This window comes from Amycolatopsis sp. NPDC004747, from assembly GCF_053601335.1.
In genome coordinates this window covers 1-56,063 of sequence record NZ_JBSGBQ010000012.1, presented here as the reverse complement: position 1 = coordinate 56,063, position 56,063 = coordinate 1, and the positions used below count along the sequence as shown (strand labels likewise).

The following is a 56,063-nucleotide window of genomic DNA, read 5'->3' as shown; positions in this document are numbered from 1 at the left end:
TCCGTGATTTGTCCTGCTTTCGGAGAACGGGAACTGGTAACGTGGGAAAAACTGCCGCGCGGGGACGAGGGGGTGGGACGACGGACGAGCACGCCTCCCCGTTCGTGCGCGAGCTGAACGAACTGCGCCGCGGCCGCGGCCTCGACGCCGCGGATCTGCACCAGCGGATCGGCCCCTGCCTGCGGGCGGCGTGCGCGATCACCGAAACCGACCAGCCCGCCGCCGCGCGCCAGAAGCTCGTGCTGCGGCTCACCGAACTGTGCGGGCGGCTGCCGCCGGACCTCAAGCTCGCCGCGCTCGCGGCGCTGGGCCTGCACGAAGAGGCCGCCGGGGAGTTCCTCGACCGGCGGATCTCGTGGCTGGCCAGCGTCCTCGACCGCGACCCGCGCACCGCCCGCCGCCGGATCGACCTGGCGTTCCGCCGGCTCGACGAGCAGCTCGGCGCGCCCGCACCCCGCGGCGACCTGCACCCGCTGGCCGGCTGGTACGTCGAGTCGATGAAGGCGATGCTCCGGCTCGACCGCGTCCCGCCGGAACTGCACGAGGAGCGCCGGATCGTCGCCGAGGTCGACGAGCTCGACGAGCTGGTCCTGCCGTTCAGCGTGCCGGCCGAACCGGGCAGCGACCCGGTGCCCGACATCACCGCGGACGCGTTGTTCGGCGGTGAAATCGTCGAAGCGCGCCAGGTGTCGGCGAGCCACGCGCAGTTCGTCATGCGGCTGCCGAACCCGCTGCGGCTCGGCCAGCGCCACGACTACGGCATCCGCTTCACGCCGAGGCGCACGGAACTGCGGCCGTACTACGTCATGACGCCGCTGCGCCGCTGCGAGGAGTTCTGCGTGCGGGTCCGGTTCGACCGCGCCGCACCGCCGTCGCGGGTGTGGCGGCTCAACGGCGTACCGGGCCGGGTGGTCGACGACGGCGTCGATTCGGGCGACGCGCTGACCGTCAACCGGGTCGGCGAGGTCGGCCTCGAGTTCCACGACCTGCACCAGGGCCTCAGCTACGGGCTGCAGTGGTCGTTCGAGCCGCGGGAAGGCTGAGACGTCCGGATACTGGGACGCGGAATAGCGGCGCGAGCACCGGGTTGGCATGGTCGTAGCCGACGGAAAAGGGGCCCGCGATGAGCACGTTCACCCAGGACTGGCAGGACTGGAAGGCCCGGCGCGAGACCGACCTGGCCGAGCCGCACGGCTGGCTGGCGCTGGTTTCGCTGGACTGGCTGACCGGCACCCCGCGCGAGTACCCCGGCATCCCGGGGCGCTGGTGGCAGGACGCCGACGCGGCGTACGTCGACCCGGCCGGTGCCTCGCTGGCCCACGAAGGGGAACCGCTCACCGGCGTCCGGCGGTTCGAGCTGGTGAACAGCGGCGCGGGCACCCGGGTGCTGGCCGGTGACGTCGAGATCGAGGTCGCCCGCCGGTCCGGGTACCTGATCCGCGTCCACGACCCCAAGGCCGAGGTGCTGCGCGAGTTCCGCGGTGTCCCGGCGTACGAGCCGTCGCCGTCCTGGGTGCTGTCCGGCCGGTTCGAGCCGTTCGACTCGCCGCGGCCCACGACGGTCGGCGCGGTCGTGGAAGGCCTGAGCCACGTCTACACGGCGCCCGGCGTGGTCCGCTTCTCCCACGATGGCGCCGAGCACACGCTGACCGCGTTCAACGGCAAGGACGGTGGCTTCAGCATCCTCTTCACCGACGGGACGAGCGGCGTGACGACGTACGCGGCCAACCGGTCGCTGCCGGTCGGCGCGCCCGGCGCGGACGGCTCGGTGACGCTGGACTTCAACCGCGCGGTGAACCTGCCGTGCGCGTTCACGGACTTCGCGACCTGCCCGCTGCCGCCGGCGGGCAACCACCTGCCGTTCGCCGTCGAGGCGGGGGAGAAGATCCCGTACGAGCGCGGGTGACTCCCCGCCTGCGGTTCAGTGGGCGACGTCGATGACGACGCGGTTGGGCCCGGTGAGGGTGAAGACCTTCACCGCGGTCCGCGACCGCACCCCGATCCCGATCGAGGTCTGCGCCTCGAAGTCACCGGTGAGGGCGATGGCCATGACGTTGGCGAGGTTCCGGGTCCGGAACTTCGACGGCCCGGTGTAGGTGGGGTTCCCGTTCGCGTCGTGCGCGACGAGCGGGAAGGCGGAAACGTTGATGAAGTACTCGCCGGTGAGCCACACGATGTCCCCGGTCGGGTCGGCGGTGAGCTCGTCGACGAGCTGGTAGTTGACCAGGGTGGGCACGGGCCCGGCCGAAAGGTCGAGCACGATCCGGTCGAACCCGGCGTTGAGCCCGGTCCGGATGTCGACCAGGGCGGGCGTGGCGGGCTCGGCCTGAGCCGGCCCCGCGGCGGCGAGCGTCCCGGCGAGCAGCAGCACGACGGCGGCGAGCGCACGTCTGAGGATTTTGGACATGGTGGACCTCCTGGCGGAATGAACCGATGGAAGTCCCAGCGCTGGGTTTGCTGGTGACGCCCGGTTCGTCCGGTGAGTTGCCCTGGGGCGGGTTTTGACGCTTCAAGCGTTATGCGGCTGCTCCGAACGTGTCAGCGGCGCCGATCGAGGGTCAACGAAAAGATCGAGCCGTCTGCCGTCGCGGAGTAGACCGTCGGTGGTTCGGGCACCGCGACCTGGGCTTCGGACTCCTCGAGGCGGCCGGCGAACGCCTGCTGCGCTTCTGTGACCCCCGCGGCGGATCGTTCGCCGAGCCGGTCATCGACCAGTGCGTCGACGCCGTACCTGACGGTGAGCCGCTCACGGTCGAATTCGAAGGTGGTGCTCGTGCCGTTTGCCCTGCCGAGCGGGGTATCGAAGGTCGTGCGCACCCGTCGGCGACGGTTCGTCCGGCCGAGCATCGCTTCGGGCGCCCAAATCCGGAGTGCGTCGAGGTTGCCGCCGAAATCGGCGAGCATCGCCCAGGACGCCCGCACCGTCGCGCCGGCGATCTCGGCTCCCAGTACCTCGGGCCGCTCGGCCTCGAACCGGAAGTCGCGGGCTCGCTCGATCATCTCCGGGGTGACCTCGTAGGACGGTTCCGTGTCGTCGACGGTGCCCACGGCGCGATAGCAGGTTTCGGTCTCGGAAGTGATCACCGAAGTCGCCAGGCCGTGTGGGACCCATTTGCCGACCGCCACACCGTCGAGTTGCGCCACCGCGCCGGCCAGCTGGGGCTCGGCGTAGCCGGGGGTCTTCGTGCCTTTGCACTCAAGGACCCGGAACCGATATCTGTTGCGCGAGCCGGGGGCGGGAGCGAGGAGGACGTAGTCGGGACGTCGGCTGGCCACGCGCCGCACCGGTGCGCTCGCGCCGAAGACGCGGCCGTCATCGAGTGCGACATCGACGTCGACCGCGACGGGCGGGGCGCCGGCGCCGGTCTGCCCGAACCAACGGCAGGCCAAGGCAACCCCGAAGGCGATCCCCATTTCCTCGGAGGCGACCCGGCGCAGGTTCCCCGTGACTCGGCGGCCTGCCTCGCTCAAGCCGAGCCGGGGCATGTGGGGCACCGAGTGATCAAGAGCGAAGAAGCCCAGGTAGCGCAGTAGTCCCCAGTACAGGTACGCGTCGAGCAGATCATCTTGGTACCGCGGTCGTGTCACGAAGGAAAGCTGGTGGAGCGCTTCGATCGGGCGCAGGCGAACACCAGTTGCGAGATCGGGCACGGAGGACAGGCTCTTGCGCGGCGCACGGAAGCCCTTCTGCTTCCGGATGCGTCTCACCAGGGCATCGTCGCTCTGCCCGTCCAGGTGTACTTCGGTGCCGAAGTCCACCATCGCCTGCCGGAAATCCAAGCCCGCCCCCTTGACGAAGTTTCCCTCGGGTGGGCTGCACCTGGTGGGCAGCCCACCCGAGCTCACCAGCCGCGCTCGCGCCACTCCGTCAGCTTCGGACGCTCCGCACCGAGCGTCGAATCGTCCCCGTGCCCCGGGTAGAACCACGTCTCGTCCGGCAGCTCCCCGAAGATCCGCGTCTCCACGTCGTCCAGCAACGACGTGAAGTTCTCCGGCGACGACGTCTTCCCCACCCCGCCCGGGAACAGCGAGTCCCCGGTGAACAGGTGCGGGTGCCCGGCCGGATCCCGGTACAGCAGCGCGATCGACCCCGGCGTGTGCCCGCGCAGGTGGATCACCGACAACGTGACCTCGCCCACCTTCAGCGTGTCCCCGTGCTCGACCAGGAAGTCCGGCGGCACCGGCAGCGGCGAAGCGTCCAGCGGGTGCGCCGCCGTGTTCGCGCCGTTCGCTCCCGCCACCGCGCCCAGTGCCTGCCAGTGGTCCTGGTGCTGGTGGGTCGTCACCACCGTCTTCAAAGAAGGCCGGTCCGGGCCGTGGCCGATCAGGTCGGAAATGCGGTCCGGGTCACTGGCCGCGTCGATCAGCAGCGCCTCGTTCGACGACCGGCACACCAGCAGGTACGCGTTGTTGTCCATCGGGCCGACGGACAGCTTGGTGATGGTGAGCGCGTCCAGGGTGCGGCGGGTGGCGTCGCCGCCCGGGTCGACGTGCCCGGTGTAGGTGTCCACGATGTTCACCGTGCACACGGTAGTCGTTTCGCTCCAAGCGGTTCCACCCGCACAGGCGGGCGGCCGGGCCGCCACGTAGGCTCGGGCGCGAACCCCGCCAGCCCCGACCTCAGGACGCCCGTGCCCACCTCCCCGACGCCGCGCCGGATCAGCTGGGACCTCCTCCGGGTCGTCGCCGTCCTCGCCGTCGTCCTCGGGCACGTCACCCACCAGGGCGCGCTGCTGCACCCGGAACTCACGGGGTACCCCGTGCGGGTGACAGCGCAGTTCGGCGCCGCGATCCTGCTGGTGATCTCCGCCTTCTTCGTTTGTGCCAGCCTCCGGAAGGGCAATCCGCGCCGGTGGCTGTGGAACCGCGTCGCGCGGCTCGTGCCGGCGTACCTGGTCGCCGTCCTGCTGACGTACGTCGTGACGCGCTGGGCCGCCATCTCCTTCAGCGGCCTGCCGTACCCGCCCGGCGTCACCGGGTTCCTCTTCGGCGTGCCGCAGGGGCCGCCGACGGACCCGTCGCCGTGGTACATCCCGACCTGGCTGGACCTGATCGCCAACCTCGGCATGGTGCAGGAGTGGGGCATCCGGTCGGAGACGTTCTACTACCTGGACGGCTCCTACTGGACGCTGCCGGTGCAGCTGCTCGCCTTCACCGGCGCCGCCCTGCTGTGGCCGCGGTCGTGGCGCACCCACCGGCTGACCGTCGCCCTGCTGTGGGCGCTGATCCTGGTCCCGCTCGCGCTGCGCTTCCTCGTCTTCCCGCCGGGCACGGCGAGCCCGGTTGTCGAGACCTTCTACTACGGCCTGGGCCTGCACCGGCTGCACGTCTTCGCCATCGGCGTCGCGATCTGGCTGTGGGCGCAGCGGCGGCTGAAGACCTGGCACATCGCGCTCTTCGTGGTGGCCGCCGTCACGGCGCAGGACCTGCAGGTGTTCCCGTTCCACGTCGCCCTGCCGCAGGACGCGCAGCGCTGGCCGTCCACGATCGGGTTCGCCCTGCTCCTGCTCCTGGTCTGCCTGGCCGCCCGCGGCCCGGACTGGCGGTTCCCCGGGCTGGCGCGGATCGCCCCGGCCGTCACCTGGCTCGCGGGCATCTCGTATGGTCTTTACCTGGTGCACCAGGAACTGGGCTATGTCCTGGCCCGCGCTCTGCTCGACCTGGGCCTCCCCGGCTGGCTGCGGCTTCCCGTCGTCGTCGGCGCCGCCGTGCTGGCCGGCTGGGCGGTCACCGCGGGGGTCGAACGCCCGGCCCACCGGTGGCTCACCAGACGTCGAAAGCCCGAAGAACCGCAGGTCAAGGACGCGGAACCCGTTTTTGTCGGTGGTGGCTCGTAGCATGGATCGAGGCCACCCGTGCACCCTGAAACCGGGTCGGCGACCGCACTGAAGAAGACATTGAGAGGACCCTGGCGTGGCTGATCGCCTCGTTGTTCGCGGCGCCCGCGAACACAACCTCCGCGGCGTGGATCTCGACCTGCCCCGCGACAGCCTGATCGTGTTCACCGGCCTGTCCGGGTCCGGGAAGTCGAGCCTCGCCTTCGACACCATCTTCGCCGAAGGGCAGCGCCGCTACGTCGAGTCGCTCTCGGCGTACGCCCGGCAGTTCCTCGGGCAGATGGACAAGCCGGACGTCGACTTCATCGAGGGCCTTTCGCCCGCGGTGTCGATCGACCAGAAGTCCACCTCGCGCAACCCGCGCTCCACCGTGGGCACGATCACCGAGGTCTACGACTACCTGCGCCTGCTCTACGCCCGCGCCGGCAAGGCGCACTGCCCCACGTGCGGCGAGCCGATCAGCAAGCAGACCCCGCAGCAGATCGTCGACCAGGTGCTCGCCATGGAGGAGGGCACCCGGTTCCAGGTGCTCGCCCCGGTGGTCCGCGGCCGCAAGGGCGAGTACGTCGACCTGTTCGAGAACCTGCAGCAGCAGGGCTACGCGCGCGTGGTCGTCGACGGCACGGTCCACGCCCTCACCGACCCGCCGAAGCTGAAGAAGCAGGAGAAGCACCAGATCGGCGTGGTCATCGACCGCCTGACGGTGAAGGCGGCCTCGCGGCAGCGGCTCACCGACTCGGTCGAGACGGCGCTGCGGCTGGCCGACGGGCTGATCGAGCTCGAGTTCGTCGACCTGCCGGACAACGACCCGCACCGGATCCGCGGCTTCTCCGAGAACCTGGCCTGCCCGAACGGCCACCCCCTGGCCATCGAGGACCTCGAGCCCCGCTCGTTCTCCTTCAACTCGCCCTACGGCGCCTGCCCCGAGTGCACCGGCATCGGCATCCGCAAGGAGGTCGACCCGGAGCTGGTGGTCCCGGACGACGAGCTGTCGCTGGCCGAGGGCGCCATCGCGCCGTGGTCGGGCGGGCAGAGCGCGGACTACTTCGTCCGGCTGCTCGAGTCGCTCTCGGAGACCATCGGCTTCCGCATGGACACGCCGTGGCGGCGGCTGCCGGCGCGCGCCCAGAAGGCGGTGCTGCACGGCGTCGACGAGCAGGTCCACGTCCGCTACAAGAACCGCTACGGCCGCCAGCGCTCGTACTACGCGAACTTCGAGGGCGTCATCCCGTTCCTCGAGCGGCGCCAGGAGCAGACCGAGTCCGAGTACATGCGCGAGCGGTACGAGGGCTACATGCGCGAGGTGCCGTGCCCCGCCTGCCAGGGCACCCGGCTCAAGCCGGAGATCCTCGCGGTGACGCTGGCGCACAAGACCCGCGGCGACATGTCGATCGCCGAGGTCTGCGCGCTGTCCATCGCGGAGGCGTCGCAGTTCCTCGACGAGCTGGAGCTGGGGCAGCGCGAGGCGATGATCGCCGGCGCGGTGCTCAAGGAGATCCAGGCCCGCCTGCGCTTCCTGCTGGACGTCGGCCTGACGTACCTGTCGCTCGACCGCGCGTCCGCCACTCTTTCGGGTGGTGAAGCGCAGCGCATCCGGCTCGCGACGCAGATCGGCTCGGGCCTGGTCGGCGTGCTGTACGTGCTGGACGAGCCGTCGATCGGCCTGCACCAGCGCGACAACCACCGGCTGATCGAGACGCTCACCCGGCTGCGGAACCTCGGCAACACGCTGATCGTCGTCGAGCACGACGAGGACACCATCCGCTCCAGCGACTGGGTGGTCGACATCGGCCCGGGCGCGGGGGAGCACGGCGGCCACATCGTCCACAGTGGACCGTACAAGAAGCTGCTCAAGAGCAAGGAGTCGCTGACCGGGCAGTACCTGTCCGGCCGCCGCAAGATCGAGGTGCCTGCCATCCGGCGGCCGGTCGACAAGAAGCGGCAGCTGACCGTCGTCGGCGCGCGGGAGCACAACCTGCGCGGGCTGGACGTCTCGTTCCCGCTCGGCTGCCTGGTCTCGGTCACCGGCGTCTCGGGCTCGGGCAAGTCGACGCTGGTCAACGACATCCTTGCGACCGTGCTGGCGAACAAGCTCAACGGCGCCCGCCAGGTGCCGGGCCGCCACACCCGGGTGAACGGCCTGAACAACGTCGACAAGCTGGTGCGGGTCGACCAGTCGCCGATCGGGCGGACCCCGCGGTCCAACCCGGCCACCTACACGGGTGTCTGGGACCACGTCCGCAAGCTGTTCGCGGCGACCACCGAGGCGAAGGTCCGCGGCTACCAGCAGGGCCGGTTCTCGTTCAACGTCAAGGGCGGCCGCTGCGAGGCGTGCGCGGGCGACGGCACGATCAAGATCGAGATGAACTTCCTGCCGGACGTCTACGTCCCGTGCGAGGTCTGCAAGGGCGCCCGGTACAACCGGGAGACCCTGGAGGTGCACTATAAGGGCAAGACGGTCTCGGACGTGCTCGACATGCCCATCGAGGAGGCCGCGGAGTTCTTCGAGCCGATCAAGGCCATCCACCGCCACCTGCAGACGCTGGTGGACGTCGGCCTCGGCTACGTCCGGCTCGGCCAGCCGGCGCCGACGCTGTCCGGCGGTGAGGCGCAGCGCGTCAAGCTGGCCAGCGAGCTGCAGAAGCGCTCGACCGGCAAGACGGTGTACATCCTCGACGAGCCGACGACGGGTCTGCACTTCGAGGACATCAACAAGCTGATCGGCGTGATCAACGGCCTGGTCGACAAGGGCAACTCGGTGATCGTGATCGAGCACAACCTCGACGTGATCAAGACCTCCGACTGGATCATCGACATGGGCCCCGAGGGCGGCTCGGGTGGTGGCACGGTGGTCGCCGAGGGCACCCCCGAGTACGTGGCCGACGTCGAGGAGAGCTACACCGGCCAGTTCCTGAAGACGGTCCTCTAGCGGCTACCGCTCCTTCCCCGTGGTCTGGTGGACCACGGGGGAGAGCGGGCCGTAGTGCAGCGCCCGGAGCCGGTAGGCCGACCCCTCCTCGCCGGGGAGCAGCGACAGCGCGCACGTCGTCACGCCGGGATCGGTGACCTCGACCGGGTCGAAGTCCGGCGCGCCCGGCCGCCGCATCTCCAGCAGGAAGCCGTCCTCGTCCGGCGTGCGGTCGGTCCAGGTGAACGTCACCGTGCCGGCCGCGGTCGCCGTGTGCAGGTCCGTCGAGACCGGGCCGGTGAACGGCTGCAGCCGGTAGTGGAACTGCGTCTCCGGGATCAGGTCCGGGTGGTGGTAGCTCGTCACGTGCGGGGCGAGGAAGCGCAGCGTCGTCCACGGCCCGGCCGGGTCGTTCGCGTATTCGACGCGGTGCCCGGCGTCGTCGTCCGGCCACGTCAGCACCACGTCCGTTGGCGACGTCAGCGAGGCCGTGAAGGCCGGCGGGGGAGCCGCGGAACAGCCCGTGGCCACCAGGGCCACCACGGCGAGGTGTTTGACGGGCACGACGGCCTCCCGGCACGAGCGGGGGCGGCGGTGCGGACGTGATCAGCTTAGGAACCCGCCCGCACGGCGACAAGATCGTGCCGATCACCGGGACACACCAATCCGGCGGCGAACCGGCACCGAACGGCCCGAAAACCCGGCTGAACCGTTTCGCGCCTGCCGCCGTGTCCTGGGTAACGAGGTCCGCCGGACGGCGGAGCCGCCCTCACCGAGGAGAGAACGTCATGAACCGTATCCGGCCAGTGGTCGCCGCTGCGGCGGCGCTGTTCGCCGCCGCCTCGTTGTCCGCCTGTGGTGACATGGCCAGCGGCGCCCAAGGGCCGGCCCACGGTGAGCCGGGGCACAAGATGCTCCAGGTCGGCATGGTCAACGGCGTCGGCGCGGTGGTCACCGACGCCGACGGCAAGACGCTCTACCGCTTCGACAAGGACCTGTCCCAGCCGCCGACGTCGAACTGCGAAGGCGACTGCACGAAGTCCTGGCTGCCGATGCTGGCCGGGGTGGCAACGCCGATGCTCAAGGGCATCCAGGACACCCAGGTGGGCACCGCGACCCGCAAGGACGGCAGCAAGCAGATCACGCTCAACGGCTGGCCGCTGTACGAGTTCGCGGGCGACAAGGCGGCGGGCGACATGAACGGCCAGGGCGCCAACGGCACGTGGTTCGCCATCGCCCCGGACGGCAGCAAGATCACCGCGGGCGGCAAGGCCGGCGGGGCAGGGTCCTGACGGACGACGGGTTTCCGGGCAGAACGAGGAAGGACGGGCAGCCGATGAACACCATGGTCGCGCTGCGCTCGGCGCACGCACCGCCGGTGGAGCTGAGGGTTGCAGTACTGTCCTCGCCGACTCAGAACACCGTCGGGAGGACGAGGGTGGCCATAGGAGGCAGGCGGCCTAAGAAGGCCAAAGGCGAAGACCTGATTCGGCAGCTGTACGCCGAACACGGGCGAAGCCTGCTGGCCTACGCGACGAGGCTGACCGGGGACAGAGCGGCAGCCGAGGACGTGGTCCAGGAGACGCTCGTCCGTGCGTGGAAACACGCGGACGACTTGCAGAACGACGGGAAAGGCTCGGTGCGCGGCTGGTTGCTGACCGTCGCGCGCAACCTGGTCACCGACCGGGCACGGGCCCGGGCGGCCCGGCCACAAGAGGTGGCCGAACCGGCCGAAGGCGTGCCGACCCCGGCCGTCGAGCGCGATCACGCCCAGGGCGTGGTCGACTCGATGACCGTGCTCGGGGCGATGGACGGGCTGTCCAACGAGCATCGAGAGGTCCTGGTGGAGATCTACTACCGGGGACGGACGGTGGCCGAAGCGGCGAGAACACTGGGCGTCGCACCGGGTACCGTGAAATCAAGGTCGTACTACGCACTAAGAGCACTCAGAGCAGCGATGATTTCGAGCGGAACGGAGGTGGCGCGATGAACTCGGTGGACGAGAGTCACACGCAGCTCGGCGCGTACGCCCTCGGCGCGCTCGATCCCAACGAAGCAGCCGACTTCGAGCGGCGGCACCTGCAGACCTGCGCGCAGTGCCGGTTCGACCTGAACGAGCTCGTGGCCCTGCGCGACTCGCTCGACGAGGTGCCGCCCGAGGCGTTCCTCGAAGGGCCGCCCGAGGGCGGGGACCTGCTGCTGCAGAAGACCCTGCGCCGGGTGCGCGACGAGGAAGAGCGCGTGGCCCCGCCCCGCTCGTCCCGCCGGGGCCTCGCCCTGGTCGCGGCGGCGGTGCTGGTGGTGGCCGCCCTCGGTGGCGGGATCCTGGTGGGACGGCAGACCGGCTCGACCGGTCCCGACGTCGCGCTGCCCGTGCCGCCGACGGAGGTCCCCGGCACGAAGAACGTCGAAGGCCGGGACCCCACGACCGGGGTGCAGCTGGCCGCGTCGGTCAGCCCGTTCCAGGGCTGGGTCCGCGTGAACGTGGCCGTGAAGGGCGTGCACGCGGGCGAGAAGTGCCTGCTGCAGGTCACGACCAAGAACGGCCAGGCGGTGACGGCGGGCAGTTGGCAGGTGTCCGAGAAGTGGGAGAGCCAGGGCTTCTCGCTCGACGGGTCGGCGCTGGTCGCCCCGGACGACGTGAAGTCGGTCGACATCGTCACGGTGGACGGCCGGAAGCTGGTCTCGGCCCAGGTGTGACGTGACGGGCGCGCAGTACCGGTTCCGCAGCACGTGGCTGCTGCCCCGGACGGCGCCCGGGCGGGTGTTCGACGTGGTCACCGACCTCGCCGGCTACCCGCGGTGGTGGTCGGACGTCCGCGCGGTGCGCCGCGTGGACGACGACACCGCCGAGCTGGTTTGCCGGTCCCGGCTGCCGTTCCGGATCGTCGTCCGGATGCACCGGGACCACCAGGACGAGCGCACGGGCCTGATGCGGGTCAGGCTCAGTGGCGACCTCGACGGGACCCTGGCGGGAGCGGTCCGCGCGGCGGGCGCGGGCACGCTGCTGGAGATCACCCAGGACGTCCAGGCCCGTAAGGAGTTGCTGCGGCGCTTCGACACGGTGGCCCGGCCGCTCTTCCGCGCGAACCACGCGCTGATGATGCGGCGGGGCCACCGTGGGCTTTCCGCCTACCTCGCCTGACCGAGTCCGTAACTCACGTGATGGGGGCCGAGACCGGCGTGATGGGAGCCGGAACTCGCGAGTTCCGGCTCCGATCACGCGAGTTCCGGCTCCGATCACGCGAGTTCCGGCTCTGTTCACGCGAGTTACGGGCCGGGTCAGGCTTGGCCGGCGACGCAGAGCTCCGGAGCCACCGCGGCTCGCCGGGTCCGGCGGGCCAGCACCAGCCCGCCCAGGGCGACCGCCGCGATCAGGAAGCCCGCGCTCACCCCGTAGGCCAGCCGGTATCCGGCCGCCAGGGCTTCGCGGTGGTCCAACCCGGCCAGGCTCTCCGTGCGGGAGGCGGCCACCGCGGCCAGCACCGCCGTGCCGATCGCCGCCCCGACCTGCTGGGTCGTGTTGATCAGCCCCGAGGCCACGCCCGCGTCCGACGCCGGGACGTCCGCCATCGCCAGGCCCATCAGCGCCGGGATGGCCGCGCCGGCGCCGAGGCCCATCAGCAGCAGCGGCGGCAGGACGTCCGCGAAGTACGAGCCCGACACCCGGGTGAGCAGCAGCAGCCCCACGATCACCAGGCCGAGCCCGGCGAGCAGCACCGCGCGCGGCCCGAACCGGGCCGTGAGCTTGTCGGCGAAGCCGAGCGACGCCACCGCGATCACCAGCGGCACCGGCAGGAACGCGACACCGGTCCCCAGCGCGTCCAAGCCCAGCACCTGCTGCAGGTACAACGCCGTCACGAACTGGAAGCCGAGCATCCCGGCCACCATCAGCACCATCACCACGTTCGCGCCGGCCACCGCGCGGATCCGGAACAGCCGCAGCGGCAGCAACGGCGTCCGCGCCTTCGCCTGCCGCACCGCGAACGTCGCGAGCAGCGCGACGGCTGCGGACACCGCGCCCCAGGACGACGCCGAAATGCCGTACACGCCGAGCATCACCGCGGCGGTCACCAGGACCGCGCCGAGCACGTCCAGGCCCGCTCGCAGGCCGGTCCCGCGGTCCGGCGCGACCACCCGGACGGCCAGCACCAGCGCGGCCACGCCGATCGGCAGGTTGACGTAGAACGTCCAGTGCCAGCTCAGCGCCTGCGTCAGCGCGCCACCGGCGATGAGCCCGATCGACGCGCCCGCCGCCTGCGTGAAGCTGTAGACGCCGATCGCCTTCGCCCGGGCCCGGGGCTCGGGGTACATCGTGACGATCATCCCGAGCACCACGGCCGACGCCAGCGCGCCGCCGACACCCTGCGCGAACCGCGCCACGACCAGGACACCCGCGTCCGCGGCCAGCCCGGCGACCAGCGAAGCGAGCGTGAACAGGCTCAGCCCGCCGAGGAAGACGCGGCGGCGGCCGAGCAGGTCGCCGAGCCGTCCGGAGAGCAGGAGCAGGCCGCCGAAGGCGACCAGGTAGGCGGTGAAGACCCAGGAGAGCCCGGCGGGCGTGAAGCCGAGGTCGGCCTGGATCGCGGGCAGCGCCACCGCGACGATGCTGCTGTCGAGCACGACCATCAGCGAGGCGGCGCAGAGCACCGCCAACGCAAGGCCGCGGGAGCGGGTGGGGTGGTTCTCGGCCATGACAGGCCCCTCCAGTCGAGAGTTCCCCTGGTCGTCGCCAGGGCACTTCTTGTAACAGTGCCCATCATGTGTGACCATGAGTGCTCGCGTAAGGAGGCACTTTCATGTCCCAGGGGAACATCGGTGTACCTGTCCAGGTCACCGAGATCGACCCGGAGAAACTCGACGTCTGCACCGTGCTGGAGGTCATCAACCGGATCAGCGGCAAGTGGGCGATCGGCATCCTCCTGGAGGCCATCCGCGGCCCGGTGCGGTTCACCGAGCTGGAACGCTCGGTCCAGGGGATCAGCCGCCGGATGCTGACGCTGACCCTGCGCAACCTCGAGCGCGACGGCCTGCTGCGCCGCACGATCTACCCGACCGTCCCGCCGCGGGTGGAGTACGAGGCCACGGCGATGGCGAAGGAGCTGTACCAGTCGCTGAACGGCCTGCTCGGCTGGGCGGAGCAGCACCGCGACGACATCGCGGCCGCGCGCGTCGCCTACGACGCCGCTTCCTGAAGACGTGGAACGGGCCGCGGTGCGAGGTCGGGGAGACTCGCACCGCGGCCCGCGGTGGTTCGTGCACAGCGGGGGCATGGGCACGAACGTTCAGGGAACTACCTCACCGCGACCTCTTCGGGCTCGGGCTGCCGCTCCTCGTCGATCAAGGTGGCTTCGTCGAACGGCGCGGTCCCGGCGAACACCCGTTCCGCCTGCTCGCGGTCGAACTCCTTGGTCCAGTTCCCGATGAGGACGGTCGCGACCGCGTTGCCGGCGAAGTTGGTCAGCGCGCGGGCCTCCGACATGAACCGGTCGATGCCGAGGATGAAGCCGACGCCGTTGACCAGTTCCGGCCGGTGCGACTGCAGGCCGCTGGCCAGGGTCGCGATGCCGGAGCCGCTGACGCCGGCCGCGCCCTTCGACGCGATGATCATGAACACCAGCAGGCCGATCTGCGCGCCGATCGACAGCGGCTCGTCCTGGGCCGCGGCGATGAACAACGTCGCCATGGTCAGGTAGATCGCCGTGCCGTCCAGGTTGAACGAGTACCCGGTGGGCACGGTGATGCCGACGACCGACTTGCCGACCCCCAGGTGCTCCATCTTCGCGATCAGCCGCGGCAGCGCCGACTCCGACGACGACGTCGAGAGGATCAGCAGGAACTCGCGGCCGAGGTAGCGCAGCAGGCTGAGGATGTTGACGCGGGCGCCGATCCACAGCACCAGGCCGAGGATGACGAACACGAACACCAGGCAGGTCGCGTAGAAGCCGATCATGATCACCGCGAGGCTCTTCAGCGCCGCCCAGCCGGTCGCGCCGACCACCGCGGCGATCGCGCCGAACGCACCGATCGGGGCGGCCCACATGATCATCGCCAGCACCCGGAAGACCAGGCGCTGGATGTGCTCGACGCCGCGCAGGATCGGGGCGCCCTTGGGGCCCAGCTTCTGCAGCGCGAACCCGACCAGCAGCGCGATGAGCAGCGTCTGCAGGACCTGGCCCTCGGTGAAGGCGGAGACGAACGTCTTCGGGATGATGTGGAGCAGGAAGTCGACCGGGCCTTCCGAGCCGGTCGCGGACTTCTGGACGCTCTTCACGTCGGCGGGGTTGAGGTGCAGCCCCTCGCCCGGGTGCAGCAGGTTGCCGACGACCAGGCCGATGGCGAGCGCGAAGGTCGACATCACGATGAAGTAGACCAGCGCCATGATGCCGACCTTGCCGACCTTGGCCGCCTTGGCGACCGAGCCGACGCCGATCACGATGGTGCAGAAGATGATCGGCGAGATCATCATCTTGATCAGGTTGACGAACCCGTCGCCCAGCGGCTTCAGGCCCTTGGCGAAACCGGGGAAGAGAAAGCCCACCAGGATCCCGAGCAGGACCGCGACGATCACGGCCAGGTACAGGTAGTGGGTCTTGTCGCGGCGGCGCGGCGCCGCGTCGGGGGTCGGTGTAGGCACCGTTGCCTCCAGCTCGGGGGTGTTCAGGTTGCGGCACACTGTAGGCCGAGTTCGGTGATCCGGCTCACTTGTGTTCATTGAGTTCGTGTGATGATCGCACCGTCCCGTTCGGACAGCTGCCCGAGCGGTGTGCTGGTATGAGGAGGTGCCCCCGACGTTGCGGTCCCATTGGAGCCTCGCGCGCCAGCTGCTCGTGCTGCAGCTGGTGGTGCTCTGCGTGCTGGCCGGTGCCGGGATCACCTTCGCCTGGATCGACGCGCAGCACGCGGTGGAGCAGAACGCCGAGGACCAGGTGCGCGCGGTCGCCGTGACGGTCGCCGAGGAGCCCAGCGTCGTGGCGGCGGTGGGGAAGCCGGACCCGAGCGCGGTGCTCCAGCCGTTCGCGCTGCGCCTCAAGGACCAGGCCCACGTCGACTTCATCACGATCATGAGCCCGGCCGGGATCCGGTACACGCACCCGACGCCGGCGCTGATCGGGCAGCACTACATCGGGAACATCGACAAGGCGCAGCAGGGTGAGGAGCTCACCGAGACCTACACCGGCTCGCTCGGCCCGTCGGTGCGCACGATCGTGCCGGTGTTCGACGCCGGCCACCGGGTGGTCGCGCTGGTCGCGGTCGGGATCACCGTCAAGGCGATCTCGGCCGAGCTGCGCGAACGGCTGTGGCCGCTGTTCGGGGTGGCGAGCGCGGTCGTGCTGGTCGGGGCGCTCGGCGGCTGGCTGATCAGCGCCCGGCTGCGGCGCCAAACCCGGGGCGTCGCGCCGGACGAGCTGAGCAACCTCTTCGAGTACCACGAAGCCGTGCTGCACTCGGTCCGCGAAGGCGTCCTGCTCGTCGGCCGCGACGGGCGGATCGGCCTCTGCAACGACGGCGCGCGCACGCTCCTCGGCCTCGACGCCGACCCGGTCGGCCGCGACCTGGCGACGCTGGGCCTGCCGGACGGGCTGGCCGAGGCGTTCACGTCGGCGGAAAACCGGGCCGAGGAACTGCACCTGACGGACTCGCGCGTGCTGCTGGTCAGCACGACCGCCGTCCGCTCGGGCGGCCGCGCGCAGGGCACCGTCGTCGTCCTGCGCGACCACACGGAACTGCAGTCGCTGACCGGGGAACTGACCACCGCGCGCGGCCTCGCCGAGGCGTTGCGGTCGCAAGCGCACGAAGCGGCGAACCGGCTGCACACGGTGGTTTCCCTCGTCGAGATCGGCAAACCCGAGCAGGCCGTCGAGTTCGCCACCGCCGAGCTCGCCTTCGCACAGGAGCTGACCGACCGGGTCGTCGGCGCGGTCGCCGAGCCGGTGCTCGCCGCGCTGCTGCTCGGCAAGGCGGCCGAAGCGAGCGAGCGCGGGGTGGAGCTGGCGGTCACGCCGGACACCGTGATCGACGACGTCTCGCTCGGCGTCGAGGCCCGGGACCTGGTGACCATCCTCGGAAACCTGATCGACAACGGCCTCGACGCGGCCGCGCGCGGCACCGGGCACCCGAAGGTCGTCGTCACCGCCCGCACCGACGACGACGGCCTGCTGCTGCGCGTCGCCGACACCGGGCCCGGCGTGCCCGAGGGCGCGGACGTGTTCCGGCGGGGGTGGTCGACGAAGGCCGAGGACGGCCACGGGCTCGGCCTCGCGCTGGTCGGCCAGGCGGTGCGCCGCTACGGCGGCACGGTCGAGGTCGGGCACGACGCGGGCGCGGTGTTCACCGTGCGGCTCCCGCGGCAGGAGGCGGCCCGGTGATCCGCGTGCTGGTGGTGGAGGACGAGCCGGTGGCCGCCGAGGCACACCGCGTCTACGTCGAACGGCTGCCGGGGTTCGCGGTCGCGGGCGTGGTCCACTCCGGCGGCGAGGCACTGCGGTTCTGCGAGCGCGAGCCGGTCGACCTGGTGCTGCTGGACTTCTACCTGCCGGACACGCACGGACTGGCGGTCTGCCGCTCCCTGCGCGCGGCGGGGCTCCCGATCGACGTCATCGCGGTGACCTCGGCCCGCGACCTCGGCCTGGTCAAGGCGGCGGTGTCGGTCGGCGTGGTCCAGTACCTGCTCAAGCCGTTCACGTTCGCGACACTGCGCGAAAAGCTCGAGCGCTACGCGGAATTCCGCGACGCGTCCGGCGAGGTCACCGGCCAGGCGGAGATCGACAGGGCCCTCGGCGCACTGCGCACGACCGAGCAGCCCCCGCTGCCGAAGGGGATGAGCGTCCAGACCCTGGAGGCGATCACGGACGCACTCTCCGGCGCGGCGGAGGGCCTTTCGGCAGGCGCGGCGGCTTCGGCGATCGGTGCCTCCCGCGTGACGGCCCGGCGGTACCTGGAGTACCTGGCGGACAACGGGATGGCCCACCGCGAACCGCACTACGGCCAGGTCGGGCGGCCGGAGGTCTGGTACCGCCTGACCCGCGTATAACGACCTATACCTCCGCCTCTGCGACTTCCGGCGGTTCCGGCGACGCTCCCCGTGCGGTAGACCGGGAAGATCACCGACCAGGGGAGTGCCGCCATGCGGAAGTGGGCCGGGTTCTTCGCAGCGTTCGTACTGTCCCTCGGGCTCGCCACTCCGGCGTCCGCCGCGGAGCCTGCCGCGGACGTCACCGAGGTGCAGGTCACCGGGCCCGTTGCGCAGCGGTTCAACCTCGTCGTCCTCGGGGACGGCTACACCGCCGCCGAGCGGCCGAAGTTCTTCGCCGACGTCCAGCGGCACGTCAGCACCCTGTGGTCGCTCGAGCCGTTCAAGTCCTACCGCAGCTACTTCAACGTCTACGCCATCTCCATCGCCTCGCCGGAGTCCGGTGTGGACTGTGACCCCGGTCTGGCCGCGCCGAAGCGCGACACCCCGCTGAACATGGGTTTCTGGGGCGGCTGCAACCCGCAGAGCGTGCAGCGGCTGCTGACCGTCGACGACGCGGCCGCCCAGCGGTACGCCGACCTCGTGCCCGGCACGACGCCGGCGAACCGCCAGATCCTGGCCCTGGGCAACAGCTCCACCTACGGCGGCGCGGGCGGCACCTACGCGACGGCGTCCGGCGGGAACGCCCTGTCCGCGCTGATCTCGCCGCACGAACTCGGCCACTCGCTCGGCGGCCTCGACGACGAGTACGACTACTACGCCCGCAACGTCCCCGGCGGCGCGTACGAGGGCGGCGAGCCGGACTCGATCCACCACACGCTGCTGACCGAACAGCAGATGCGCGCCCAGCACGCCAAGTGGTGGCGCTGGCTCGGCGAACCCAGCGAGTCCGGCGGCACGATCGGCCGGTTCGAAGGCGGCCTGTACACCCAGACCGGCGTCTGGCGGCCGAGCAGGCACTCGATGATGAAGACGCTCGGCTACGCGTTCGACCAGGTCGGCCGCGAACGGATGACGCAGCGGATCGCGGCGAAGGTCCCGCTCGTCGCGGGCGGCACCCCGGCCGGCACGATCGGCGCCGACCGCGTCGTCCGGGTGCGCCCGATGCACCCGGTGGACCACCGCCTGGACGTCACGTGGACGCTCGACGGCACGCGGCTGCCCGGACGGGACGCGGTCGACCTGCGCCGAGCCCACGTCAAGCCGGGCAAGCACACGCTGACGGCGACGGTGACCGATCCGACCCCGTTCGTCCGCGACCCGGCCGCCCGCCCGTCGGCGACCCGCACCTGGACGGTCGACACGGCGGTGGTCACCCCGCCCGCCGGCGGCCCGGCGGTGGTGGCCTCGACGCCGGTGTCGCGCCCGGTCGGCGGCCACGACGTGGTCTACGTCGAAACCGGCGAGCCGACCGGCTCGATCCCCGAGGTCCTCTGGCGGCTGGACGGCCGCCTGGCCGGGACCGGCTCCGACTTCGCCCTCGACGTGCCCCGCGGCTCGCACACCCTGACGGCCACGACCGGCGGCACGACGCTGACCTGGCCGGTGGACGCGACGGGCCCGGTGACCACCGCGGAGCTGCCGCCGGGCGGCGAGTACCACGGTTCGTTCACGATGCGCCTGACCTCCCCGGACGGGATGCCGGAGTTCCGCGTGGACGGCGACGGCTGGCACAAGTTCTACGGCTGGCCGACCGACCCCGGCGCGCCGTACCTGTTCACCCCGCGCGGCACGGAGATCGACGGCCTGGCCTACGGCAACCTGGGCGAGGGCGGGCTGACGGTGTCACCGTTCGCGGAGCGGAAACCGGGCTACGGCAAGCACCGCATCGAGTACCGGTCCATCGACGCGGCGGGGAACGTGGGCCCGGCGAAGTCGGTCACGGTGACGCTGCTGCCGTGATCACCGCGGCCGGCCCGGCACGCCCGGCCGGGTCTGCCACGGGTGCGGCCCGGCCAGTGGCCGGTACTCGACGCCGAGCGCGTCCAGCCGCGGCAGGTGGTGGTCGCGCAGCCGCGGCAGGAACTCCGCGTACTCGCGCGGCCCGGAACTCCAGGCCACCTCCGCGAACGCCGACAGCCGGGGGAACGCCATGTAGTCGACCCGCCGCACGTCGTCGAGGTGCTCGCTCCACACCTGGGCCTGCACCCCGCGCAGCCGCGGCCCGGTCAGCACCGGCTCGTACGCGTGGACGTCCTCCAGTGTGTGGACCCAGCCGACCGGGATCGGCTCGTCCGCGTCCGCGGACTGCCGGTGGTCCAGGTACACGTGCTGCTCCGGGCACAGCACCACGTCGTGCCCCGCCGACGCCGCGCGCACGCCCGCGTCCTCGTTGCGCCACGCGCCGATCACCATCGGCGGGAGGCCGGCCGAGTCGAGGACCTCGTCCCAGCCCATCGGGGTGCGGCCGCGGGCCACCAGGTGCTCGGCCAGCTGCCGGACGAACGCGCGGTGCTCGTCGGTCGCGCCCGGCGTCTCGTCGCCGCCCAGCGCGATCACCTCGGACGGGAAGATCTCCAGCAGGTGGTCGAACACCTGCCGGAAGAAGTCCAGAGTGGACTCCGACGGGGAAAGCAGCGAAGTGCTGATGCCCCACGAATCCCAGACTTCGTAGGACGACGACGTCCCCAGCGACGGATAAGCCGCTAGTGCCGCCCGCGCGTGCCCCGGGATGTCGATCTCCGGCACCACCGTGACGGCCCGCGAAGCGGCGTAGGCGACGATCTCCCGCAGGTCGTCCCCGGTGTAGAACCCGCCGTGCGGACGGCCGTCCTGGACGCCGCCGCTGCCCACCATCGACGACGGCCGCCAGCCGCCCACCGACGTCAGGCGCGGGAACGCCGGCACCTCGAAGCGCCAGCCCTGGTCGTCGGTGAGGTGCAGGTTCAGCACGTTCAGCTTGTGCGCGGCCAGCAGGTCGACGAACCGGAGCACCTCGGCCTTGGTCCGGTGGTGCCGGGCGACGTCGAGCAGGCACCCGCGCCACGCGAACCGCGGGTGGTCTTCGACGACCCCGCACGGCAGCGGCGCCGGGGCGAAGCCGGCCACCCGGAACGCGGCCGGACCCGCCAGCTGCCGCAGCGTCTCCCGCCCGTAGACCTCCCCGGCGGGATCCGCCACCTCCAGCACGACGCCCGAGGGGGAGATCGTGAGCCGGTAGCCCTCCGGCGGCAGGTCGGCGGCCCGAACGTCCACAGTGGACGGCCAGGGGCAGGTTCCGGGAGAAGGTGTCACCGAAACCGGGCGGGGGAGCAGGGTGTCGAAAGCCATTTCAGCCCTTCACGGCGCCGGCCATGCCGGACACCAGCCGTCGTTGGACGAGGACGAAGAACACGAGCACCGGGATCGTCATCAGCGTCGAGGACGCCATCACCGCGCCCCAGTCGGTGTCCTCCGGCTTGAAGAACACCAGGATGGCCTGCGGCAGCGTCTGGTTCTCGGTCTTGGAGACGATGAACGTCTTGGCGAACAGGAAGTCGTTCCAGGCGTGGATGAACGCGAGCACGCTCACGGCCACCAGCCCGGGCGCGACCAGCGGGAACAGGATCTGCCAGGTGAACCGCACCCGTGACGCGCCGTCGAGCTTGGCGGCTTCTTCGAGCTCCACCGGCACCGCCGCGACGAACCCGCGCAGCATCCAGATCGCGAACGGCAGGCTGAACGCCAGGTGCACCAGCACCAGCGAACCCAGCTCGTTCAGGCCGAACGCCGGCACGACCCCGCCGATCTGGCGCATCAGGAAGAACAGCGGGATGGTCAGCGCCTCCACCGGCACCATCTGGGCGACCAGCGTCATCACCAGCAGCACGGTCCGGCACTTGAAGGAGAACCGCGTCAGCGCCACCGCCGAGAGGAACGACATGACCAGCGACAGCGCCACGACGACCAGCGCCACCAGCAAGCTGTTGACGAAGTACCGCCCGAAGCCCGACACGGTGAGCACGCGGGAGAAGCTGTCGAACGACGGGTGGACCGTCCACGGCTTCGGTGAAGCCGACTGGATCTCGCCCGCGGGCTTCGCCGCCGACAGCAGCATCCAGTACAGCGGGAACGCGACGATCCCGGCGATCACGACGGTGACGGCCTCGGCGACCAGCCGGCCGGGCCGTCGGACAGCTAGAGCCATGCCGCGCTCCGGCGCTGAGACCGGACGTACAGCCCGGTGACCGACAGCAGCAACAGCGTCATCACGACTCCGATCGCCGAGCCGAGGCCGTACTCCTGCCCGGCGAAAGCCTGTTGGTACGCATACACGTTGAGCACGAGGTTGCGCCCGGCGACGCCGCCGCCGTTGGTCATCACGTAGATCTGGGTGAACACCTTGAAGTCCCAGATGATCGACTGCACGGTGGCGATCATCAGCAGCGGCCGCACCATGGGCAGCACGATCGTCCAGGTCGTGCGCCACGCCGACGCGCCGTCGAGCGACGCGGCTTCGAGCACCTCGTCCGGCACGCCCTTGATCCCGGCGTACATGGTGACCAGCACGAACGGGAACGAGCACCAGATCACCTCGGCCGCGACCAGCCCGAACGCGCCGAGCGTGCCGAAGGTCCACGAGTGGTGTTGCAGCGGCAGCCCGATCCCCGACAGCACCTCGTTGACCAGGCCGAAGTCGGTGTCGAAGAGGAAGAGCCAGACGTAGGAGCCCGCGATCGCCGGCGTCGACCACGCGCCCAGCGCGGCCAGGAACAGCAGCGTCCGGGGCAGCGAGCGCACGCGCGAGGCCAGCACCGCGAGCCCGGTACCGACGACGAGCGAGCCGACGACGCAGGCCGCGGCGAACCCGACCGTCTTGCCGAGCACGGTCCAGAACTGCGCCTGGGACAGCAGGTCGGCGTAGTTCGCGAAGCCGAGGAACACCAGCGGCGCGTTGCCCGCGGCCTGCGGCTGGCCGTAGTCGTAGAACGAGATCAGGACCAGCTGGTAGATCGGGTAGGCCAGCAGCGCGGCGAGCAGGACGCCCGCCGGGGCGAGGTAGAGCGCGGCGGCCCGGCCGTCCCCCTTCCGCCGCGGCCGCCGCGCGGGCGCCGTGGCGGAAGGGGCCTCTTGGAGGGCCACCACTAGCCGAATGCCTTGTTCATCGCCGCGGCCGCGTCGGTCAGGGCGGCCGCCGGGTCCTTGCCACCGGTGGCGATCTGCTGCACGGCCGTCGGCAGCACGTTCTGGCTGTCGATCTTCGACCAGGCCGGCGTCGCCGGGACGAACTTGGTGCCCGCCTTCAGCGTGTCGACGAACGGCTTGAGGAAGGGGTCGTTCGCCGCGAGCTTCTGCTGCACGCTGCCCAGCGTCGGCAGGTTGCCCATCGCGGTGTACATCTTCTCCTGGTACTTCGCGCCGCCGAGCAGCTCGACGAACTCCAGCGCCAGGCTGCGGTGCTTGCTCGCCTTGAACACGCCCAGCAGGTTGCCGCCGGCGAACGCGGGGGCGGTGCTCCCCGCTGTCGTGCCCGGGATCGGCACGACGGCGTACTTGCCCTTCACCGCGCCCTGCTCGACGGCCTTGCGGTTGAAGTCGCCGCCGATCGTCATCCCGGCCTTGCCGCCGGCGAACGCCGTGACGCTCTGCGTGCCGGTCAGGTTCGCGCACTGCGCGGGCGGGCAGATGTCGTCCTTGAGCAGGGACGCGTACTGCGTCACGCCGGCCTTGGTCTGCTCGCCGTCGACCGTCGACTTCCACTTGCCGCCGTTGTCCTGCGCCAGCTCGCCGCCGTTGGCCCAGAGGAAGGGCAGCATGGCGTAGGTGTACTTGCCGCCGACGGAGATGCCGTAGAGGTCCGGCTTGGCGGCCCGGATCCGGCGGGCGGTGTCGGTCAGCTCCGCCAGCGTCGACGGCGGCTTCAGGCCGAGCTCGGTGAAGACGTCGGTGCGGTAGTAGAGCGCCCGGATGCCGGTGTACCAGGGCAGGCCGTAGGTCTGGCCGCCGGACTTCGCCGTGTCCAGCACGGTCGGGATGAGGTCCTTGCCCTCGGGCCACGCCGCGAGGTCGCCGGTCAGGTCGGCCAGCGCGCCGGTGGCCGCGTAGCTGGAGACGTCGGTGTTGCCGAACTCGGCGACGTCGGGGGCGTTGGCCGGGTCGTTGAAGGCGCCGGAGAACTTGTCGGCGCGGCCCTCGACCGGCACCCACTGGACGTCGACCTCGACGCCTTGGTGCGCGGCCTTGAACTCGGTGATGGCGTCCTTGACCGCGGCCTCCTTCGGCGCGCGGTTGGCTTCGTCGAACAGCCAGACGCGGACGGTGCCGGTCTTGTCGTCCCCGCCGCCGCCCGCGGGCGCGGACTGGGTGGGTGCGCAGCCGGCCAGCAGGGCCAGCGCGGCGACGAAGGGCAGCAGTCTCATGGTGAACCTCACGAGGCGAAGTAGACGGAGTTGACGCTGCCGACGGCGAGCTGGCCGGCGGGCGCGCCGGGCAGGCCGGTGGCCGGGTCGCGGGGCAGCCAGGTGACGGTGCCCGAGCGCTGGTTCGAGACGTAGAACCAGCTTTCGGACGGGTCGAGGGCCACGTGCCGCGGCCAGTTCCCGCCGGTCGGCACGCTCGACACCAGCTTCAGCGTGGCGCCGGAGGCCGAGAACGTGGCCAGGGTGTTCGGACCGCGGACGGTGGCGTAGACGAACTTCCCGTCGTTGGAAACGTGGATTTCGCCCGGGAACTGGTCCCCGGTGCTCCCGGCGGGCACGGCCGGGACGACGGAGAGCGCTTTCAGCTTCCCCGCCGCCGCGTCCCAGCTCGCCACCGTCACCTCAGCTCGCAGCTCGCCGAGGATATAGGCGAACTTCCCGGTGCGGTCGAAAGCGAGGTGCCGCGGCCCGGCGCCCGATGGCAGCTTCAGCTGCTGGTGCAGCGAAAGCTTCCCGGCGGCGAAGCCGTAGACGTACACCGAATCCGCGCCCAGGTCGACCGCCAGCACCCAGCGGCCGGTCGGGTCGTTGACGACCTGGTGGGCGTGCGCGTCCCGCTCGGCGCCGTGGTGGGTGACGAGGTCGGTGGCCGCCCCGAGCTTGCCGCCGGCCAGGATCGGCAGCACCACGACGCTGCCCGAGCTGTAGTTGGCGGCCAGCACGTACTTCCCGCTCGAATGCACCGACAGGTGCGTCGGCGCACCGCCCTTCGAAGACACCTTGTTGAGCAGCTTCGGCTTCGCGGGATCGGCGATGTCCAGCGCCGAGACGTACCCGGCCGGGTCGCCTTCGTTGGTGACGTACAGCGTCTTGCCGTCGGCGCTGCGGTCGAACCACGACGTGTCGGTGATGCCGGGCACCGTGCGGACGGGGTTCAGCGCGGCGCCGGACCGGGTCGTGACGTCGAGCCCGTGCCCGGTCGCCCCGCTGGTGTAACTGCCGATGTACACGGTTCCTCCGGCGAAGCAGCCTTTCGGCGTGGTGGCGGCCGACGCGAGCGAGCTGCCCAGGACGGTGGCGGCGCCCGCGCCGGCCGCGGCGCCGAGGAACGTGCGGCGGGAAAGTCCGGTCATCGTCTTTGTCTCCCAACGGGTTTCGGCGGTGACGGACTCCAGTATGGTCTAGACCACGGCCATGAGCAATGCCGAAACCCCGAATCCGGAAAGGGAAAGCACGGTTTCCAGCGCGGTCCAGGACTTGATGGTTTGCGGCACGGTGAGGTTGAAGTACCGTGAAACGATCCAGAACCCGCCGTCGTTGACGTGCGAAGCGATGATCGAGCCGGCCGAAATCGCCATCACGAGCAGCGCCAGCTGGATCTGCGAATAGCCGAGCTGGGCCACCGTCGGCGCGATGATCCCGCTCGTGGTCACGATGGCGACGGTCGCCGAACCCTGCGCGATCCGCATGCCGCAGCTGATCACGTACGCCGCGAGCAGCACCGGCAGCCCGGCGTCGTGCAGCGAGTCGGCCACGGCCTTGCCGATCCCGGTCGCCGAGAGCACCGCGCCGAAGAACGCGCCCGCGCCGACGACCAGCAGGATCATCGCCACCGGCCGCAGCGACTTCGCGGCCAGCTCGTTGAGGTCCTTGCCGGTGAACCCGCGCCGCAGGCCCAGCAGCCAGGACGCGAGCAGCACGGCGACGGTCAGCGCGACCGCGGGGGTCCCGATGAACGCGGCGACCCCGGCGAGCGCGGAGCCCTTCGGCAGCCAGATGCTGCCGAACGTGCCCGCCAGGATCAGCACCAGCGGCACCGCGATGATCGCGGCGACCAGCCCCAGCGACGGCGGGTTCGCTTCCTTCTCGCCCTCTTCTTCGGCGAAGACCATGTCCTCGGGCACGTCGACGGTGATGCGCTTGCCGATCCACGTCGAGTACAGCACGCCGCCGATCAGGAACGCGGGGATACCGCAGGCCAGGCCCATCAGGATGATCCAGCCGAGCTCGACGTGCAGCAGCCCGGCCGCGGCCACCGGGCCCGGGTGCGGCGGCAGGAAGGCGTGCGTGATCGACAGGCCGGCCAGCAGCGGCATCGCGTACAGCACCAGCGACCTGCCGCCCTGGCGCGCGGCGACGTAGACCAGCGGGGCCAGCACGAAGATGCCGATGTCGAAGAACACCGGGATGCCGAAGACGAACCCGGCGACGCCCATGGCCAGCGGGGCCCGCTTCTCGCCGAACGACCGCAGCAGCGCGCCGGTGAGCACCTTGGCGCCGCCCGAGCGTTCCAGGATCGAGCCGAGGATCGTGCCCAGGCCGATGATCGCCGTGATGTGCCCGAGAATGCTGCCGAACCCCTTCTCCAGCAGGGAGTCCGACGCCTTCTGGGCCGAGCCGACGATCGTGCCGACCGGCAGGCCCGCGGCCAGCGCCGTCAGCAGGCCGACGACGATCAGCGCGATGAACGGTTCCAGCTTGAGCTTGATGATCAGCACGAGCAGGACGGCGATCGAGACGGCGGCGAGCGTCAGCAGCCCGCCCGTGGTGTGTTGCAGCCAGTGGATCATCGGGCTCTCCGGGGGTTGCGCAGGGAGTGTCCGGCGAGGGCGCCGGTGGGGCTTCCGTCGTCGAGGGCGGCGATGCCGTTGACGAAGACGTGGGTGAGGCCTGTGGCGGCTTGCCGCGGGTCCTCGAAGGTGGCGGTGTCGGTGATCGTTTCGGGGTCGAACAGCACCAGGTCGGCGGCGTACCCGGCGCGGACGAGCCCGCGGTCGGTGAGCCGCAGCCGGCGGGCGGCCCGCCCGGTCAGGTGGGCGACGCACTCGGCGAGCTCCAGCACGCCGAGCTCCCGGACGTACCGGGCCAGGTAGCGCGGGAACGTGCCCCACGCGCGCGGGTGCGGCCGGGCGCCGACGAGGAGGCCGTCGCTGCCGCCGGTGTGCGTGCGGTGCCGCATGATGGCCTGGACGTTCTCCTCGTGTCCGACGTGCATCAGGCACGACGTCCCGAGCCGCTCGTCGAGCAGGGTGTCGAAGTACAGCTTCGCCGGTTCGGTGCCTTGTTTCGACGCCGACGCGGCGACGCTGTGCCCGACGAGGTGGGCGTTGTGCTCGTGGCGGATGCCGTTGATTTCGATGGCGTCCCAGTCGATCGGGACGCCGTGGGCGCCGTCCGAACCGGACTCCTCGATCTCGGCGCGGATCCGCTCCCGTTCGTCCACATCGGACAGCCGGGCGAGGGTGGCGGCCAGCCCGCCTTCGGTGGCCCAGCTCGGCAGCAGCGCGCTCAGGTAGGTCGCGCCCGGCAGGTACGGGTAGGTGTCCAGCGAGATGTCGCAGCCGTCGTCGAGGGCGTCGTCGAGCAGCTTCAGCAGGTCGGGCGCCTTGCCCTTGTTGACCGAGAAGTTCATCGTCGCGTGGGCCAGGTGCAGCGGGCAGCCGGACCGGCGGCTCACGTCGACCATTTCGGCGAAGGCCTCCAGTGCGCCCTTGCCGTAGCTGCGGTGGTGCGGGCTGTAGAACCCGCCCAGCTCGCCGACCACCCGGCACAGCTCGACCAGCTCGCTCGTCTCCGCGTACATCCCGGGCGTGTAGGTGAGCCCGGACGACATCCCCACCGCCCCCTCGGCCAGGCCGGTGGCGACGAGCTCCTTCATCCGGTTCAGCTCGGCTTCGGTGGCGGGCCGGTCGGCCCAGCCGACGGCGAGCATCCGGACCGTGCCCTGTGGCACCAGGTAGGCGGCGTTGACGGCGATACCCTGGTCCAGCCGGTCGAGGTACTCGCCGACCGAGCGCCAGTTCCAGTCGAACCCGGCCGGGTCGTCGTTCCAGCCCGCCAGCTGCTGCCGCAGCGCCTCGAGCACAGTGTCGTCGACCGGCGCGTACGACAGCCCGTCCTGGCCGAGCACCTCCGTCGTCACGCCCTGGGTGATCTTCGCCGGGTGCTCCGGGTTGGCCAGCAGCTGCAGGTCGGAGTGCGAGTGCATGTCGATGAACCCGGGCGCGAGCACCAGGCCGTCGGCGTCGATCGTGCGGGTACCGGTCAGCGAGCCCGGGTCGGCGACGTCCGCGATCCTGCCGTCGCCGATGCCGACGTCGTGGCGGGCGAGCGGGGCGCCGGTGCCGTCGGCGACCAGCGCGTTCCGGACGACGACGTCCATCAGAACCACGTCCGGACGTAGCCGGCGACGGTTTCGCCGTCGGCCGCGGTCACCGGCAGCAGCGGCCACTTGTCGAACACCGTGCACGGGTGGGACAGGCCGAGGCCGATCCAGTCGCCGACCTCGACCGGGGAGCCCGGCGGCAGGGTGAGGAAGGCGTGCTGGTCGTTCATCTTCGCGACGACGTGGCCTTCGAGCGGCTCGGCGGGACCGGCCGGTGCCCGGCGCAGCTGCGGCTCGGGCATGCCCTCGTCGAAGGACGCGTCCCGCTTGCCGATGGTGAGCAGCGCGAGCTCGTCCGACGGCTTCGACGTCACCTGCGCCCAGGCCCGCAGCGCCGGCCGGAAGGAGTCGACGCCGTCGATGCGCGGGTGGTCGCCCAGCGGGGAGATCTCGCGGTAGAAGCCGTCGTCGTGGGTGAGGTAGGCGCCGCTGCGCAGCACCGGCAGCACGTCGAGGCCGTCCGGCCACGGTTTCGTCAGCTCGTTCGCGACCTGGTCGAAGTACGCGCTGCCGCCCGCGGTGACGATGATCTGTCCCTCGAGGAGTCCCTTGCCCGCGAACGAGATCGCCAGGTCGCGCAGACCGTCCACGTAGGAGCTGATCTTGGCGAGCGCGGCTTCGTCGGTGTCGTGCGACAACGCGCCTTCGTAGCCGCCGGTGCCGCGCAGCCGCAGCGCCGGGCTCGCGTGGACCGCCTCGGCGATCGCCAGCGCGGTCGCGGTGTCGCGGACGCCGGTGCGGCCGCCGTCGGCGCCCAGTTCGACCAGGACGTCGACCGGGCGCTGGGCGCCGTCGAGGGCCGCGGTCATCAGCTCGACGCCGCGGACCGAGTCGACCCAGCAGAGGAACTCGAACCCGGGGTCGGCCGCCAGTTCGCCGGCCAGCCAGCGCAGGCCCGCCGGGTCGAGGAGCTGGTTGGCCAGCAGGATCCGGGACACCCCGAACGCCCGGTAGATCCGGAGGTGACCGGCGTTCGCGCAGGTCACGCCCCATGCGCCGTGCTCGATCTGGCGGGCGAACAGCTGGGGGGCCATGGTCGTCTTGCCGTGCGGGGCGAGCTCCACGCCGCGGGCGGCGCACCAGGCGGCCATCGTCCGCAGGTTGTGCTCGAGCGCTTCGTCGTCGAGGACGACGAAGGGCGCGAAGAACCCGTCGGTGAACAGGTTCAGCCGACGCTCCGCGGCTTCGTCCAGCGTGAGCCCGGTCAGGGCGGGGGCGGCGTTGCGGAAGCGCCAGTCGATCCGCTCCCGGCGGAGCTGGGCGAGCGCGGCGGCGTCCATCGTGCAAGGCTTCATCGGCGGCGACCTCTGTTGCGTATGCTGCAACGACTGTTGCGCATTTTGAGTGCCATAGGTGTAGCATCCGGGTCGCCACAGGTCAACGGGGCGACGGACAGGGGAGACGGAAAGTGACGAGCGGGCCCGAGGTGTTGTGCGTGGGCGAGACGATGGCGCTGTTCGTGCCCGCCGAACCCGGCCCGCCGGACGAGGTGAAGCGCTGGGTGCGCACCATCGGCGGGGCCGAATCGAACGTGGCCTGCAACCTGCCGACCCTCGGCGTGCGCAGCGGCTGGGTGAGCGCGGTCGGCGACGACCCGTTCGGCCGGGCGATGTTGCGCGAGGTGGCGTCCCACGGCGTCGACGTCAGTGCCTGCGTTGTCGACCCGACCCGTCCGACCGGGCTCTACGTCAAGGAAAGCGGCGCCGGCGGCAGTCCCGTGCGCTACTACCGGGCGGGCTCGGCCGCGTCCGGGATGGGGCCGTCCCTGCTCGACCGGCTGGACCTCGACGGCGTCCGCGTGCTGCACCTGTCGGGGATCACGCCCGCGCTGTCGGAGAGCTGTCTTGCCCTGGTGCGCGCCCTGCTGGAGCTGCCCCGCGGCGACCGGCTGATCTCGTTCGACGTCAACCTGCGGCCGGCGCTGTGGACCGGCCGCGACCCCGGGCTGCTCGCCGAACTGGCCGGGCAGGCCGACATCGTGCTGACCGGCGACGACGAGGCCCAGCAGGTGTGGGGGACCGGTGACCCGGCCGAGCTGCGGGCGCTGTTGCCGGGGCCGCGCACGCTCGTCGTCAAGCACGGCGAACGCGGCGCGACGCTGGTCGAGGGCGAACCGCTGTTCGCGCCCGCGCTGCAGGTCGACGTCGTCGAGCCGGTCGGCGCCGGCGACGCGTTCGCCGCCGGGTTCCTCGCCGCGACGCTGCGCGGCGCCACGCCGCTGGAACGCCTGCGCCAAGGCCACCTCCAGGCCGCCGTCACGCTGCTGACCCACGACGACGTCGGGGTGCCGCTGCCGCGGGAGGTCGTGGATACCCTGCTCCACGCCGACCCGGACGAGTGGCGTGCGGCGCGGCTGACCGGAGAGGGCGTGGTACGGACATGAGCCAGAGCTTGGACCGCGCGCTGACGCTGCTGACCTCGATCGCGCGGGACGCGCGCACCCTCGACGACCTCGCCGACGAGATCGGCGTGCACAAGTCGACCGTGCTGCGGCTGCTGCGCACCCTTGAACAGCACCACTTCGTCCGCCGCGAAGGCGCCCGGCACTACCGGCTGGGCAGCGCGATGTTCGACCTGGCCAACCAGGCCCTGGACTCCTTCGACGTCCGGCGCAGCGCCCACCCCGCGCTCGCCGCCCTCAACGCGCGCACCGGCCACACCGTGCACCTGGCCAGCTACGAGGACGGCGAAGTCGTCTACATCGACAAGTTCGAGGGCCGGCACTCGGTGCGGATGTACTCGCGCATCGGCAAGCGCGCGCCGCTGCACTGCACCGCGGTGGGGAAGGTGCTGGTCGCGGCGATGCCCGTGGCCCGCCGCGAGGAGATCGCCCGGTCGATCGAGTACCCGGTCCGGACGCCGAACACGATCACCACGCCTTCGGAATACCTGGCGGAGCTGGAGCGCGTGGCCGAGCGCGGGTACGCCGTCGACAACGCCGAGCACGAGGACTTCATCCACTGCATCGCGGCGCCGGTGCGGGGGACCGGCGGCGAGGTGCTGGCCGCCGCGTCGATGTCGGTGCCGAAGGTGCTGCTCGACTACGAAGGCCTGCTGGCGCTGGTGCCCGAGCTGCGGGCCGCCACGAAGGAAGCTTCCGTCCACAGTGGATGGACGGAGAACGGAAAGGGGCACTGATGAGCAAGACGGCAGTTTCCACCGAGAACGCGCCGAAGCCGCCGGCGAAGTTCTCGCAGGCCGTCCGCAAGGGGAACCTGCTGCAGGTCGCCGGCCAGGTCGCCTTCGACCCGGCGACCGGCGCGATCGTCGGCGACGACGTCGTGGGCCAGACCCGGCAGACGTTCAAGAACATCGAGGCCGTGCTGGCGGAGGCGGGCTCGAGCCTCGCGGACGCGATCATGGTCCGGGTGTACCTGACCGACACCGCGCACTTCGCGCCGTTCAACGAGGTCTACAACGAACTGATCGGCGACGCCCCGCACGCCGCGCGCACGACGGTGTACGTCGGCCTGCCGGGCGAGCTGCTCGTCGAGATCGACGTGCTCTGCGTGCTGGACTGACCTCCGGCGGGTGGTCAGCCCAGGACGCTCGTGTAGCCGTTCAGGGCCGGCTGCCCGCCGAGGTGGGCGTAGAGGACGTTCGATTCGCGCGCGATCTCGCCGTTCTTGACCAGGTCCATCAGCCCGGCCATCGACTTGCCCTCGTACACCGGGTCGGTGATCATCCCCTCCAGCCGGGCGCAGGTCTCGATCGCGTCCACTGTGGACTTGTCGGGGATGCCGTAGATCCCGGCGTGGTAGCGGTCGTCGAGTTCGACGTCCGCGATCTCGCCGCCGCCGATCAGCTCCGCGGTGTTCCGGGCGATCCGCGTGACCTGTTCGAGGGTCTCGGCCGGCTTGGCCGAGGCGTCGATGCCGAGGATGCGCCGCTTCTTGCCGATCGTGGTCCCCGCGACCATCCCGCCCTGGGTGCTGCCGGTGACCGAGCAGACGATCACGGTGTCGAAGAAGACGCCGAGCTCTTCTTCCTGCTTCTCCAGCTCGACGATCCAGTTCGCGAAGCCCAGCCCGCCGAGCCGGTGGTCGGAGGCGCCGGCGGGGATGGCGTACGGCTTCCCGCCGCCGGCCTCGATCTCGGCGACGGCGTCCTCCCACGCCTGCTTGAACCCGATGCCGAAGCCGGCCTCGACCAGCCGGACGTCGGCACCGAGGATGCGCGAGAGCTGGATGTTGCCAACCTTGTCGTAGAGCGGGTCGTGCCAGTCGACCCAGCTTTCCTGCACCAGCACGGCCTTCAGCCCGGCCCGGGCGGCGGCCGCGGCGACCTGGCGGGTGTGGTTGGACTGGACGCCGCCGATCGAGACGAGCGTGTCGGCGCCCTGGGCGAGCGCGTCGGCGACGAGGTACTCCAGCTTGCGGGTCTTGTTCCCGCCGTAGGCGAGACCGGAGTTCACGTCCTCGCGCTTGGCCCAGATCTTCGCGCCGCCGAGGTGCTCGGTGAGGCGTTCGAGCGGGTGCACCGGCGACGGACCGAACAGCAGCGGGAAGCGCGGGAAGTCGGCGAGGGTCATTGTTCCTCCAGCAGGTCGGTCCAGATGGTCGAGATCACCTCGACGGCGGTTCCGGTGTCGTGCTTCTCGAGCGCGTCGATGAGCTTCGTGTGCCGCTCCACCGAGTTCCAGGCCAGCGTCGAGCTGAACCGGGCGTGTTCCAGGCGGCGCAGGAGCGGGGTGTAGCGGTCGAGGGTCGCGGCCACCGCGGCGTTGCCGGCCAGCCGGACCGGGACGTCGTGGAGTTCGTCGTCGGCTTTGACGGCGGCCGCGATGTCGCGGGCCTCGATCGCCGCGGCGAAGCGGTCGTTGGCCGCGCGCATGGCGGCGATGTCGGCCGGGCGGCACCTCGCGGCGGCCTGGCGGACGGCGAACTCGTGCAGCACCCGGACGATCTCCCGGGCGTCGAGCACGTCGGGCGACATCACGTCGGAGACGCGCGTGTAGCTCTGCGGCTTGGAGTGGACCAGGCCGTCGTCGGTCAGCCGCCGCAGGGCCTCGCGGACGGGCGCCTTCGAGAGGCCGAGCTGGTCGGCGAGCTCGCCGTCACGCAGCGGCGTGCCGGGCGGCAGCGTGCCGTCGACGATCGCCTGGCGGATGCGGTCGTAAGCCTCGTCGCGGAGCAACGGGCGGGTGACCTTCGAGAGACTCACATCTAACATGTTAGATGTCGGACAGCAGCCGAGGCAAGGGGTGGCTGATTTGGTGCGGGGTGGCTTCGGCGACGGACTCGGCGGCTGCGATCGGCACACCCAGCCCCGCCCGCCCCAATGGGGCCTTGGGTGCGTCAGGTGCAACCGAGGCGGCCTTCGGTGCGTCAGACGCAACCAAGGCCGCCTCGGGGCGCCGGAAACGGGGCCGTCAGTAGACCGGGCCGGTGTACTTCTCGCCGGGACCCTGGCCGGGCTCGTCGGGCACGGCCGAAGCCTCCCGGAACGCCTTCTGCAGCGACTGCAGACCGTCCCGCAACGGCCCGGCGTGCAGGCCCAGGTACTCCGCGGAGGCGGTCACGAGCCCGGCGAGCGCGGTGATGAGCCGGCGCGCTTCGTCCAGGTCTCGGTGCGGGGACGTCGCCGGGTCGGCGTCGGCGAGCCCGAGCCGCTCGGCGCCGGCCGACAGCAGCATCACCGCCGCGCGGCTGATCACCTCCACGCTGGGGATCTCGGCCAGGTGGCGGTCGTCCGGGGAATAAGGGGCCTGTTCGGAGGGTTGTTCTGACACGTCTGGTACCCTTCCACGAGCGACCAGCCCCCGAGTGATCGGGGGCGGCAAGTGGAGCCCCGCTCCCACCCGCGTCACCGTACAGGTGGCCGGGTCCGGTCTCGCCAGGACGCAAGTCCGAAGCGAAGCAGTGCCCTCCGGGGCACGATCGGAAACAGAGTGGGCCCCGCGCACCGAACGGTGTCGGGGCCTTCGCTATGTGGGCACCAGGTCGAAACGAGAACAGGAAACATTCCTCGGACCAAGGAGGCCCCATCAGCTCCGAGACACGCATCAACGACCGAATCCGGGTGCCGGAGGTCCGTCTCGTCGGACCCGCCGGCGAACAGGTCGGCATCGTCCGGATCGAGGATGCGCTGCGCCTGGCGCAGGAGAACGACCTCGACCTCGTCGAGGTCGCGCCGCAGGCCCGCCCGCCGGTGTGCAAGCTCATGGACTTCGGCAAGTTTAAGTACGAGAGCGCGCAGAAGGCCCGCGAGTCGCGGCGCAACCAGCAGCTGACCGTCATCAAGGAACAGAAGCTGCGCCCCAAGATCGACCAGCACGACTACGAGACCAAGAAGGGTCACGTGTCGCGCTTCCTGGCGGCGGGCAACAAGGTCAAGGTCACGATCATGTTCCGCGGCCGCGAGCAGTCCCGGCCGGAGCTCGGCTACCGGCTGCTGCAGAAGCTCGCCGAAGACGTCACCGAACTGGGGTTCGTCGAGTCGTCGGCCAAGCAGGACGGCCGCAACATGATCATGGTGCTGGCCCCGCACAAGAACGTGAAGCCGAAGGCCAAGGCCGAGCCCGCTCCCGAGCAGGCCCCTGAGGCGTAGGCGCCGACCAGCACGAGTCAGCGGCTCACCGGTTCTCCGGTGAGCCGCCGCACGAAAGAGGACAGAAATGCCGAAGATGAAGACCCACAGCGGGACGTCCAAGCGCATCCGCAAGACGGGTACGGGCAAGCTGCGCCGCCAGATGACCGGCCGGCGCCACCGCATGGAGAAGAAGTCCAGCCGCGTGACCCGGCGTCTCGAGGGCACCACCGAGGTGTCGAAGACCGAGGTCAGCCGCGTCAAGCGCCTGCTCGGCATCTGATCCCGCAGAACTTGCTGTAACCACCCGGGGCGTCCCCCTCGCCCCCTGAGATCGACAGGATGGACCCGTGGCACGCGTCAAGCGGGCGGTCAACGCCCAGAAGAAGCGTCGCGCAACTCTCGAACTGGCCAGCGGCTACCGCGGCCAGCGTTCGCGGCTGTACCGCAAGGCCAAGGAGCAGACGCTTCACTCGCTGAACTACGCCTACCGGGACCGCCGTGCCCGCAAGGGTGACTTCCGCCAGCTGTGGATCACCCGCATCAACGCGGCCGCCCGCGCCAACGGCGTGACCTACAACCGGTTCATCCAGGGCATCAAGGCCGCGGGTGTCGAGGTCGACCGCAAGATCCTCGCGGACCTGGCCGTCAACGACGCCGCCGCCTTCACCGCGCTGGCCGAGCTCGCCAAGGCCAACGTCAACACCGGCGAAGCGAAGTCGGCCTGACCGGCAGCTTTCAACGACCCGGGGCGGACCCGTTCACCGAACGGACCCCCCGGGTCGTTGCTGCGCGCAAGCTGACGCGGCGCGCGGAACGCGACAAGGCCGGCCGGTTCCTGGCCGAAGGCGCCAACGCCGTCGAGGCCGCTCTGGCGGACGGCACGGTGTACGAGCTGTTCGTCACTTCGCGCGCGTCCGAGCAGCACGCGGACCTGGTCGACGCGGCCCGCGCGGCAGGCGTTCCGGTGTCGCCGATCACCGACCGCGCCGCCGACGGGCTGTCGGAAACCGTGACGCCGCAGGGCATCGTGGCCGTCTGCGCGCTGCTGGACCGGCCGCTCGAGGAGGCCGTGACCCCGGCCGCCAAGCTCGTGGTGGTGCTGGTCGACGTCGCCGACCCCGGCAACGCGGGCACGGTGATCCGCGTCGCCGACGCGGCCGGCGCCGACGCGGTGGTCCTGGCGGGCGACACGGTCGATCCCCACAACGGCAAGTGCGTCCGCGCGGCCGCCGGCAGCCTGTTCCACCTGCCGATCGCGCGCCTCCGCGACGTCCCGGCCGCGCTGGCCGCCTGCTCGGCCGCGGGCCTGCGGACGTTCGCCGCCCACGGCTACGCCGACGCCGAACTCGATCGGGTGGACCTCGCGGCCCCGACGGCGTGGGTGTTCGGCAACGAGGCGCACGGCCTGCCCGCCGACGTCCTCGGCCGCGCCGACCTCGCCGTCCGGATCCCGCTGTACGGCCGCGCGGAGAGCCTGAACCTCGCCACCGCGGCGGCTGTCTGCGTGTACACCAGCGCGATGGCGGCGCGGCGCTGACCCGGTCGCCGGGGCCGCGGCCGACGGACTTCGCGGGGCCGTTCGCCGGGTGTCCGCGTGCCACGGGGCGACCGGGGGCCTGCGGAGCCGATCCCATAGACTTTTCCCGCCTTTGACCTCTCGCGTGCCGTGTGCGGCGGAGCGCGAACGACCAGTCCCAGCGGACGCCGAGGAGTTATGTCCGGAGCCACGGAGAAGGAAGCACAGGGCGCGGTGCTCGCCCCCGAGACGCTGCAGGAGGCGGTCAAGGCCGCCGAAGCGGCGTTCGCCGCCGCGACCGGGCTCGACGGGCTGGCCGAGGTCAAGCCGGCCCACCTCGGCGACCACGCGCCGCTGATGCTGGCCCGCCGCGAGATCGGCGCCCTGCCCAAGCAGGAGAAGGCCGAGGCGGGCAAGCGCGTCAACGAGGCCCGCCAAGCCGTCCAGGCGGCCTTCGACGCCCGCCGCGCCGAGCTCCAGGTGGAGCGCGACGAGCGGGTGCTGCGCGAAGAAGCCGTCGACGTCACCCTGCCGTGGGACCGCGTCCCGCGCGGCGCCCGGCACCCGATCAGCACCATCTCCGAACGCGTCGCCGACGCCTTCGTCGCGATGGGCTACGAGATCGCCGAGGGGCCGGAGCTCGAAGCCGAGTGGTTCAACTTCGACGCGCTGAACTTCGGCAAGGACCACCCGGCCCGCCAGCTGCAGGACACGTTCTACGTCGGCGAAGAGGACTCCGGCCTGGTGCTGCGCACGCACACCTCGCCGGTCCAGGCGCGCACGCTGCTGCACCGCGACCTGCCGGTGTACGTGGTCTGCCCCGGCCGGACGTACCGCACCGACGAGCTCGACTCGACGCACACGCCGGTGTTCACCCAGGTCGAGGGCCTGGCGGTGGACAAGGGCATCACCATGGCCCACCTCAAGGGCACGCTGGACGCCTTCGCCCGCGCGATGTTCGGCGAGAACTCGAAGACGCGGCTGCGCCCGCACTTCTTCCCCTTCACCGAGCCGTCCGCGGAGGTGGACGTCTGGTTCGAGGAGAAGAAGGGCGGCCCCGGCTGGGTGGAGTGGGGCGGCTGCGGCATGGTCAACCCGAACGTGCTGCGCGCCTGCGGCGTCGACCCCGAGGTGTACTCCGGGTTCGCCTTCGGCATGGGCATCGAGCGCACCCTGCAGTTCCGCAACGGGATCCCGGACATGCGCGACATGGTGGAGGGCGACGTCCGCTTCACCCTTCCCTTCGGAACGGAGGCGTAGTGCGAGTTCCAGTCAGCTGGCTGACCGAACACCTCGATCTCACCGACGAGGTCACGCCGCAGGACCTGGCCGACGCGTTCGTCCGGATCGGCATCGAGGTCGACGACCTGCGCGAGCTCGGCCCGGTGACCGGCCCGCTGGTCGTCGGCCGGGTGGCCGAGATCGAGGAGCTCACCGAGTTCAAGAAGCCGGTGCGCTTCTGCCGCGTCGACGTCGGCGAGCCCGCCGACGAAGCCGAGGAGCTCGACGACGAAGACCTCGACGACGAAGACGACGACGAAACCGGCGAGTTCGACGAGGGCCCGCACGGCATCAAGACCCGCGGCATCATCTGCGGCGCGCGCAACTTCGTCGAGGGTGACCTGGTCGTCGTCGCGCTGCCGGGTGCCGTCCTGCCCGGCGACTTCGAAATCGCCGCCCGCAAGACCTACGGCCGGATCAGCGACGGCATGATCTGCTCGGCGCGCGAGCTCGGCCTCGGCGACGACCACACCGGCATCCTCGTGCTGCCCCCGGGCACCGCGAGCCCGGGCGACGACGCGAGCGAGCTGCTCGGCCTCGACGACTCGGTGATCGAGCTGGCCCCGACCCCGGACCGCGGCTACGCGCTGTCGATCCGCGGGCTCGCGCGCGAGCTGTCGAACGCGCTCGACGTGCCCTTCGGCGACCCGGCGCTGCTGGAGGTCCCGGCGGCCGAGGGCGACGCCTGGCCGGTCCACGTCGAGGACCCGGAAGGCTGCCCGCGGTTCGTGCTGCGCCGGGTCACCGGCCTGGACGCGACGGCGCCGACCCCGTGGCGGATGCGGCGGCGGCTGATGCTGGCCGGCATCCGGTCGATTTCACTGGCCGTCGACGTCACGAACTACGTGATGCTCGAACTCGGGCACCCGCTGCACGCGTTCGCCACCAAGGCCATCCAGGGCGATCTGGTGGTGCGCCGGGCCAAGCCGGGCGAGAAACTGACCACTTTGGACGACGTGGAGCGCACGCTCGACCCGGACGACGTGGTCATCGCCGACGACAGCGGCGTCATCTCGCTCGCCGGCACGATGGGCGGCGCGAGCACCGAGATCACGCCGGAGAGCACGGACGTGCTGCTCGAGGCGGCGCACTGGAACCCGGCGGCGATCAGCCGCACCGCGCGGCGGCACAAGCTGTTCTCCGAGGCCGCCAAGCGCTTCGAGCGGTTCACCGACCCGCAGCTGTGCGCGGCGGCGGTCGAGCTGGCCGCGCGCCTGCTGCGCCAGTACGGCGACGCCGCCATCCAGCCGGGCCGCACCGACGAGGGCTCGGTCGAGCCGAACCCGCCGGTCGTCATGCCGATCAACCTGCCCGACAAGATCGCGGGCGTGAACTACCAGCGCGGGGTCACGGTCCGCCGCCTCACCCAGATCGGCTGCAAGGTCTCGGTCGGCACGGGCGACGACGGCACGGGCCTGGTCACGGCGATCCCCCCGAGCTGGCGCGGCGACCTGCGCCAGCCGGCCGACCTGGTCGAAGAGGTGCTGCGGCTCGAGGGCTACGACAGCATCCCGTCGACGCTGCCCGCCGCCCCGGCCGGCCGCGGCCTGACCGACAGCCAGCGGCGGGTCCGGAGTGTCTCCCGGGCACTGGCCGAGGCCGGGTACGTCGAGGTGCGTCCGTTCCCGTTCGTCGGCGACGCGGTGTGGGACGCCTTCGGCCTGCCCGAGGACGACGTCCGCCGCAACGCGGTGGTGGTCCGCAACCCGTTGGAAGCCGACCGCAACCGCCTGGCGACGACGCTGCTGCCGGGCCTGCTGGACACCCTGCAGCGCAACGTGTCCCGCGGGATGAAGGACGTGTCGCTGTACCACATCGGCCAGGTGGTGCTCCCGGCCCCGAACCCGCTGAAGGTCCCCGACCTCGGCGTCGAGCACCGGCCGTCGGACGAGGACCTGGCCCTGCTGGAGGCGGCGGTACCCGAGCAGCCCCTGCACGTGGCGGTGGTCCTGGCCGGCAACCGCCACCGGGCGGGCTGGTGGGGTCCGGGTGAGCCGGCGAACTGGGCCGACGCGGTCCAGGCGGCCCGCACGGTCGCGGAGGCGGCCGGGGTGGAGCTGACGGTCCAGGCGGCCGACCTCCCCCCGTGGCACCCGGGCCGCTGCGCCCAGCTCCGCGTCGGCGACTGGCCGGTCGGCCACGCGGGCGAGCTGCACCCGAAGGTGGTCGAGGCGCTCGGCCTGCCACCGCGGACGGTGGCGATGGAGCTGGACCTGGACGCGATCCCGCTGCCGGACGCCCGCCCGGCGCCGAGCGTGTCGGGCTACCCCCCGGTGCTGCTGGACGTGGCCCTGGTCGCGGCGGCGGAGGTGCCGTCGGCGGATCTTGCGGCGGTGTTGCGCGAGGGCGCGGGCGAGCTGCTGGAGGACATCACGCTGTTCGACGTGTACGCGGGCGAGCAGGTCGGCGAGGGCAAGCGATCGCTGGCGTACAAGCTGCGGTTCCGCGCCCCGGACCGCACCTTGACGGTCGACGAAGCCACCAAGGCCCGCGACGCGGCGGTGGCAGCGGCGGGCGAGCGCTTCAGCGCAACCCTCCGAGCCTGACGACCACCGGCTCCGACGGTCCCGGCCCCTCCCGCTCACCAGAGCAGGAGGGGCCGGGCCATCCCACCCTCACCACCCAACCGCGCGAGTCGACCCTCCAATCACGCGAGCCGACCCTCCAATCACGCGAGCCGACCTCCTGGTCACGCGAGCCGACCCTCTGGGTACGCAAGCCGACCGCCTGAGTGCACGCTCGTCCCGGCCCCCGGCCCCCGGCCCCCGGCCCCCGGCCCCCGGCCCCCGGCCCCCGCTTCACCCGATGTGCTTGAGCGCCTCCCGCCTCGACAACCCGGACAACCCCGGGTGCTCGTCCACAAAGCGCCGCACCCAGCCCGGCGCCGTCTTCGCGTAGTCCCGCAACGCCCACCCGATTCCCTTCCGCAGGAAGAACTCCGGCTCGGCGATCGCCGGCTCGATCGTGCGGGTCAGCAGCTCCGTGTCGGTGTCCTCCTTGGCCCCCACCTGGCAGATGATCGCCGTCCGGCGGCGCCAGAGGTCGGCGTCGTCGGCCCATGTCAGCATCTTCGGGGTCAGCTCCGCGCGGTACTCCCGGAGGATCGGGCCGATCCGCCGGATGGCCACCTCGTCCACGACGTCCCACCAGGCCCCGTCGACGATCATTTCCTCGTACAGCGGAACCAGGTCGGGATCCTGCCACCGCCGGTAGGCCCGGTACCCGGAAAGGTCGATCGCCGCGTAGCGTTCCTCGCGGAATTCGGCCGCTCGCCACAACTCCAGGACGGTTCCCAGAAAACTCACCCGATCGGGCAATATGTGGCCGGCCAGCACCCGCTTGAGGAGCACGCTGCGCTCGGGTTTCGCCACCCCGCGGAACGGCATGGCCGACTTCATGTACGCCTGCATCGCCGGCGCCTTCGCCGGGTCGGCCAGCTCCGCCAGCCCGGCGCGGATCGCCGCGACCAGCCGTTCGTCCGCGCTCATCAATCCTCCTGTCGGGCCGAGGCGTCCCGCAGCGTACTGCCGGCCACCGACAGTTCCGGTGCCGCGCGGCCACCGCAGATACCGACGAAAGACGGATGGCGGAAGCCGCGTCGGTCAGCGAGATTGACCGAGGTTGCCGGTAGTTTCGTCGAAATCTGGCGAACGCTGTCGAATGCGGACGAAAAGGACGACTGTGAAAAGAATCGTTGCCGCCATCGCCACCGCGGGGCTCGCGGCCGGGCTGATGGCCGCCGCGCCCGCCGCCTCGGCGGCACCCGGGGCGCAGTTCACCCCCGCGCCGATCGCCTGGGGCCCGTGCGCGTCGGCGAGCCTCAAGGCCAACGGCGCCGAGTGCGGCTTCCTCGAAGTGCCGATGGACTACGCCAAGCCGGGCGGGGCGAAGGTCTCCGTCGCGGTGTCGCGGATCAAGCACAAGACCGCGCAGTCCCAGGGCATCATGCTGGTGAACCCGGGCGGCCCGGGCGGCTCCGGCCTCGGCCTGTCGGTGCTCGGCAAGTACGTGCCGAACAACGCCGGGGACAACTACGACTGGATCGGCTTCGACCCGCGGGGCGTCGGCTCCAGCAAGCCCGCCGTCAGTTGCGACGGGAACTACTTCAGCTACAACCGGCCGGCCTACGTGCCGACCACCGTGCAGCTGGAAAAGACCTGGCTCGCCCGCTCGAAGGGGTACGCCGACGCGTGCCGCAAGAACGGCGAGATCCTGAACCACCTGAAGACGACCGACGTCGCCCAGGACATGGACAGCCTGCGCAAGGCCCTCGGTGAGAAGCAGATCAACTACTACGGCTTCTCCTACGGCACCTACCTCGGCCAGGTGTACAGCACGCTGTACCCGAAGAACGTCCGCCGGATGGTGCTCGACGGCAACGTCGACCCGCGGAAGGTCTGGTACCAGGCCAACCTCGACCAGGACGTCGCGTTCGACAAGAACATCAAGATCTACTTCGACTGGCTGGCGAAGTACGACGACGTCTACCACCTGGGCAAGAGCGGCGACGCCGTCGAGAAGCTCTGGTACGACACGCAGCGCAAGCTCGCCAAGAACCCGGCGGGCGGCGTCATCGGCGGTGACGAGTGGACCGACATCTTCCTGCAGGCCGGCTACTACGTCTTCGGCTGGGTCGACATGGCCGAGGCCTTCGACGGCTACGTGCACAAGGGTGACTGGCAGACCCTGAAGAAGCTCTACGACAACTCGAACCCGCCGGGCGACGACAACGGGTTCGCCGTCTACCTGGGTGTGCAGTGCACCGACGTGCAGTGGCCGACCGACTGGAACCGCTGGCGGATCGACAACTGGCTGACCTACTTCAAGGCCCCGTTCGAGACCTGGGGCAACGCCTGGTTCAACGCGCCCTGCGTGTACTGGCCGGCGAAGGCGGGCAAGCCGGTGGACATCGACGGCAGCAAGGTGGCCGGTGCGCTGCTCATCAGCGAAGAGCTCGACGCCGCCACGCCGTACACCGGCAGCCTCGAGGTGCGGAAGCGGTTCCCGAACTCGAGCCTGATCAGCGCGCCCGGCGGCACGACGCACGCCGGCTCGCTGTCCGGGGTGTCCTGTGTGGACGACAAGATCGCCGACTACCTGGCCACCGGCACCCTGCCGAAGCGCCTGCCCGGCAACCACTCGGACGTCCAGTGCAGCCCGGTGTCGCCGCCGCTGCCCGACGGCGCCGCGGCGCAGAAGTCGGACAACTCCGCGAAGGCCGCCCAGGAGAAGCAGAGCACGCTGGCCCAGCTGCTGCACTTCTGAGCGAACCTGCTGCATCCCGCTGCCCCGGTCCGGTGCTTCCGGACCGGGGCAGCGTCTTGTCCGCCGGTGTCCCATCGTCGCCTCCTCGTGACGGTTCGTGTTCGGGAGAGACGTTAGGGGAGGGGTCCGACAGTTTCGGAGCGAAGTGGGCCGTGAGCAGCGCGTGGCCGAAAATTGTCGGGGGTGCGCGCTAGCTTCGTGGCATGTCGATCATCGAACAGCGCCGGACCGAGATCCGGGCAGCGGACAACATCTACCAGATCGTGGTCGCGACCAGGACGGACGTCGACCGCGCCGAACCCACGCCCCGGGTGATGATCACCCTGGAAGCCGGCGGCCCCGGTGGCGAACAGGTCGCCGAGGGCAGCCTCGACCTGGACGTCGCGGTGGCGGCCACGGTGGCGGAGCTCGTCTCGGACGGATTGCTCTCCGCGACCGGCGAGGGCCGCGGGCCGCGGCGAAGATCCGCGGGCCGTCCTGCCCAGCAGGGCCGCCCGTGGAGCGAGGAGGCGGACGCGGAGCTGGAGAGCCGGTGGATCGCGGGGGAGAGCGTCGCGCAGATCGCGGCGCACTTCGAGCGCACCCCCGGTGGCATCCGCGCCCGCCTGCCGCGCGTGGGCTGCGACCCGGAGCACCCGGGCTGCTACCTCCCCGTGCCGCCGAGCAGGCGCACGGATCTGGACGGAGGCGAGCCGGGCTGAGCGGCGGCGGTGGGCCGGTCCGCAGGGGGAGCGGCCCACCGCAGTATCACCCGAGACCTCGAAGGCGACCGGAAGAAGCGGCCTGCAGACACCGGGAGCTCTGACCACCACTCGCCGAAGCACCTCAGGGAGGGGAGCAGTGCAGCACCACAGGTCAGTCCGGCACGGCGGCGGCCGCGCGGGCGGCGAGCACCTTCAGGTGCGCGATCAGCTCCGGCGGTTCCTCGACGACGAACCCGCATCCCAGCCCCAGCAGCCGGAAGGCGAGCCAGTCCAGCGTGTCCGCGTGGCTGCGCCACCGGCACCGGCCGTCGCCGAGGTCGGTCAGCTCGCCCGTCGCCTGGCCGAGGCGGGGTGCGATCCGCGAGGCCGGCTCCTCGAGGACGGCCACCGCCCGGTACGACGCCGCCAGGTCGTAGAACCGGTCGATCACGTAGGCGGCCAGGTCCGTCGCCGGCGGCTCGCGCCGTGCCACCCGGCCGCCGGTTGCCTGGGCGTCGCGGACGCGGTCGACGCGGAATACGCGCCAGTCCGCCCGGTCGAGGTCGTAGGCCACCAGGTACCAGCGGCGGCCCGCCGCGACCAGCCGCAACGGCTCGGCCCGGCGGCGGGTCTCGGCGGCGTCGTGGGCGCGGTAGCGGAACCGGACGGTCTCGTGGTTGGTGATCGCCCCGGCGAACACCGTCAGCTGCGCCGGGTCGACGACCGGTCCGGTGGCCGGCACGGCGACCGTCGCCGTGCCGATCGTGCCCACCCGGCGGCGCAGCCGCGCCGGCAGGACCTGCTCCAGCTTGGCGAGCGCCCGCACGGACGCCTCCTCGATGCCGGAGACGGACTGCCCCGCGGCGGCCCGCAGCCCGACCGCGATCGCGACGGCTTCCTCGTCGTCGAGCACGAGCGGGGGCATCGCGGTGCCGGCGACCAGCCGGTAGCCGCCCGCCGTCCCGCGGCTGGCCTCCACCGGGTAGCCCAGGTCGCGGAGCCGCTCGATGTCGCGGCGGATGGTGCGCGGGCTGACGCCCAGGCGCTCGGCCAGTTCGCTTCCCGGCCACTCCCGGGGTGTCTGGAGCAGCGAAAGCAGGCCGAGCAAGCGGGCCGGGGTGTCCGTCATGGGCCCAGCTTCCCAAGGTGGCGGCCACCACTTCGAGTTTGTTTAGACTTGCAAGGGCGTGCATAATCATGCGTATGACGGTGAACATCGCGGTGGCCGGAGCCAGCGGGTACGCGGGCGGTGAGCTGCTGCGCCTGCTCCTGACCCACCCCGAGGTCGAGATCGGCGCGCTCACGGCCGCCAGCAGCGCGGGCACGAAGCTCGGCGTCCACCAGCCCCACCTCGTCCCCCTCGCCGACCGAGTGCTGGCCGAGACGACGCCGGAGACCCTCGCCGGCCACGACGTCGTCTTCCTCGCGCTGCCCCACGGGCACTCGGCGGCGATCGCGGCGCAGCTCGGCCCGGACGTCCTGGTGGTCGACCTCGGCGCCGACCACCGCCTGGCCGACGCCGGCGACTGGCAGCGCTGGTACGGCGGCGACCACGCCGGCCAGTGGCCGTACGGCCTGCCGGAGCTGCCCGGCGCCCGCGAGAAGCTCCTCGGCACCAAGCGCATCGCCGTGCCCGGCTGCTTCCCGACCGGCGGCTCGCTGGCCCTCGCGCCCGCGTTCGCCGCCGGCCTGATCGAGCCCGACGTCACGATCGTCGCGGTGACCGGGACCTCCGGCGCCGGCAAGAGCCTCAAGCCGAACCTGCTCGGCTCCGAGGTGATGGGCTCGGCGAGCGCGTACGGCGTCGGCGGCGCCCACCGCCACACCCCCGAGTTCGCGCAGAACCTCTCGGCCGTCGCGGGGGAGCGCGTCACCGTGTCCTTCACGCCGGTCCTGGCGCCGATGCCCCGCGGCATCCTCACCACGGCGAGCGCCCCGCTGAAGGACGGCGTCGACGAGGCCGCTGCCCGCGCGGCGTACGAAAAGGCCTACGACGCCGAGCCGTTCGTCCAGCTGCTGCCCGCCGGCGCCTGGCCGACGACGTCGGCGACGCTCGGCTCGAACAACACCCAGCTGCAGGTCACGGTCGACGCCGACGCGAAGCGCCTGGTCGTCGTCGCCGCGATCGACAACCTCACCAAGGGCACCGCAGGCGGTGCCGTCCAGTCGATGAACCTGGCCCTCGGCCTCCCGGAAACCACCGGGCTTTCCACCGTAGGAGTGGCACCGTGACCGTCACCGGCCCCCAGGGCTTCCGCGCCGCCGGCGTCGCCGCCGGGATCAAGGCCTCCGGCGCGCTCGACCTCACCCTGGTCGTCAACGACGGCCCGCTCGACGTCGCCGCCGGCGTGTTCACCCGCAACGTCATCAAGGCCGCGCCGGTGCTGTGGTCGCAGGAGGTCCTCAAGCAGCAGCGCCTCAAGGCCGTCGTCCTCAACTCGGGCGGCGCCAACGCGGCCACCGGGCCCGGCGGCTTCCAGGACACCCACGCCACGGCCGAGAAGGTCGCCGAGGTCCTGGAGGCCGGCGCGATCGAGGTCGCCGTCTGCTCCACCGGCCTGATCGGCGAGCGGCTGCCGATGGACGCGCTCCTGTCCGGAGTGGACACCGCCGTCAAGGCCCTCGACGCGAGCCCGGAAGCGAGCCTCAACGCGGCCAAGGGCGTGATGACCACCGACACGAAGCCGAAGCAAGCGTTTGCGAAGCACGACGACGGCTGGAGCGTCGGCGGCTTCGCCAAGGGCGCGGGCATGCTCGCGCCGAACCTCGCCACCATGCTCTCGGTCCTGACCACCGACGCCGTGGTGGACAAGGAAACCCTCGACCGGGCCCTGCGCGCGGCGACCCACGTCACCTTCGACCGGCTCGACGTCGACGGCGGCACGTCCACCAACGACACCGTCCTGGTCCTGGCGTCCGGCGCGAGCGGAGTCGAGCCCACGGAAGCGGAGCTCACCGAGCTGCTCACCGCCGTGAGCCACGACCTGGTGCTCCAGCTGCGCGCGGACTCCGAGGGTGCGACGAAGGACGTCGACGTCACCGTGCGCGGCGCGGCCACCGAAGCCGACGCGATCGCGGTCGCCCGCACGATCGCCGAGGACAACCTGGTCAAGACGGCGCTGTTCGGCTCCGACCCGAACTGGGGCCGGATCGCCATGGCGCTCGGCCGGGTGCCGGCCCGCATCGACCCGGAAGCCGTGTCGATCGCGATCAACGGCGTCACCCTGTTCGCCCAGGGCGTGCCGGCCGCCGACCGGTCCGAGGCGGACCTCACCGGCCGGGCCGTCGAAATCGTCGTCGACCTCGGCGTCGGCGCCGGCACGGCGACCATCTACACCACCGACCTTTCGCACGGTTACGTCGAAGAGAACAGCGCGTACTCCTCATGAACCAGGAGGCTCTGATTTCCGCGGACGAGCGACTCGCGACGGCGGCCGAAAAGGCCGGGGTGCTGATCGAAGCGCTGCCTTGGCTGCAGCGGTTCCACGGGGCCACCGTGGTGGTGAAGTACGGCGGCAACGCGATGATCGACGACCAGCTGAAGGCGGCCTTCGCCGAGGACATGGTGTTCCTCCGGCTGGCCGGCCTGCGCCCGGTCGTCGTGCACGGCGGCGGCCCGCAGATCACCGCGATGCTCAAGCGCCTCGGCGTCGAAGGCGAGTTCAAGGGCGGCCTGCGGGTCACCACGCCGGAGACGATGGACATCGTCCGGATGGTGCTCACCGGCCAGGTCAGCCGTGAGCTCGTCGGGCTGATCAACGCCCACGGGCCGTACGCGGTCGGCATCTCCGGCGAAGACGCCCGGCTGTTCACCGCCGAGCGCAAACAGGCCACTGTGGACGGTGAGCAGGTCGACATCGGGCTGGTCGGCGAGGTCGCCGAGGTCAACCCGGACGCGGTGCTGGACATCGTCAATGCCGGGCGCATCCCGGTCGTGTCCACGGTCGCCCCGGACGTCGAAGGCGTCGTGCACAACGTCAACGCCGACACGGCCGCGGGAGCGCTGGCGGCCGCGCTGGGCGCTGAAAAGCTCGTGGTGCTCACCGACGTCGAAGGCCTGTACGCGAACTGGCCCGACCGGTCGTCGCTGATCGACCGCGTCCGCGTCGACCGCCTGGAAACCATGCTGCCCGGCCTGGCCAGCGGCATGATCCCGAAGATGGAGGCGTGCGTGCGCGCCATCCGCGGCGGCGTGCGCCGGGCGCACGTGATCGACGGCCGCCTCGCCCATTCGGTGCTGCTGGAGGTCTTCACCTCGCGCGGCATCGGCACCATGGTCTTCCCCGAAACGGAGCTCCCGTGACCGACCTCACGTCCAATGTGGAGGGCCAGGAGCACTGGCAGTCCGCCCTCATGGACAACTACGGCACCCCGAAACTGACGCTGGTGCGCGGCGAGGGCGCGAAGGTGTGGGACGCCGACGGCAAGGAGTACGTCGACCTGGTCGGCGGCATCGCCGTCAACGCGCTCGGCCACGCGCACCCCGCCGTCGTCGAGGCCGTCACCGAGCAGATCAAGCGGCTCGGCCACACCTCGAACCTCTACGTCAACCCGGTGGCCGTCGAGCTCGCCGAGGCGCTGCTCGACGTGGCCGGCCTGACCGGCCACGGCAAGGTGCTGTTCGTCAACTCCGGCGCCGAGGCCAACGAAGCCGCGCTGAAGATCAGCCGGCTGACCGGGCGCACCAAGGTGGTCGCCGCCGAAGGCGCGTTCCACGGCCGGACCATGGGTGCGCTGACGCTCACCGGCCAGCCCGCCAAGCGCGACGCCTTCAAACCGCTGGTGCCCGGCGTGGAGCACGTGCCCTTCGGAGACGTCGCGGCGCTCAAGGCCGCCGTCGACACGGACACCGCGGCTGTCTTCCTGGAGCCGGTGCTCGGCGAGGCGGGCGTCATCCCGGCGCCGGACGGCTACCTGCAGGCCGCCCGCGAGATCACCAAGGCCACCGGCACGCTGCTGGTGCTCGACGAGGTGCAGACCGGCCTCGGCCGGCTCGGCACCTGGTTCGGCTACCAGCAGGCCGGCATCGTGCCGGACGTCATCACCCTGGCGAAGGGTCTCGGCGGCGGGCTGCCGCTGGGCGCGGTGATCGGCGTCGGCGCGGCGGGCGACCTGCTCAAGCCCGGGCAGCACGGCACCACCTTCGGCGGCAACCCGGTCTGCTGCGCGGCCGGCCTGGCCGTGCTGAAGACCATCGCCGCCGACGGGCTCCTCGACCACGTCGCCTCGCTGGGCAAGGACATCGCGGCGGGCGTCGAGGCGCTGGGGCACCCGCTCGTCGCCGGGGTCCGCGGCGCCGGGCTGCTGCTCGGCATCGCGCTCAAACAGCCCGTCTCGGCGGTGGTCGCCCAGGCCGCCCAGGACGCCGGCTACCTCGTCAACCCGGTCGCGCCGGACGCCATCCGGCTCGCGCCCCCGCTCGTCCTCGACGGCGAGCAGGCCGAAGGCTTCCTCGCCGCCCTCCCGAACGTGCTCGACTCCACCACGAAGGACTCCGACTGATGCTGCGCCACTTCCTCCGCGACGACGACGTCAGTCCGGCCGAGCAGAAGGCCATCCTCGACCTCGCCGACGCGCTCAAGGCCGACCCGCTGGGCAACAAGACCCTGGCCGGCAAGTCGGTCACGGCGATCTTCGAGAAGAACTCGACGCGGACCCGGTTCTCGTTCGAGGTCGGCATCAGCCAGCTCGGCGGCCACCCGGTGATCGTCGACGGCCGGTCGATGCAGCTCGGCCGCGAAGAGACGATCGAGGACACTTCGCGGGTCCTCTCGCGGTACGTCGACGGGATCGTGTGGCGCACCTTCGCGCAGAAGCGCATCGAAGCGATGGCGTCGGCCGCGTCGATCCCGGTGGTCAACGCGCTGACCGACGAGTTCCACCCGTGCCAGGTGCTCACCGACCTGATGACCATCCGCGAGCGCAAGGGCAAGCTCGAGGGCCTCACCCTCGTCTACCTCGGCGACGGTGCCAACAACATGGCGCACTCGCTGCTGCTCGGCGGGGTCACCGCCGGGATGCACGTCCGGGTCGTCTCGCCGGTCGGCTTCCAGCCCGACCAGGGCGTGATGCTGGACGCGAAGAAGCGCGCGAGCGAAACCGGCGGCACGGCCACCGTCTTCACCGATCCGTACGCGGCGGTCGACGGCGCGGACGTCCTCGTCACCGACACCTGGACGTCGATGGGGCAGGAGAACGACGGCCTCGACCGGGTGGGCCCGTTCCGCGCCCTGCAGGTCAACACCGAGCTGCTGAAGAAGGCCGCGGACGACGCGATCGTGCTGCACTGCCTGCCCGCGCACCGCGGCTGGGAGATCACCGACGAGGTGATCGACGGCCCGGCCAGCGCGGTCTGGGACGAGGCGGAGAACCGCCTGCACGCCCAGAAGGCGCTGCTCGTCTGGCTGTTCGAGGAGAGCAGGCGATGACCGGCAGCCGGGTGGGCAGGCAGGCGCGGATCACCGAGCTCGTGTCCACCATGACCATCCGCAGCCAGACCGAGCTGGCCAAGCTGCTGGCCGCCGAAGGCATCGAGGTCACCCAGGCGACGCTGTCGCGCGACCTCGACGAGCTGGGCGCGGTCAAGCTGCGCGGGCCGGACTCGGGCGCGCCGGTCTACGTCATCCCCGAGGACGGCAGCCCGGTCCGCGGGGTGCAGGGTGGCACGTCCCGGCTTTCCCGGCTGCTCGCGGAGCTGATGGTCTCGGCCGACTCATCGGGCAACCTGATGGTGCTGCGGACCCCGCCCGGCGCCGCGCAGTTCCTGGCCAGCGCGATCGACCGGGCCGCGCTCGAAGAGGTCGTCGGCTCGATCGCGGGTGACGACACCGTCGCCGTGATCGCCCGGGAACCGCTGACGGGCAAGGAACTCGCCGAGCGGTTCGCCGCGCTCGCCCAGCGATCGGCGGACGAAGGAACACCATGATCGGCGACATCTTCCCGGCCGAGGGGGAGTTCCTCGCGCCGGACGAGGTCGTGATCACCTTCGACCACGGGATCCCGGTGGCGATCGACGGCGAGACCGTCTCGGTCGCCGAAGCGCATCGGATGCTGAACGCGCGTGGCGAAGCGCAGAGAATCGGTCGCGGCGAAGCGTGCGCCGCACTCGAACGGCGGACCGGCCGCGGATGTGCCAGTGTCCGCCTGGTCCTGTACGACGGCCGGATCACGGTCGCCTGAACACACGAACACCGAGGAGAAACGAGAACAGTGAGCGGGAACGAGCAGCCGGTGCAGCTGTGGGGCGGCCGGTTCGCCAGCGGTCCGGCGGAGGCCATGGCCGCGCTGAGCGCGTCGACGCACTTCGACTGGCGCCTGGCGCCCTACGACATCGCCGGGTCCCGCGCGCACGCCCGCGTGCTGCGCAAGGCAGGCCTGCTCACCGAAGACGAGCTCGCCGGCATGCTGGCCGCGCTGGACACGCTCGCCCAGGACGTGGCGTCGGGGGAGTTCACCCCGACGATCGCCGACGAGGACGTGCACACGGCCCTCGAGCGCGGCCTGCTCGAGCGCGCGGGCACCGAGCTCGGCGGCAAGCTGCGCGCCGGCCGCTCGCGCAACGACCAGGTCGCCACGCTGTTCCGGATGTGGCTGCGCGACGCCGCCCGCCGCGTCGTCGCCGGCACGCTGGAGGTCATCGACGCGCTGGTGTCGCAGGCCAAGCGGCACCCGGACGCGATCCTGCCCGGCCGCACGCACCTGCAGCACGCCCAGCCGGTGCTGCTGGCCCACCACCTGATGGCCCACGGCCAGGCGCTGCTGCGGGACGTCTCGCGCCTGCAGGACTGGGACGCCCGCACGGCCGAGTCGCCGTACGGCTCGGGTGCGCTCGCCGGCTCGTCGCTCGGTCTCGACCCCGAGGCCGTCGCCGAGGAGCTGGGCTTTGCCACCAGCGTCGAGAACTCCATCGACGGTACTGCTTCGCGGGACTTCGTCGCGGAGTTCGCCTTCGCCGTCGCGATGCTCGCGGTGAACCTGTCCCGGATCGCCGAAGAGGTGATCATCTGGAACACCGCCGAGTTCGGCTACGTGACGCTGGACGACGCCTGGGCCACCGGCAGCTCGATCATGCCGCAGAAGAAGAACCCGGACGTCGCGGAGCTGACCCGCGGCAAGGCGGGCCGGCTGATCGGCAACCTCACCGGCCTGCTGGCCACCCTCAAGGCGCAGCCGCTGGCCTACAACCGCGACCTGCAGGAGGACAAGGAGCCGGTGTTCGACTCGGTCGAGCAGCTGGAGCTCCTGTTCCCGGCGATCGCCGGCATGCTCGAAACGCTCACCTTCCACACCGACCGGCTCGCCGAGCTGGCCCCGGCGGGCTTCACCCTGGCCACGGACATCGCCGAGTGGCTGGTGCGCCAGGGCGTCCCGTTCCGCGTCGCGCACGAAGCGGCGGGCGAGAGCGTCCGCGTCGCCGAGGCCCGCGGCGTCGGCCTGGACGAGCTGACCGACGAAGAGTTCGAGAAGATCAACCCGGCGCTGACGCCCGCCGTGCGCGAAGTCCTCACCGTCGAAGGCTCGGTGAACTCCCGCGACGCCCGGGGCGGCACGGCGCCCGTCCGGGTGGCGGAACAGCGAGCGCGGCTGGAAGAGCGCGTCACCGCGGCCCGCCAGTGGCTCAACTGAGCCGGGTTTTCCGGAGCTTGGCCCGGACGGCCCGCGTGGCCACCGGGCCGAGCCCGTCCAGGACGTCGACGAGCACGGCCAGCTGCTCCAGCGCGGCGACGGCCTGCTCGGCGCCGTCGGGATCGACCGTGTCGAACAGCGTCAGCCCGAGGAACCCGGTGGACACGGCGTGGGCCAGCCCGTCGGGATCGGCGAGCTCGGCCAGCGGCGAGCCGGCGAGCACGCGTTCGAGCGCCATGCGGACCTCGGTGATCCACTTGTCCAGGCCTTCCCGGGTCGCTTCGGCGAGCCGTTCGCTGCCCTGTGCCCCGGCGAGGGTCTGGGCGAGGAGGGCCAGGTTGCCTTTCGCGCGTTCCGCGGTGCGGATCTCCCGGCCCAGCGTCAGCAGCTCGCCGACCGTGGCCACGGCGGCGAACCGGTCACGGTAGAGCGCGACGCGGGCTTCCGTCGCGGAGACGCACGCCTGCGCGACGAGCTCTTCGACGCTGCCGAAGTGGTAGAAGACGAGCGCCTGGTTCGCGCCCGCGGCACTGGCGACCGACCGGGCGGAGACGGCGGTGATGCCCTGCTGCCGGACGACTTCCAGCACGCCGTCCACGAGCCGCTGCTTCGTGTCCTGCGAACTGGAGTTCCGGCCGGTGCCCATCAGTCCACGACCTTCTCACGAAGTGGCTTGACCGCCCCGCTCACCCCTCCGCCGACGTCCACGTCCTTCGCGCGCGGGCGGGTCCGGTCGCAGCGGGCGGCCGAGGGCTCGGTCAGGAGCTGTTCCTCGGGTGGCATCCCGGTCTCGAGCCAGATCCGCAGCCGGTCGAACGACCAGGCCGTCATCCAGCCGAACAGCGGGCGGAACAGCCGGTCTGCCGCACGCCCGAAGCGTCCCCAGCGGGTGCCGTAGTCGAAGCCGGTGACGAACCGGACGCCGTCACCGACCGGCGTGTAGTGCCAGAACTCGGTGCCCGCGCTGATCAGCGACAGCGGGTGGGCGGAGGCGAACCGCAGCACCGAGATGCGCGAGCCGCCGGGCCTGGTGCTCGACGGCGCGCTCACCCCGACGCCGGTGACCGTCACCCCGAGAAACCTCGAGGCGTGCCGGCCGTCGCACCCGGTGAGCGGGCTGATGTCGGCGAAGCGCAGGTCCCAGCGTCGGTGCAGGTCCGGGTCCTGCGTGTGCCGCCACAGCGTGTCCAGGTCCGTGCGGATCAGCGTCTCGGCGTAGAGCGCTTTCGGCTGCATCTCTCGGTTCCCCCTCAGGGTTTGAGCGACCGCTCAAAACGACTGTAGAGAAGTTTGAGCGATCGCTCAAGGGTTAGGGTGATCGCGCCAGGCAGCCGAGGAAAGGACCCCGTTTGAGCGGCGACGCAGGCCGGTTGTTCACCCGCGACGAACTCGCGCTCGACCCGGTCGACCTGGCCCACCTGCTGCTCGGCGCGGTCCTGGAGGCCGACGGTCCGGACGGCACCGTCGGCGTCCGGCTGGTCGAGGTGGAGGCCTACCGCGGCGAGGACGACCCGGCGTCGCACTGCTACCGCGGCCAGACCCCGCGCAACGCCGTCATGTGGGGCCCAGCCGGTCATCTGTACGTGTACTTCGTCTACGGGATGCACTTCTGCGCGAACATCGTCGGCTCGACCGACGGCGTCGCCGGGGCGGTGCTGCTGCGGGCGGGCGAGGTCGTCACCGGCCTCGACGTCGTCCGCAGGCGGCGGCCGAACGCGCGGGGGACCGGCGAGCTCGCCAAGGGCCCGGCGATCCTGACGTCGGTGCTGCGCATCGACCGCGCCGAGAACGGCGTCGACCTGACCGACCCGGCCTCGTCGGTCCGGCTGTACGTGGGCGAGCGGGTTCCTGCCGAGCGGATCCGCAGCGGCCCGCGCGTCGGCGTCGCGATGGCGATGGACACCCCGTGGCGGTTCTGGGACGGCGCGTCGCCTGCCGTGTCCACCTACCGGCGCGGCGGGAAGCGGCGGGTCCGACCCGCCAGTTAGTCGGTTGACCTGGTGCGGGAGGATCTACAGGCGTGAGCGAACACATCCTCGACGAGCTGTCCTGGCGCGGCCTGATCGCGCAGTCCACCGACATCGACGCCCTCCGGCGCGAGCTCGACCAGGGTCCCGTGACGCTCTATTGCGGCTTCGACCCGACCGCACCCAGCCTGCACGCCGGCAACCTGGTCCCGCTGCTCATGCTCAAGCGGTTCCAGCGCGCCGGGCACCGGCCGATCGTGCTGGCCGGCGGCGCGACCGGGATGATCGGCGACCCGCGTGACACCGGCGAGCGCACGCTGAACACCCTCGACGTCGTGGCCGAGTGGGCCGGGCGCATCCGCGGCCAGCTCGAACGGTTCGTCGACTTCGACGACTCGGCGACGGGCGCGATCGTGGAAAACAACCTGAACTGGACCGGGCAGCAGACGTCCCTGGAGTTCCTGCGCGACGTCGGGAAGCACTTCTCGATCAACGTCATGCTCAACCGGGAGACGGTCAAGCGCCGGCTCGAGGGCGACGGCATGTCGTACACCGAGTTCAGCTACCTGCTCCTGCAGTCGCAGGACTACCTGCAGCTGCACCGCCAGTACGGCTGCAAGCTGCAGGTCGGCGGGTCCGACCAGTGGGGCAACCTGGTCGGCGGGGTCGACCTGATCCGGCGGACCGACGGCGCGAGCGTGCACGCGCTGACCGCGCCGCTGGTCACCGACGCCGAGGGCCGCAAGTTCGGCAAGTCCACCGGCGGCGGGAACCTCTGGCTCGACCCCGAGATGACCTCGCCGTACGCCTGGTACCAGTACTTCGTCAATGTGGGTGACGCCGACGTCGTCCGATACCTGCGGATGTTCACGTTCCTCGGTCAGGAGGAGATCGCCGCGCTGGCCGAGGACACCGAACAGCGTCCCCACCTGCGGGCCGCGCAGAAGCGACTGGCGGAAGAGTTCACCACGCTGGTGCACGGCGAGGAGCAGACCCGCCAGGTGATCAACGCCAGCCAGGCGCTCTTCGGCCGCGGCGAGCTCGGTGACCTGGACGAACGCACCCTCGACGCGGCGATGGCCGAGGTGCCCAACGGCAAGGTCGACCCGGCGGCCGAGCCGACGATCGTCGACCTGCTGCTCGCCGGCGGACTGGTGGACAGCAAGGGCGCCGCGCGCCGCACCCTCAAGGAGGGCGGCGCGTACGTCAACAACGTGAAGATCGCGGACGAGGAGTGGAAGCCGGCCCGCGAGGACGCCCTCCACGGCAAGTGGCTCGTCGTCCGCAGGGGCAAGCGGAACGTCGCCGGCGTCGCGCTCGGCGGCTGATCGGCCCCCGGTGGCCCGAAACAGGCCTCTGACCTGCGGGAACGCGGTTAAGGTACCCCCCCCTGTTTCGGGCCTCTGGAGGGGGTGTAAAGTTCTCCAAGTCGCCAGGGAAACCGGGTGGCCGCCGGGACACGAACCAAGCTCTCGCGGAAAGCGATTGAGTGGGTGTCCCACCAAAAACTGCTAGGAATGACTCGCTTCGAGCGAGCCGCTTGATCGCGGCGAGGTCGGGGTGTGTTGCTTGAGAACTCAACAGTGTGCTAGTGAACTAAGCCAGTAGAGCTTATATGAAACCCCCTCGTCGGGGTTTCCTTTGAGAGCAATACATTTGCCTCGATTGAATTCGAAGACATTGTTGGAGAGTTTGATCCTGGCTCAGGACGAACGCTGGCGGCGTGCTTAACACATGCAAGTCGAACGCTGAACCACCTTCGGGTGGGGATGAGTGGCGAACGGGTGAGTAACACGTGGGTAATCTGCCCTGCACTCTGGGATAAGCCTTGGAAACGAGGTCTAATACCGGATATCACTTCCCTGGGCATCCAGGGTTGTTGAAAGTTCTGGCGGTGCAGGATGAACCCGCGGCCTATCAGCTTGTTGGTGGGGTAGTGGCCTACCAAGGCGACGACGGGTAGCCGGCCTGAG

The 56,063-nt window shown here is 71.2% G+C and carries 54 protein-coding genes and 1 rRNA gene; 34 read left to right on the top strand and 21 right to left on the bottom strand.

From position 1 onward, the window contains the following. Nucleotides 1-104: 104 nt before the first annotated feature. Both ACWEGE_RS20740 and ACWEGE_RS20735 read left to right on the top strand, forming a co-directional pair. Nucleotides 105-1,043, top strand: coding sequence for a hypothetical protein (locus tag ACWEGE_RS20740; protein WP_449662076.1), 939 nt, complete (start codon nt 105-107; stop codon nt 1,041-1,043). A gap of 80 nt (nt 1,044-1,123) precedes the next feature. Continuing rightward, entirely contained in the window at nt 1,124-1,906 is a 783-nt protein-coding gene (locus ACWEGE_RS20735; protein WP_449662075.1) for a DUF1684 domain-containing protein, read from the top strand. A 15-nt stretch (nt 1,907-1,921) separates the two neighbouring features. Here ACWEGE_RS20735 and ACWEGE_RS20730 read toward each other — a convergent pair whose 3' ends face one another. The 3 genes from ACWEGE_RS20730 to ACWEGE_RS20720 all read right to left on the bottom strand — a co-directional run bounded on the left by ACWEGE_RS20730 (nt 1,922) and on the right by ACWEGE_RS20720 (nt 4,520). Further along, nucleotides 1,922-2,407, bottom strand: coding sequence for an AMIN-like domain-containing (lipo)protein (locus tag ACWEGE_RS20730; protein WP_449662074.1), 486 nt, complete (start codon nt 2,405-2,407; stop codon nt 1,922-1,924). 131 nt (nt 2,408-2,538) lie between these two features. Further along, on the bottom strand, nt 2,539-3,780 hold the full coding sequence (locus ACWEGE_RS20725) for a hypothetical protein (RefSeq protein WP_449662073.1): 1,242 nt from the start codon (nt 3,778-3,780) through the stop codon (nt 2,539-2,541). A gap of 62 nt (nt 3,781-3,842) precedes the next feature. Next, entirely contained in the window at nt 3,843-4,520 is a 678-nt protein-coding gene (locus tag ACWEGE_RS20720; RefSeq protein ID WP_449662072.1) for an MBL fold metallo-hydrolase, read from the bottom strand. Between the two features lie 111 nt (nt 4,521-4,631). Here ACWEGE_RS20720 and ACWEGE_RS20715 point away from each other — a divergent pair, with 111 nt between their 5' ends. Both ACWEGE_RS20715 and uvrA read left to right on the top strand, forming a co-directional pair. After that, nucleotides 4,632-5,837, top strand: coding sequence for an acyltransferase family protein (locus tag ACWEGE_RS20715; RefSeq protein ID WP_449662071.1), 1,206 nt, complete (start codon nt 4,632-4,634; stop codon nt 5,835-5,837). Between the two features lie 76 nt (nt 5,838-5,913). Next, the gene (uvrA, locus tag ACWEGE_RS20710; protein WP_449662070.1) at nt 5,914-8,766 is read left to right on the top strand and encodes an excinuclease ABC subunit UvrA; all 2,853 of its coding nucleotides are present in this window, start codon (nt 5,914-5,916) and stop codon (nt 8,764-8,766) included. A 3-nt stretch (nt 8,767-8,769) separates the two neighbouring features. On the opposite strand, the gene ACWEGE_RS20705 is transcribed toward uvrA, so the two are convergent. Beyond that, a complete protein-coding gene (locus ACWEGE_RS20705) occupies nt 8,770-9,309 on the bottom strand; it encodes a fibronectin type III domain-containing protein (RefSeq protein WP_449662069.1) in 540 nt (179 codons plus the stop codon). A 224-nt stretch (nt 9,310-9,533) separates the two neighbouring features. Here ACWEGE_RS20705 and ACWEGE_RS20700 point away from each other — a divergent pair, with 224 nt between their 5' ends. The 4 genes from ACWEGE_RS20700 to ACWEGE_RS20685 all read left to right on the top strand — a co-directional run bounded on the left by ACWEGE_RS20700 (nt 9,534) and on the right by ACWEGE_RS20685 (nt 11,890). Further along, complete coding sequence (locus ACWEGE_RS20700) at nt 9,534-10,037, top strand: hypothetical protein (RefSeq protein WP_449662068.1); 504 nt, start codon at nt 9,534-9,536, stop codon at nt 10,035-10,037. 146 nt (nt 10,038-10,183) lie between these two features. Then, nucleotides 10,184-10,735, top strand: a complete 552-nt coding sequence (locus tag ACWEGE_RS20695; protein WP_026469270.1) for a sigma-70 family RNA polymerase sigma factor — start codon at nt 10,184-10,186, stop codon at nt 10,733-10,735. Beyond that, nucleotides 10,732-11,445 carry an anti-sigma factor family protein gene (locus tag ACWEGE_RS20690; RefSeq protein WP_449662067.1) on the top strand — a complete coding sequence of 238 codons (714 nt, stop codon included), beginning with the start codon at nt 10,732-10,734 and terminating at the stop codon, nt 11,443-11,445. The genes ACWEGE_RS20695 and ACWEGE_RS20690 overlap by 4 nt, the downstream gene beginning before the upstream one ends. A gap of 1 nt (nt 11,446) precedes the next feature. Continuing rightward, a complete protein-coding gene (locus tag ACWEGE_RS20685) occupies nt 11,447-11,890 on the top strand; it encodes an SRPBCC family protein (protein WP_449662066.1) in 444 nt (147 codons plus the stop codon). A gap of 137 nt (nt 11,891-12,027) precedes the next feature. On the opposite strand, the gene ACWEGE_RS20680 is transcribed toward ACWEGE_RS20685, so the two are convergent. Next, a complete protein-coding gene (locus tag ACWEGE_RS20680) occupies nt 12,028-13,440 on the bottom strand; it encodes a DHA2 family efflux MFS transporter permease subunit (protein ID WP_449662065.1) in 1,413 nt (470 codons plus the stop codon). 104 nt (nt 13,441-13,544) lie between these two features. On the opposite strand from ACWEGE_RS20680, the gene ACWEGE_RS20675 reads away from it, so the two are divergent. Then, nucleotides 13,545-13,940 carry a winged helix-turn-helix transcriptional regulator gene (locus ACWEGE_RS20675; RefSeq protein WP_449662064.1) on the top strand — a complete coding sequence of 132 codons (396 nt, stop codon included), beginning with the start codon at nt 13,545-13,547 and terminating at the stop codon, nt 13,938-13,940. 98 nt (nt 13,941-14,038) lie between these two features. Here ACWEGE_RS20675 and ACWEGE_RS20670 read toward each other — a convergent pair whose 3' ends face one another. Next, the gene (locus ACWEGE_RS20670; protein WP_449662063.1) at nt 14,039-15,382 is read right to left on the bottom strand and encodes a cation:dicarboxylate symporter family transporter; all 1,344 of its coding nucleotides are present in this window, start codon (nt 15,380-15,382) and stop codon (nt 14,039-14,041) included. Between the two features lie 145 nt (nt 15,383-15,527). Here ACWEGE_RS20670 and ACWEGE_RS20665 point away from each other — a divergent pair, with 145 nt between their 5' ends. The 3 genes from ACWEGE_RS20665 (at nt 15,528) to ACWEGE_RS20655 (ending at nt 19,621) form a co-directional block, all read left to right on the top strand. Next, nucleotides 15,528-17,114 carry an ATP-binding protein gene (locus ACWEGE_RS20665; RefSeq protein WP_449662062.1) on the top strand — a complete coding sequence of 529 codons (1,587 nt, stop codon included), beginning with the start codon at nt 15,528-15,530 and terminating at the stop codon, nt 17,112-17,114. Further along, nucleotides 17,111-17,779 carry a response regulator gene (locus tag ACWEGE_RS20660; RefSeq protein WP_176171321.1) on the top strand — a complete coding sequence of 223 codons (669 nt, stop codon included), beginning with the start codon at nt 17,111-17,113 and terminating at the stop codon, nt 17,777-17,779. The genes ACWEGE_RS20665 and ACWEGE_RS20660 overlap by 4 nt, the downstream gene beginning before the upstream one ends. Before the next feature lie 93 nt (nt 17,780-17,872). Continuing rightward, entirely contained in the window at nt 17,873-19,621 is a 1,749-nt protein-coding gene (locus ACWEGE_RS20655) for a M64 family metallopeptidase (RefSeq protein ID WP_449662061.1), read from the top strand. On the opposite strand, the gene ACWEGE_RS20650 is transcribed toward ACWEGE_RS20655, so the two are convergent. From ACWEGE_RS20650 to ACWEGE_RS20615, 8 genes are read right to left on the bottom strand one after another with little or no spacing between them, the layout of a single operon-like run. Further along, the gene (locus ACWEGE_RS20650; RefSeq protein WP_449662060.1) at nt 19,622-20,989 is read right to left on the bottom strand and encodes a beta-N-acetylhexosaminidase; all 1,368 of its coding nucleotides are present in this window, start codon (nt 20,987-20,989) and stop codon (nt 19,622-19,624) included. Between the two features lies 1 nt (nt 20,990). Next, nucleotides 20,991-21,845: a carbohydrate ABC transporter permease gene (locus tag ACWEGE_RS20645; RefSeq protein WP_449662059.1), complete on the bottom strand. Its 855-nt coding sequence runs from the start codon at nt 21,843-21,845 to the stop codon at nt 20,991-20,993. Further along, the gene (locus tag ACWEGE_RS20640) at nt 21,836-22,783 is read right to left on the bottom strand and encodes a carbohydrate ABC transporter permease (RefSeq protein WP_449662058.1); all 948 of its coding nucleotides are present in this window, start codon (nt 22,781-22,783) and stop codon (nt 21,836-21,838) included. The genes ACWEGE_RS20645 and ACWEGE_RS20640 overlap by 10 nt, the downstream gene beginning before the upstream one ends. Continuing rightward, on the bottom strand, nt 22,783-24,057 hold the full coding sequence (locus ACWEGE_RS20635) for an extracellular solute-binding protein (RefSeq protein ID WP_449662057.1): 1,275 nt from the start codon (nt 24,055-24,057) through the stop codon (nt 22,783-22,785). The genes ACWEGE_RS20640 and ACWEGE_RS20635 overlap by 1 nt, the downstream gene beginning before the upstream one ends. 8 nt (nt 24,058-24,065) lie before the next feature. Then, complete coding sequence (locus tag ACWEGE_RS20630; protein ID WP_449662056.1) at nt 24,066-25,190, bottom strand: lactonase family protein; 1,125 nt, start codon at nt 25,188-25,190, stop codon at nt 24,066-24,068. A 48-nt stretch (nt 25,191-25,238) separates the two neighbouring features. Then, nucleotides 25,239-26,627: a GntP family permease gene (locus tag ACWEGE_RS20625; RefSeq protein WP_449662055.1), complete on the bottom strand. Its 1,389-nt coding sequence runs from the start codon at nt 26,625-26,627 to the stop codon at nt 25,239-25,241. Further along, nucleotides 26,624-28,219, bottom strand: coding sequence for an N-acyl-D-amino-acid deacylase family protein (locus ACWEGE_RS20620; protein WP_449662054.1), 1,596 nt, complete (start codon nt 28,217-28,219; stop codon nt 26,624-26,626). The genes ACWEGE_RS20625 and ACWEGE_RS20620 overlap by 4 nt, the downstream gene beginning before the upstream one ends. Beyond that, nucleotides 28,219-29,517: an amino acid deaminase gene (locus tag ACWEGE_RS20615; protein ID WP_449662053.1), complete on the bottom strand. Its 1,299-nt coding sequence runs from the start codon at nt 29,515-29,517 to the stop codon at nt 28,219-28,221. The genes ACWEGE_RS20620 and ACWEGE_RS20615 overlap by 1 nt, the downstream gene beginning before the upstream one ends. Before the next feature lie 140 nt (nt 29,518-29,657). Between ACWEGE_RS20615 and ACWEGE_RS20610 the strand changes: the two genes are divergently transcribed. From ACWEGE_RS20610 to ACWEGE_RS20600, 3 genes are read left to right on the top strand one after another with little or no spacing between them, the layout of a single operon-like run. Beyond that, entirely contained in the window at nt 29,658-30,605 is a 948-nt protein-coding gene (locus tag ACWEGE_RS20610) for a sugar kinase (RefSeq protein ID WP_449662052.1), read from the top strand. Then, nucleotides 30,602-31,360, top strand: coding sequence for an IclR family transcriptional regulator (locus ACWEGE_RS20605; RefSeq protein WP_449662051.1), 759 nt, complete (start codon nt 30,602-30,604; stop codon nt 31,358-31,360). Before ACWEGE_RS20610 ends, ACWEGE_RS20605 begins: the two co-directional genes overlap by 4 nt. Further along, nucleotides 31,360-31,743, top strand: a complete 384-nt coding sequence (locus tag ACWEGE_RS20600) for a RidA family protein (RefSeq protein WP_086864195.1) — start codon at nt 31,360-31,362, stop codon at nt 31,741-31,743. Before ACWEGE_RS20605 ends, ACWEGE_RS20600 begins: the two co-directional genes overlap by 1 nt. 14 nt (nt 31,744-31,757) lie before the next feature. Here ACWEGE_RS20600 and ACWEGE_RS20595 read toward each other — a convergent pair whose 3' ends face one another. From ACWEGE_RS20595 to ACWEGE_RS20585, 3 genes are all read right to left on the bottom strand, one after another. Continuing rightward, on the bottom strand, nt 31,758-32,753 hold the full coding sequence (locus tag ACWEGE_RS20595; RefSeq protein WP_449662050.1) for a 1-aminocyclopropane-1-carboxylate deaminase: 996 nt from the start codon (nt 32,751-32,753) through the stop codon (nt 31,758-31,760). Then, nucleotides 32,750-33,394, bottom strand: a complete 645-nt coding sequence (locus ACWEGE_RS20590; RefSeq protein ID WP_449662049.1) for a GntR family transcriptional regulator — start codon at nt 33,392-33,394, stop codon at nt 32,750-32,752. Before ACWEGE_RS20590 ends, ACWEGE_RS20595 begins: the two co-directional genes overlap by 4 nt. Nucleotides 33,395-33,593: 199 nt before the next feature. Next, nucleotides 33,594-33,953 carry a DUF1844 domain-containing protein gene (locus tag ACWEGE_RS20585; RefSeq protein ID WP_449662048.1) on the bottom strand — a complete coding sequence of 120 codons (360 nt, stop codon included), beginning with the start codon at nt 33,951-33,953 and terminating at the stop codon, nt 33,594-33,596. A gap of 197 nt (nt 33,954-34,150) precedes the next feature. On the opposite strand from ACWEGE_RS20585, the gene infC reads away from it, so the two are divergent. From infC to pheT, 6 genes are all read left to right on the top strand, one after another. Further along, nucleotides 34,151-34,771 (top strand): translation initiation factor IF-3, encoded by a 621-nt coding sequence (infC, locus tag ACWEGE_RS20580; protein ID WP_086840451.1) that lies wholly within the window; start codon nt 34,151-34,153, stop codon nt 34,769-34,771. A gap of 67 nt (nt 34,772-34,838) precedes the next feature. Next, a complete protein-coding gene (rpmI, locus tag ACWEGE_RS20575; RefSeq protein ID WP_086840453.1) occupies nt 34,839-35,033 on the top strand; it encodes a 50S ribosomal protein L35 in 195 nt (64 codons plus the stop codon). 67 nt (nt 35,034-35,100) lie between these two features. Then, complete coding sequence (gene rplT / locus ACWEGE_RS20570) at nt 35,101-35,478, top strand: 50S ribosomal protein L20 (protein ID WP_004559056.1); 378 nt, start codon at nt 35,101-35,103, stop codon at nt 35,476-35,478. Further along, nucleotides 35,475-36,290: a TrmH family RNA methyltransferase gene (locus ACWEGE_RS20565; RefSeq protein WP_449662278.1), complete on the top strand. Its 816-nt coding sequence runs from the start codon at nt 35,475-35,477 to the stop codon at nt 36,288-36,290. The genes rplT and ACWEGE_RS20565 overlap by 4 nt, the downstream gene beginning before the upstream one ends. A gap of 177 nt (nt 36,291-36,467) precedes the next feature. Further along, nucleotides 36,468-37,529, top strand: coding sequence for a phenylalanine--tRNA ligase subunit alpha (gene pheS / locus ACWEGE_RS20560; RefSeq protein WP_449662047.1), 1,062 nt, complete (start codon nt 36,468-36,470; stop codon nt 37,527-37,529). Beyond that, nucleotides 37,529-40,096 (top strand): phenylalanine--tRNA ligase subunit beta, encoded by a 2,568-nt coding sequence (pheT, locus tag ACWEGE_RS20555; protein ID WP_449662046.1) that lies wholly within the window; start codon nt 37,529-37,531, stop codon nt 40,094-40,096. The genes pheS and pheT overlap by 1 nt, the downstream gene beginning before the upstream one ends. Before the next feature lie 252 nt (nt 40,097-40,348). On the opposite strand, the gene ACWEGE_RS20550 is transcribed toward pheT, so the two are convergent. Then, nucleotides 40,349-41,038, bottom strand: coding sequence for a DNA alkylation repair protein (locus ACWEGE_RS20550; RefSeq protein WP_449662045.1), 690 nt, complete (start codon nt 41,036-41,038; stop codon nt 40,349-40,351). Between the two features lie 193 nt (nt 41,039-41,231). Here ACWEGE_RS20550 and ACWEGE_RS20545 point away from each other — a divergent pair, with 193 nt between their 5' ends. Both ACWEGE_RS20545 and ACWEGE_RS20540 read left to right on the top strand, forming a co-directional pair. Next, a complete protein-coding gene (locus ACWEGE_RS20545; protein WP_449662044.1) occupies nt 41,232-42,815 on the top strand; it encodes an alpha/beta hydrolase in 1,584 nt (527 codons plus the stop codon). A gap of 203 nt (nt 42,816-43,018) precedes the next feature. Further along, the gene (locus ACWEGE_RS20540) at nt 43,019-43,516 is read left to right on the top strand and encodes a helix-turn-helix domain containing protein (protein ID WP_449662043.1); all 498 of its coding nucleotides are present in this window, start codon (nt 43,019-43,021) and stop codon (nt 43,514-43,516) included. 154 nt (nt 43,517-43,670) lie between these two features. Here the strand turns inward: ACWEGE_RS20540 and ACWEGE_RS20535 are convergent, their stop codons facing one another. Further along, nucleotides 43,671-44,627 carry a helix-turn-helix transcriptional regulator gene (locus ACWEGE_RS20535; RefSeq protein WP_449662042.1) on the bottom strand — a complete coding sequence of 319 codons (957 nt, stop codon included), beginning with the start codon at nt 44,625-44,627 and terminating at the stop codon, nt 43,671-43,673. 74 nt (nt 44,628-44,701) lie between these two features. Between ACWEGE_RS20535 and argC the strand changes: the two genes are divergently transcribed. From argC to argH, 8 genes are read left to right on the top strand one after another with little or no spacing between them, the layout of a single operon-like run. Further along, nucleotides 44,702-45,730: an N-acetyl-gamma-glutamyl-phosphate reductase gene (gene argC / locus ACWEGE_RS20530; RefSeq protein ID WP_449662041.1), complete on the top strand. Its 1,029-nt coding sequence runs from the start codon at nt 44,702-44,704 to the stop codon at nt 45,728-45,730. After that, on the top strand, nt 45,727-46,887 hold the full coding sequence (gene argJ / locus ACWEGE_RS20525) for a bifunctional glutamate N-acetyltransferase/amino-acid acetyltransferase ArgJ (protein ID WP_449662040.1): 1,161 nt from the start codon (nt 45,727-45,729) through the stop codon (nt 46,885-46,887). Before argC ends, argJ begins: the two co-directional genes overlap by 4 nt. Continuing rightward, nucleotides 46,884-47,801, top strand: a complete 918-nt coding sequence (argB, locus tag ACWEGE_RS20520) for an acetylglutamate kinase (protein ID WP_449662039.1) — start codon at nt 46,884-46,886, stop codon at nt 47,799-47,801. The genes argJ and argB overlap by 4 nt, the downstream gene beginning before the upstream one ends. Then, nucleotides 47,798-49,000, top strand: coding sequence for an acetylornithine transaminase (locus ACWEGE_RS20515; protein ID WP_449662038.1), 1,203 nt, complete (start codon nt 47,798-47,800; stop codon nt 48,998-49,000). The genes argB and ACWEGE_RS20515 overlap by 4 nt, the downstream gene beginning before the upstream one ends. Then, entirely contained in the window at nt 49,000-49,926 is a 927-nt protein-coding gene (gene argF, locus ACWEGE_RS20510; RefSeq protein ID WP_449662037.1) for an ornithine carbamoyltransferase, read from the top strand. Before ACWEGE_RS20515 ends, argF begins: the two co-directional genes overlap by 1 nt. Next, nucleotides 49,923-50,423 carry an arginine repressor gene (locus ACWEGE_RS20505; protein WP_176171294.1) on the top strand — a complete coding sequence of 167 codons (501 nt, stop codon included), beginning with the start codon at nt 49,923-49,925 and terminating at the stop codon, nt 50,421-50,423. The genes argF and ACWEGE_RS20505 overlap by 4 nt, the downstream gene beginning before the upstream one ends. Further along, entirely contained in the window at nt 50,420-50,677 is a 258-nt protein-coding gene (locus tag ACWEGE_RS20500) for an argininosuccinate synthase (protein ID WP_449662036.1), read from the top strand. The genes ACWEGE_RS20505 and ACWEGE_RS20500 overlap by 4 nt, the downstream gene beginning before the upstream one ends. Before the next feature lie 30 nt (nt 50,678-50,707). Continuing rightward, the gene (argH, locus tag ACWEGE_RS20495) at nt 50,708-52,123 is read left to right on the top strand and encodes an argininosuccinate lyase (RefSeq protein ID WP_449662035.1); all 1,416 of its coding nucleotides are present in this window, start codon (nt 50,708-50,710) and stop codon (nt 52,121-52,123) included. On the opposite strand, the gene ACWEGE_RS20490 is transcribed toward argH, so the two are convergent. Together ACWEGE_RS20490 and ACWEGE_RS20485 are read right to left on the bottom strand one after the other, a co-directional pair. After that, on the bottom strand, nt 52,116-52,769 hold the full coding sequence (locus tag ACWEGE_RS20490; protein WP_449662034.1) for a TetR/AcrR family transcriptional regulator: 654 nt from the start codon (nt 52,767-52,769) through the stop codon (nt 52,116-52,118). The two genes, argH and ACWEGE_RS20490, sit on opposite strands and share 8 nt — an antisense overlap. Further along, entirely contained in the window at nt 52,769-53,359 is a 591-nt protein-coding gene (locus tag ACWEGE_RS20485; RefSeq protein WP_449662033.1) for a hypothetical protein, read from the bottom strand. The genes ACWEGE_RS20490 and ACWEGE_RS20485 overlap by 1 nt, the downstream gene beginning before the upstream one ends. A 113-nt stretch (nt 53,360-53,472) precedes the next feature. On the opposite strand from ACWEGE_RS20485, the gene ACWEGE_RS20480 reads away from it, so the two are divergent. The 3 genes from ACWEGE_RS20480 to ACWEGE_RS20470 all read left to right on the top strand — a co-directional run. Continuing rightward, a complete protein-coding gene (locus ACWEGE_RS20480; protein ID WP_449662032.1) occupies nt 53,473-54,111 on the top strand; it encodes a DNA-3-methyladenine glycosylase in 639 nt (212 codons plus the stop codon). A 32-nt stretch (nt 54,112-54,143) separates the two neighbouring features. Further along, the gene (gene tyrS, locus ACWEGE_RS20475; protein WP_449662031.1) at nt 54,144-55,418 is read left to right on the top strand and encodes a tyrosine--tRNA ligase; all 1,275 of its coding nucleotides are present in this window, start codon (nt 54,144-54,146) and stop codon (nt 55,416-55,418) included. Between the two features lie 352 nt (nt 55,419-55,770). Next, nucleotides 55,771-56,063, top strand: a 16S ribosomal RNA gene (locus ACWEGE_RS20470); the annotation flags it as partial.

Bases quoted from the DNA above. Each gene is read 5' to 3' on its own strand.
- ACWEGE_RS20735 (WP_449662075.1), top strand. From the start codon at position 1,124: ATGAGCACGTTCACCCAGGACTGGCAGGACTGGAAGGCCCGGCGCGAG.
- ACWEGE_RS20730 (WP_449662074.1), bottom strand. From the start codon at position 2,407: ATGTCCAAAATCCTCAGACGTGCGCTCGCCGCCGTCGTGCTGCTGCTC.
- ACWEGE_RS20700 (WP_449662068.1), top strand. From the start codon at position 9,534: ATGAACCGTATCCGGCCAGTGGTCGCCGCTGCGGCGGCGCTGTTCGCC.
- ACWEGE_RS20690 (WP_449662067.1), top strand. From the start codon at position 10,732: ATGAACTCGGTGGACGAGAGTCACACGCAGCTCGGCGCGTACGCCCTC.
- ACWEGE_RS20680 (WP_449662065.1), bottom strand. From the start codon at position 13,440: ATGGCCGAGAACCACCCCACCCGCTCCCGCGGCCTTGCGTTGGCGGTG.
- ACWEGE_RS20675 (WP_449662064.1), top strand. From the start codon at position 13,545: ATGTCCCAGGGGAACATCGGTGTACCTGTCCAGGTCACCGAGATCGAC.
- ACWEGE_RS20655 (WP_449662061.1), top strand. From the start codon at position 17,873: ATGCGGAAGTGGGCCGGGTTCTTCGCAGCGTTCGTACTGTCCCTCGGG.
- ACWEGE_RS20650 (WP_449662060.1), bottom strand. From the start codon at position 20,989: ATGGCTTTCGACACCCTGCTCCCCCGCCCGGTTTCGGTGACACCTTCT.
- ACWEGE_RS20645 (WP_449662059.1), bottom strand. From the start codon at position 21,845: ATGGCTCTAGCTGTCCGACGGCCCGGCCGGCTGGTCGCCGAGGCCGTC.
- ACWEGE_RS20635 (WP_449662057.1), bottom strand. From the start codon at position 24,057: ATGAGACTGCTGCCCTTCGTCGCCGCGCTGGCCCTGCTGGCCGGCTGC.
- ACWEGE_RS20630 (WP_449662056.1), bottom strand. From the start codon at position 25,190: ATGACCGGACTTTCCCGCCGCACGTTCCTCGGCGCCGCGGCCGGCGCG.
- ACWEGE_RS20625 (WP_449662055.1), bottom strand. From the start codon at position 26,627: ATGATCCACTGGCTGCAACACACCACGGGCGGGCTGCTGACGCTCGCC.
- ACWEGE_RS20620 (WP_449662054.1), bottom strand. From the start codon at position 28,219: ATGGACGTCGTCGTCCGGAACGCGCTGGTCGCCGACGGCACCGGCGCC.
- ACWEGE_RS20615 (WP_449662053.1), bottom strand. From the start codon at position 29,517: ATGAAGCCTTGCACGATGGACGCCGCCGCGCTCGCCCAGCTCCGCCGG.
- ACWEGE_RS20605 (WP_449662051.1), top strand. From the start codon at position 30,602: ATGAGCCAGAGCTTGGACCGCGCGCTGACGCTGCTGACCTCGATCGCG.
- ACWEGE_RS20600 (WP_086864195.1), top strand. From the start codon at position 31,360: ATGAGCAAGACGGCAGTTTCCACCGAGAACGCGCCGAAGCCGCCGGCG.
- ACWEGE_RS20595 (WP_449662050.1), bottom strand. From the start codon at position 32,753: ATGACCCTCGCCGACTTCCCGCGCTTCCCGCTGCTGTTCGGTCCGTCG.
- ACWEGE_RS20590 (WP_449662049.1), bottom strand. From the start codon at position 33,394: ATGTTAGATGTGAGTCTCTCGAAGGTCACCCGCCCGTTGCTCCGCGAC.
- infC (WP_086840451.1), top strand. From the start codon at position 34,151: ATGTGGGCACCAGGTCGAAACGAGAACAGGAAACATTCCTCGGACCAA.
- rpmI (WP_086840453.1), top strand. From the start codon at position 34,839: ATGCCGAAGATGAAGACCCACAGCGGGACGTCCAAGCGCATCCGCAAG.
- pheS (WP_449662047.1), top strand. From the start codon at position 36,468: ATGTCCGGAGCCACGGAGAAGGAAGCACAGGGCGCGGTGCTCGCCCCC.
- ACWEGE_RS20550 (WP_449662045.1), bottom strand. From the start codon at position 41,038: ATGAGCGCGGACGAACGGCTGGTCGCGGCGATCCGCGCCGGGCTGGCG.
- ACWEGE_RS20540 (WP_449662043.1), top strand. From the start codon at position 43,019: ATGTCGATCATCGAACAGCGCCGGACCGAGATCCGGGCAGCGGACAAC.
- ACWEGE_RS20535 (WP_449662042.1), bottom strand. From the start codon at position 44,627: ATGACGGACACCCCGGCCCGCTTGCTCGGCCTGCTTTCGCTGCTCCAG.
- argC (WP_449662041.1), top strand. From the start codon at position 44,702: ATGACGGTGAACATCGCGGTGGCCGGAGCCAGCGGGTACGCGGGCGGT.
- argB (WP_449662039.1), top strand. From the start codon at position 46,884: ATGAACCAGGAGGCTCTGATTTCCGCGGACGAGCGACTCGCGACGGCG.
- argF (WP_449662037.1), top strand. From the start codon at position 49,000: ATGCTGCGCCACTTCCTCCGCGACGACGACGTCAGTCCGGCCGAGCAG.
- ACWEGE_RS20505 (WP_176171294.1), top strand. From the start codon at position 49,923: ATGACCGGCAGCCGGGTGGGCAGGCAGGCGCGGATCACCGAGCTCGTG.
- ACWEGE_RS20500 (WP_449662036.1), top strand. From the start codon at position 50,420: ATGATCGGCGACATCTTCCCGGCCGAGGGGGAGTTCCTCGCGCCGGAC.
- ACWEGE_RS20490 (WP_449662034.1), bottom strand. From the start codon at position 52,769: ATGGGCACCGGCCGGAACTCCAGTTCGCAGGACACGAAGCAGCGGCTC.
- ACWEGE_RS20485 (WP_449662033.1), bottom strand. From the start codon at position 53,359: ATGCAGCCGAAAGCGCTCTACGCCGAGACGCTGATCCGCACGGACCTG.